The organism is Streptomyces phaeochromogenes (assembly GCF_001418655.1).
In the GTDB taxonomy this organism is placed as follows: Bacteria; Actinomycetota; Actinomycetes; order Streptomycetales; family Streptomycetaceae; genus Streptomyces; species Streptomyces phaeochromogenes.
Genome location: NZ_LIQZ01000153.1, coordinates 1 through 42,606, shown reverse-complemented (window position 1 = coordinate 42,606; position 42,606 = coordinate 1). Strand labels below are relative to the sequence as shown.

Genomic DNA, 42,606 nt, shown 5'->3' with positions numbered 1-42,606 from the left:
CACCCCCACCGGAGCCGCGGTCGTCGTGGGCACGGTGCCGAGGGCTGTGTTCGTGATGAGGGCGGCCAGTGCGCGGGAGGTGGGGTGGTCGAAGACCAGGGTGGCGGGTAGTTGCAGGCCGGTCGCGGTGGAGAGCAGGTTGCGTAGTTCGACGGCAGCCAGGGAGTCGAACCCGAGGTCCTGGAACGACCGGTCCGGGTCTATGGATCCGGCGCTGTCGTGGCCGAGGACGGCGGCTATGCGACTACAGACCAGGTCGAGGACGAACCGGTCGCGCTCAGGTTCGGTGAACTCGGTGAGCCGTCGCGCGAACGGCAGTCCGGCCGTGGCCGAGCCCTGCGCCCCGGTCGTGGTGGCGGCGGTCCGCAGCGGTGCGCGGACCAGGCCCCGCAGCAGTGGGGGAACGCCGTCGGCGCGGGCGCGAACCGCTGCCCGGTCGATCCGCAGCGTCAGTGCGACGGCCGTGTCGGCGGTGGCCAGCGCACGGTCGAACAGGGCGAGGCTCTCGCTGGGGGACAGCGGTGCCAGGCCCTGGCGCGCGATCCGCTGGAGGCCGACAGCGCCGAGCCCGGCTCCCATGCCCCCGTCGCCCGCCCACAGGCCCCACACATGGGACTGCGCCGGAAGGCCCAGACTCTGCCGGAGTTGGGCCAGAGCGTCCAGGAATGTGTTTGCCGCCGCGTAGTTGGCCTGGCCCGGGGCGTCCAGCAGACCGGCCGAAGAGGAGAACAGTACGAACGTCGACAGGCCCATCTCCCGGGTCAGTTCGTGCAGATGCCACGCCGCGTCCGCCTTCGGCCGCAGCACGGTCTCCAGCCGGTCCGGGGTCAGATCTGCCAGCAGAGCGTCATCCAGGACCCCGGCCGCGTGCACCACACCGGTCAGCCGATGAACCGGATCGATACCGGCCAACAGCCCCGCCAGCGCGCCACGGTCGGCCACATCGCACGCCTCGACCCGCACCACCGCCGCACCCAGTTCCGACAGCTCCGCCACCAACTCGCCCGCACCCGCAGCCGCCATACCCCGACGACTGGCCAGCAGCAGACGCCGTACACCGTGACCGACCACCAGATGCCGGGCCACCAACGCCCCCAGACCACCCGTACCACCCGTCACCAACACCGTGCCGTCCGGATTCCAGGGGGAGGAGGGTGACGAGGGCGTGGCGTCGGTCTCGGGGGCCGGGAGGCGCGCGGCGCGCGGAATCCAGGTGCTGTTGTCGCGGACCGCGATCTCCGGTTCGCCGCAGGCCAGAGCCGCGGCGGCCAGACGTTCCGGCGGGGTGTGCGCGCCGGGGGCGTCGTCCACGAGCAGGAAACGCCCCGGGTGTTCGGCCTGGGCGGAGCGGACCAGGCCCCATACGGCAGCCGCCGCCGGGTCTACGTCCGTGGCACCGCGAGGGAGGGCGACGGCCCCCGCGGTCGACAGGATCAGGCGGGAGGCGGTCGGCCGCTCCTCTGCGAGCCAGGTCTGGAGCAGCGCGAGGGTGGTCGAGGTGGCCATGCGCAGCCGGTGCGGCATCTCGCCGTCCTCGGCGGGGGTGCAGTCGGCGATGATCGTCCTGGGTGCTGTGGCTGTGCCGTCCGTGTCGGTGAGGGCGGTCAGTTCGGCCGCGTCGCACACCACGGCCCAGCGGCCGGGCGGGGCGGACGGTGTTTCGGCCGCTGCCAACCGCTGCCAGTCGACGGCGTAGACAGGGTTGCCGCCGGGGCCGCCAGGGCCGTCGGCCTGGACTTGGTCGGCGGTGATCGGCCGGGACACCAGGGAGGCGACCGAGGCGACGGGCGCGCCTGTCAGATCGGTGATCTCCAACGACACGGCGCCGGAGCCCGGTTGCCCGCCCGTCACGCTGATCCGCGCCCGCACGGTGGCAGCGCCGCGTGCGTGGAGGCGTACACCCGACCAGGCGAAGGGGATGGTGGCCTGTTCGTCGGCGGGCAGGGTGTCGCCGCCGAGGAAGCCGGCACCGTGCAGGACGGCGTCGAGCAGAGCGGGGTGCAGGCCGAAGGACGTGGCTTCGGCCGCCGCCTCCGGGTCCAGGGCGACCTCGGCCAGCACACTGTCCTGGTGCCGCCATGCCGCCCGCACGCCCTGGAACGCCGGGCCGTACACGTAACCCTGAGCGGCCAGGTCTGTGTAGAGGGAGGAGACGTCGAGAGGGACGGCGTCGGCCGGCGGCCAGGCGGCATCACCGTCCTCATCCCCGTCCCTAGCCCTGAACCGGTCCCCAACTTCGTCCTCGGGTCCGCTGTCGGCCCCCCTGTCGGGGGAAAGCAAGCCAGTGGCGTGCAACGTCCAGGAGACGTCCTCGGGGGCGTCCGCCGGGCGGGAGTACATCTCCACGGTTCGGCGGCCCGTTTCGTCGGGGCCGTTCACCACGACCTGGAGGCTGATGCCGCCGCGTTCGGGCACGGCCAGTGGCGCCTGGAGGGCCAGCTCGTCGACGCGCGGGCAGTGGGTCCGTTCCCCGGCGTACGCGGCCAGTTCGACGAAGGCGGTGCCGGACAGCAGGACGGTGCCGAGGATGACGTGGTCCGCCAGCCACGGATGGGCGGTGGACGACAGCCGGCCGGTGAGCACCAGCCCGTCGGAGCCGGGCAGCGGCAGTGCCGCGCCCAGCAGCGGGTGGTCGGCGGGCGCCTGGCCGAACCCGGCCGCGTCGCCGGGGGGAGTGGGAACCTGGAGCCAGTAGTGGCGCCGCTGGAAGGCGTAGGTCGGCAACTCGGCCCGTTCCGCCGGGCGGTCGGCGAAAGCGGGCAGCCAGTCGACGGTCCTGCCGTGCGTGTGCAGCCGCGCCAGCGTCCGCAGCAGCTCGGCGGGTTCGGGCCGGTCGCGGCGCAGTGTGGGCGTGCTCAGCGCCGGGCCGGTCGAATGCTGCTGGGTCGGATACTGCTCGGCCAGCGCGGCCAGTGTGCCGCCCGGCCCCACCTCCACGTACGTGTCCGCCCCGGCGTCCCGCAACGCCGCCAACCCGTCGCCGAACCGGACGGCCTCGCGGACATGACGTACCCAGTACTCCGGCGAGCACAGCTGATCGGCGTCGGCCGGGGCGCCCGTCAGGTTGGAGATCACGGGTATCAACGGGGGTGCGTAGCCGAGCAGTTCGGCGGCCTGCCGGAACTCGGCCAGCATCGGCTCCATCAACGGGGAGTGGAAGGCGTGCGAGACGCGGAGCGGGGTCGCCCTGCCGAGCTGTGCGGTGATCGCGGTTACCGCGTCGCGCGTGCCGGAGACGACCACCGACTCGGGGCCGTTGACAGCGGCCACGGCGACGTCCGTCCGGTCGCCGATCAGCGTACGTACGCGCTCCTCGGGCGCCCGTACCGCGGCCATGGTGCCGCCCTCGGGCAGCGCCTGCATCAGCCGGGCCCGCGCGCCCACGAGGAAGGCGGCGTCCTCCAGGGTCAGTACGCCCGCCACATGGGCGGCGGCCAGCTCGCCGACCGAGTGGCCGGCCACGAAGTCCGGTGTCACGCCCCATGACCGGAGCAGCCGGCTGAGCGCGACCTCGAAGGCGAACAGCGCGGGCTGGGCGTAGCCGGTCCGTTCCAGCAGCCCGGCGTCGGCGGTTCCGGCGGGCCACATCACCTCGTACAGCGGGCGGTCGAGCTGAAGGTCGAGATGTCCCGCGGCCTCGTCCAGCGCCTCGGCGAAGACGGGGAACGCCGCGTACAACTCCCTGCCCATGCCGGGCCATTGGCTGCCCTGGCCGGAGAACAGGAACGCCGTCCGGCCGCCCCCGGGAGCGCCGGTGAACAGCCCGGGGGAGTCGCCCTCGCCGACGGACAGGTGAGATGGATCAGAAGGGTTGGACAGCGCAGACAGGTCCGACAGGTCCGACAGCGCGGACAGGGCGCGCAGTGCGTGATCGCGGTCGTCGACCAGCAGCACCGCGCGGTGCTCCATGGCGGCCCTGGTGGCCAGTTCGTACCCGGCAGCCGTCAGATCCGTGTCGTGCCCGGACAGATGGGCGTGCAGACGCGCGGCCTGCGCGCGCAACGCCCCCCGGCTCCTGGCCGACACGACCAGCGGCACCGCCGGAACAACCGCCGGAACAACCGCCGGAACAACCGCCGGAACGACTGTTGGAACAACTTCCGGAACGACTGTCGGAACCGCCGCTGGAACCGCCGCCGGAACCGCAGACGGCGACCGCTGCTCCTGCGGCCCCCGTCGCGGTGCGGGTTCCTCGGCCTGCTCGATGATGACGTGGGCGTTGGTGCCGCTGATGCCGAACGAGGAGACGCCCGCCCGGCGCGGGCGGTCGTCGGCCTGCCAGGCCCGTTCATCGGTGAGCAGTTCCACCGATCCGGCGGACCAGTCCACATGCGGGGTCGGCGCGTCGACGTGCAGCGTCCGGGGCAGCGTGCCGTGCCGCATGGCCATCAGCATCTTGATGACCCCGGCGATCCCGGCCGCGGCCTGGGTGTGACCGATGTTCGACTTGACGGACCCGAGCCACAGCGGCCGGCCGTCCGGGCGGCCCTGGCCGTAGGTGGCGAGCAGCGCCTGGGCCTCGATCGGGTCGCCGAGGGTGGTGCCGGTGCCGTGTGCCTCCACCGCGTCCACGTCGGCCGCGGTGAGTCCCGCAGTGGCCAGGGCCTGGCGGATCACCCGCTGTTGGGCGGGCCCGTTGGGGGCGGTCAGGCCGTTGGAGGCACCGTCCTGGTTGATCGCGGAACCCCGGATGACGGCCAGCACCTGGTGGCCGTTGCGCCGCGCGTCGGAGAGCCGCTCCAGCAGCACCACGCCGCCGCCCTCGCCCCACCCCGTGCCGTCGGCCGCCGCCGCGAACGGCTTGCAGCGGCCGTCGGCGGCCAGGCCGCGCTGGCGGCTGAAGGCGGTGAACACCCCGGGGCTGCCGATGATCGCCACCCCGCCTGCCAGGGCGAGTTCGCACTCGCCGGCCCGCAGCGACTGGCAGGCCAGGTGCATCGCCACCAGCGAACCGGAGCATGCCGTGTCCACGGTGAGCGTCGGGCCCTCCAGGCCCAGCGCGTAGGCGGCCCGGCCGGAGACGACGCTGGGCGCGGTGCCGGTCAGCAGATAGCCGTCGAGCCCGTCGGGTGCCTCGTGCAGGCGGACCCCGTACTCCTGCGGTTCGGCGCCGACGAACACGCCCGACCTGCTGCCGCGCAGCGAGTGCGGGTCCAGCCCGGCCCGCTCCAGGGCCTCCCAGCACAGCTCCAGGACCAGCCGCTGCTGGGGGTCCATGGCGGTCGCCTCGCGCGGGCTGATGCCGAAGAAGTCGGCGTCGAACTCCCCGGCCCCCTCCAGGAAGGCGGCGTGCCGCACATAGCTGGTGCCCGGCTTGCCCGGATCGGGATCGTAGAGCCCCTCGGTGTCCCAGCCGCGGTCCGTGGGCAGCGGCGAAAGAACATGGCGGCCTTCGGCGATCAGCCGCCACAGCCCGGCCGGGGTGTCCGCGCCGCCCGGGAAGCGGCAGCTCATCGCGACGATCGCGATCGGATCGTCGGACGGCACCGGATCGCGTACCGGTTCGGCGCCCTCGGCGTCCCCGGCCCGCGCGGGACCGCCGAGCGCCAGGTCCTCCAGGCGGCGGGCCAGCACACCGGGCGTCGGGTGATCGAAGACCAGGGTCACCGGAAGGTCCAGCCCGGTGGCGTCGGCCAGCCGGGCGTGCAGATCCACGGCGGCCAGCGAGTCGAATCCCTGCTCCTGGAACGGCAGACCCGCGTCCACGCGTACGGTCCCCGGCGCCTCCTGGCGGACGGCCTCCAGCACCGCGGCGGTCTGCGCGCACACCAGGTCGAGGAGCAGCGCCCGGCGCGCCCCGGCGGGCAGACCCGCGAGCCGCCGGAGCAGTGCCGCCCCGCCGCCGACGACGTCTTGGGACTCTGGGGTCTCGCTCATTCGCGTACTCCACCATTCCAGGAATTCCACGGATTCCGCAGATTCCGCGGACTCGTGGCACCGACGGATCTCCCGGAGGGAATGGGAAATCCCTCCGGGTGAAAGCGATGTGCCGGATTCAGCTGTACGACCGCACGGTCTCGCCGAGGCGTTCGATGACCGCGGCCGGTTGTTCCGTGAGATAGAAATGCCCGCCGGAGAACCACCGGACGGTGAAATTCCCGGCCGCGTGCCGGTGCCAGGCGCGCGCCTGTTCGGCGGTCACCTGGGAGTCGTTGTCGCCCGCGAAGACCTCGACCGGGCAGGACAGAGCCGCCCCGGGATCGCCCGTGTACGTCTCCACGGCCTGGTAGTCGGCGCGTACCGCGGGCAGTACGGCGCGCAGCATCTCCGGGTCGTCGAGCAGCCGTGCGTCGGTGCCGCTGAGCCGCTTGATCTCGGCGACGATCCCGTCGTCGTCGCGCCGGTGCACGTTCTCGCTGCCGCCGAGCGAAGGAGCGCGCCGCCCGGAGGCGATCAGCACGGTCGGCGGGCGCGACTCGCGTTCCATCCGCAGGGCGATCTCGTACGCGATCAGGGCGCCCATGCTGTGCCCGAAGAGCGCCAGCGGGGAGTCGAGCCAGGGCTCCAGCGCGTCGAAGGTCCGGTCGGCCAGCGTCCGCAGGTCGGTGAACGGCCGCTCGGCGCGCCGGTCCTGGCGACCCGGGTACTGCACGGTGAGGACCTCGATGCCGGGACGCAGTGCCGTCGACACCGGGCGGTAGAAGCTCGCGGAGCCGCCCGCGTGCGGAAAGCACACCACCCGGGCCCCGGCACCGGGTGCCGGGTGGAACCGCCGGATCCAGGTGGTGCTGCCTTCAAGTGCCGTGTCCGGCATGGGTTCGCCTCCTGACGGGCCTGTGGTCGTCGTCATGGTCACCGCACCGGCCGGGCACCCCCACCCCTACTGCCCCCTAGGCGCAGGCCGGGGCACCCGTGCGGGGACGGCGGCCGGTTCCGTCCGGCCGGGCGGCCCGGCTGCCCTGGCCCGCAGCGCGCCCCGGTCGATCTTGCGGTTGGCGTTGAGGGGGAACGCGGCCAGGTGCGTGTAGCGGCGCGGAATCAGCCGCTCGGGCAGGGCGCCGCGCAGTGCCCGTGCCAGCCGGCTCGCAGGCGTCGGACGGCCGGTGTAGAAGGCGACCAGCTCCAGGTCGCCGCCGGCCGCGGGCACGGCCACGGTGACGGCCTCCTCGACACCGGCACACGCGCACAGCGCCTGGTCGATCTCGGCCGGCTCCACGCGCCAGCCCTGCACCTGGACCTGGGCGTCCAGCCGGTCCACATAGGCCAGGACACCCTCGGCGACCTCGCGGACACGGTCGCCGGTGCGATACCAGGTGCGCCCGTCGTGCGTCACGAACCGCCCCTGGTGGTCGGCCGGGTCCAGATAGCCGGCGGTCATCTGCGGGCCGGTGATGATGAGTTCGCCCTCGCCGGACACCGGCTCGCAGTCCGCGTCGACCAGCAGATGGTCATGTCCCTTGTGTACGGCGCCGATCGGGACGATGCCGTGCACGGCCAGGTCCTCGGAGGTCTCCGGTGACCACTCGTAGCCGCATATCGTGATCGTCAGCTCGGTGGGGCCGTACAGGTTCTCCACGGTCGAAGTGGGCGCGGCGCGCTGCCAGTCGGCGGCGTCGGCGCACTTCAGCGCCTCCCCGGCGAAGATGCTCCAGCGCAGGCCCGGCAGCGCCCCGGCGCCCAGACCGGCCGTGCGGCGGACCAGCGAGATGGCGCTCGGGGTGGAGAACCACACGGTCAGTCCCGCCTCGGCCGCGAACGCCGGTACGTCGCGGAAGGCGGCGGCCGGCAGCTGCTGAACGGTGGCGCCGGCGCCCCACGCGCAGAACAGGTCGAACATGGCGCAGTCGAAGTTCAGGTCGAAGGTCTGGGAGAAGACGTCCTCCGGGCCGAAGTCGTAGCGCGCGTCGAGGACTTGGAAGTAGTGGTCCGTGCTGCCGTGCGAGATCCGTACCCCCTTGGGGCGCCCGGTGGAGCCGGAGGTGAACAGCACATAGGCCGTGTCCCCGGCGTCGGCCGGCAGCGGCTCGCCCAGTGCGTGCGCCGCGTCGACCGGCACCGAGCCGGCCGATACCTCGTCGGGGGCCAGCACCGGGATGCCCGGGGCGGGACCGGGTGCCCCGGTGAGCAGGGCGCGGCCCGCGGCGTCCGCGATCACCGCGGACACCCCGGCCGCCTCCAGCATGTGCCGGGTCCGGGCGGCGGGGAAGTCGGTGCTCAGCGGCACGACGGCGGCGCCCGCGTACAGCGCCGCCAGCACCCCGGCATAGGCGTGCGGGCCCTTGGTGGCCAGCACGCCGATCGCGGCAGGCCGGTGTCCCGCCGCCCGCAACAGTGCGCCCGCCCACGTCAGAGCCCGCTCGTGGAGCGCCTCGTAGCTGAGGGACCAGCCGGGGCCGCGAACCGCCGCCCGGCGCGGGGCGACGGCCAGACCGCGCAGGAAACGGGCGTGCAGGGCAGCGCCGTAGGCACCGAGCGAGGCCTGGGAAGTCGCCCCGGTCATCGTCCGTCCCCTCCCGCCCTGACCGCGGCCGGCCGCCGCGGCTGGAGCGCCAGCCGCGGATTGACCCGTACGACCTCGAAGTGGGCGGTGGTGCGCCTGACCCGCCCGAACAGGTTGTCCGGACCGGCGACATGGACCGTGCCCACACCCCGGCCGAGCAGTGCGTCCACCACGGTGGGCCAGCGGAGCGGCCGGACGATGCCGTCCAGCAGCAGCGTCCTGACCTCGTCGCCGGTGTGCAGCAGCGTGCCGTCGTGGTCCGAGACCACCGGCAGGCGGGGATCGGCGAACGGCAGCCTGCCGAGCACCTCGTCCTCGGCCTTGCGGCGCAGCGCGCCGAACGCGTCGGAGTGCAGGGGCGGGCGCATCGTGTACAGCGACATGCCCCCGAGGGCACGGATCCGGCCCTTGAACCACTCCAGGGCCGCTTCGCGCAGCGACACCATGTGGAAGTCGTCGTCGATGTAACAGGCCATGTCGTGCCACTCGTTGCGCTCGTCCAACTCGCCCAGCACCTCGTCCAGCCCCGCGCGCGGGGTGCGGACGAACGAGAGCGTCACCACGTCGCGGTGCTCGGAGGCGAAGTACTCCTCCTGGCAGCGGGCGAGCCGGGCGGTCATCAGCACGGCCTCGGAGAACGGCAGACAGCCGACGTACGCGGCGGCGGTCTTGCCGCCGAAGCTCGGCCCCGCGCACAACTGCGGCGCCATGCCGAGCTCCGCCTCGGCCCACTCGGCCAGCGCCAGGCAGTTGGCCAGGAACGCCACCTGCGCCGCCTCGGTGTAGTCGTGCTCGGAGTCGCGGTACCGGTCGATCAGGGAGTAGCCCAGGACCTCCCCGGCGATCGCCGCCCGGCGGCGGGCGAACGGATTGACCACCATGAACCTGCCCACGTCCGCGAAGGACGACGCCCCCATACCGGGGAACACCACCGCTGAGCCCGACCGGGCACCCGTACGGGAATCACCCTGCATATCCACTCACCCTCCGTTGCGCTGCGCCCGAATATGAGGGAAGGAACGGCGCGGGAGAACCCCTAACGCCAACGGGCATACGTCGGGGGAGGGTTAAGGGCCGCGGGATCCTCCTAGGGGTTGGCCGCCCGGGGCACCCCTCATACCGTCGCAACTCGGCATTCCGTGTCCGACGGGAGAATTCGCATGCGCGTGCTTTTCACAGTCCTGGCCCTCGATTCGCACTTCTACAATTCCGTTCCGATCGCCTGGGCGCTGCGCGCCGCGGGGCACGAAGTGCGGGTCGCCAGTCAGCCCGACCTCACCGAGACGATCACGCGTGCCGGGCTCACCGCCGTCCCGGTGGGCGAGGAACTGGCCCTGCTCCAGCGGTCCCAGCAGTCCGCGGAGAGCAGCGAGCCCGGCTACGGGACCGGCTACGACCTCACCGAGACCGACCCCCAGAAGCTGACCTGGGAGTACGTCCGGGACACGTTCGGGGCGTACACCTACGTCGCCGAGGGCGTCGGCAGCCAGACCATGCTGGAGGACCTGGCCCGCTTCGCCCGAGAGTGGCAGCCCGACCTGGTGGTCTGGGACGCCATGACATACGTGGGCCCGGTGGTGGCCCGCGCCTGCGGGGCGGCCCACGCGCGGCTGCTGTTCGGCACCGACCACTGGGCCCGGATGCGCGAGGTGTTCCTGGAGCGTGGCGCGGAGCAGACACCGGAGGACAGGATGGACGCGATGGCGGGCTGGATGGCCGCGCGGCTGAGCTCGCTCGGCCTGGACCCGGAGGGCGCCGGGGCATTCGGCGAGGACCTGGTCGTCGGCCAGCGCACCATCGACCCCCTCCCGTCGTGGGTGCGCGTCCCGGCCGGCCTCGACCGGCTGCCCGTACGCCCGGTCATGTACAACGGGCCCGCCGTGGTGCCCGACTGGGTGCACGAGCGGCCCAAGCTGCCCCGGGTCGTCCTCACCCTGGGCCTGTCGCTGCCGGGCGCGTACAAGGAGGGCTTCCCGATCGGCGACCTGCTCGCCGCCGCGGCCGACCTGGAGGTCGAGCTGATCGCGACGGCCGGCGCCGAGGCCGCCGAAGCACTGGCCGGGTCGGGGCTGCCGGACAACGTCCGGATCGTCGACTTCGTGCCGCTCAACGAGGTGCTGCCGACCTGCTCGGCGATCATCCACCACGGTGGCATGGGCACCCTGCAGAACGCCCTGCGGCACGGAGTTCCGCAGATCGTCGTCCCCGGCTGGCTGTGGGACGAGAAGGGCAACGCGGTGGCGCTGGAGCAGCAGGGCGCGGGACTGGTCATCGACCCGTCGGAGTTCACCGCCGACACGCTGCGGGAGAAGCTGGCCCGGCTGCTGGCCGAACCCGGGTTCCGGCAGAACGCCGACCGGCTGCGCACGGAGCTGCTGGCCCTGCCCACCCCGCACGACATCGTGCCCGAACTGGAGCGGCTGGCGGCCGAGCGCGGCGGCCGGCGCCCCGTGGCGGAGTGACCACCATGCCGGTCACACCTGACACCGGGGGGCGTCCCGTGGCGCCCCCGCGGCCGGGCGCGGCCGGACCCATGAAACGCATGAAGGGCATCCTGCTGGCCGGCGGTCACGGGACCCGGCTGCATCCGGTGACCGTGGCGGTGTCCAAGCAACTGCTGCCGGTCAACGACAAGCCGATGATCTACTACCCGCTGTCGGCGCTGATGCTGGCCGGGATCCGCGAGATCACGGTCATCTCCACCCCGGCCGACCTGCCGCAGATCCGGCGGCTGCTGGGCGACGGCTCCGATCTGGGGCTGTGGCTCGACTACGTGGAACAGCCGGTGCCCGGCGGCCTGGCCGAGGCGTTCGTGCTGGCCGCCGACGCCATCGGCGACGACCCGGTCGCGCTGGTGCTGGGCGACAACATCTTCCACGGGCACAACTTCTACGAGACCCTCCAGCGGAACTCCCCGGACGACATCGACGGGTGTGTGCTCTTCGGCTACCCCGTGGACGACCCGCACCGGTACGGCGTGGGCGAGACCGACGCGGACGGCCGGCTGATCACGATCGAGGAGAAGCCGGCCAGGCCGCGGTCCAACCGGGCCGTCGTCGGCCTCTACTTCTACGACAACGAGGTTGTCGACATCGCCAAGAACCTGCGGCCCTCGGCCCGAGGCGAACTGGAGATCACCGACGTCAACCAGCACTACCTGCGGCGCGGCAAGGCCCGGTTGGTCGACCTCGGCCGGGGCTTCGCCTGGCTCGACGCCGGCACCCCGGGCTCACTGCTGGCGGCAGGACAGTACGTACATGTGCTGGAGCAGCGGCAGGGCGTCCGGATCGCCTGCGTCGAGGAGGTGGCGCTGCGGATGGGCTTCATCGACGCGGCGGCCTGCCACGAACTCGGCAGCCGGCAGCCCTCCTCCGAGTACGGCGCGTATGTGCGCGCAGTCGCCGAAGAACTGTCCTGACCCCGCACGGACGGTGCGCGAGCGGTAAGCGGCCGGTGCGTGGGCGGTAAGACCAACTAGGGAGACTCAGTCCCATGGAATCCTCACCCGCCGTCGGGAGCTTCCAGAAGGCGGCCACACTGGCCATCGCCTGCCTGGCGGTCCTCCTGCTGACCGTCGACCTCACCGTGCTGCATCTGGCCGTGCCCGCCCTGGTCACCGATCTGGGGCCCTCGGGCACACAGATCCTGTGGATCGCCGACATCTACGGCTTCGTCGTGGCCGGTCTGCTGATCACCATGGGCTCGATCGGCGACCGTATCGGCCGCAAGCGGCTGCTGCTGCTCGGCACCGGCGCGTTCGCGGTCGCCTCGGTGCTGTCGGCGTACGCGCCCAGCGCCGAACTGCTGATCGTGGCGCGCACATTGCTCGGTGTGGCCGGCGCGGCCATCATGCCCTCCACGCTGTCGATCATCCGCAACGTCTTCACCGATCCCAAGCAGCGCACCGCGGCGATCGGCGTGTGGAGCGGGGTGTCGGCGTCCGGGTTCGTGGTCGGCCCCATCGTCGGCGGTCTGCTGCTCGACTCCTTCTGGTGGGGTTCGGTCTTCCTGATCAACCTGCCGATCCTGCTGGCGATCGGCGTGGCCGGTTTCCTGATCCTGCCCGAGTCGCGCGACCCCTCACCGGGCCGGCTGGACCCGCTGAGCGTGGTGCTGTCGGTGGGTGGTCTCATCGCCGTGGTGTACGCGATCAAGGAGGCGGCGAAGGACGGGGTGGCCCAGGTCGGCGTGGGCGTGACGGCGCTCGTCGGCGTGGTCGCCCTGACGGTCTTCGTGAAGCGGCAGACCAGGCTCAGCCATCCGCTGATCGATGTGCGGCTCTTCCGCCGGATCGCCTTCTCCGGGGCGATCAGCACCAACATGTTCGCCATGTTCGCGATGGTCGCCCAGTCGCTGATCTTCGCGCAGTACTTCCAGTCGGTGCTGGGCTGGTCGCCGCTGAAAGCCGGTCTGGCCGGTCTGCCGGGCGCCGCCGGGGCGACACTCGGCGGGGTGCTCGCGGCGCCCCTGATCACCGCCATCGGACGGGCCCGCGTGGTCTTCCTGGGGATGGGTCTGGCCGCGGTCGGCATCAGCTGCTACACGATGGCCGGTCTGACGCTGAACTACCCGGTGTTCGTACTGGCCATGGTGCCGGCCGGGCTGGGCTTCGGCATGGCGTTCACGGTCACCGGCGACACCGTCCTCGCGACCGTGCCCAAGGAACGGGCCGGATCCGGCGCCGCCATCTCGGAGACGTCCATGGAGGTCGGCGGCGCGCTGGGCATCGCCGTGCTCGGCAGCGTGCTGAACGCCGCCTACGCCCGCGGGCTGGACCTGCCGCCCGGAGTGCCGGCGGACGCCGTGCCGGCCGTCGAGGAGTCGATCAGTACCGCGGTCCTGACCTCCGCCTCGCTGCCACCGGAGGTGGCGGACCAAGTCCTGGAAGCGGCACGGCAGTCGTTCATCGACGCCTTCCACGCCACCGCGCTGGTCGCCGCCGGGGTGATCGCCTGCGTCGCGGTGTTCGCCCTGGTGGCGCTACGCAACGTGCCCAAGGTGATCGCGGAGCCGTCCGACGACGACCCGACCGGCTCGGACGATGCGGACGACCCGGACGGCACGGCCGAGCCGGACGGCTCGGGTGGCCAGACCGCCAAGGACGGCGCGGGTGTCGCGGGTGTCGCGAACAGCTCCGGCAAAGCGGCCACCTAGGCCGAGCCGGAACGTCGCGGACGGCTCGGACGGTTCACCGGCGATGACCGTGCCAGGAACGTGAACCAGTGCCTGGGCCCGAACACGGGCCACCGACTGGGACAGGAGCACGAGCCACCGACCGGGCCGGGAACACAGGCCACCGACCGGGCCAGGAGCACGAGCCACTCAATGGCCTGGGAACACGGGCCACGACCGCGCCGGAGCATGAACCGCTGACCGGGCCAACTGGCAAGCGGGTGACGCCAGTTACTGCCCCTGCCCGGGAGGGAGGGGGCGGCACCCCTTTGCCCGGGTTCTCCGTCAGCCCACGCCCTCCGGGGGACCCGCGGTCACCCGGGGGTGTGGTCGAGGAAGGTCAGGGCCGCCTGCCGGTCCATCGTCCGGCCCCGCCCGTAGGCGGTCCGGTAGGCGTCCGGGCCCAGCCGGTCGGCCGCCTGCCGGGCGATACGCGCCACGTCCGGGTCGTGCGCCCGGGAGATTCCCCGCAGGCCGGCGCCGAGTCCGAGCTGCACCGCCGCCCGCGTCACGTCCCCGGTCAGCAGCGTGGCGCCGGCCAGCGCCTCCACGGCCTCAGCGGCACCGGCCAGGTTGTGGCCGATCGTCACGTCCAGCGCCCGCCGGTGCCATTCGGCGGCCCGTGCCGGATCCCGCTCGGCCTCGGCGATCCGGCCCAGCGCCACGAACACCCGGGCCCGCAGCTCCTCGGCCGCGAACCAGCCGGTGGCACACGCCCCCAGCGCCGCCTCGTACCGCAGCCGGGCCTCCCGCGGATCGCCGCCCAGCCGGGCGATCTCACCCAGGCCCCACTCGACGGCCGCGGGACGCTGCGGCGCCCCGTTCTCCCGCGCGGTCCCGGCCGCCCGCTCGTACGCCTCCCGCGCCCGGCCGAACTCGCCCACCGCCACCAGCCCGTCGCCCTTGCGGCACAGCAGATCCGCGATGTCCTCCACCGCGCCCAACCGCCCCGCCAGCTCCAACGCCTCGTCGTACAGCGTCTGCGAGCGCTCCGGGCGGCCCCGCCAGCCCGCCAGCATGGCCAGCTCCGCCAGGCACAGCACCGTTCCCCAGCGATCCCCCTGGGACCGGAACTCGCCCAGTGACCGCTCGAACTGCCGCTCGGCCTCCGCCACTTCGCCGCCGAAGAGCGCCATGTGCCCCTGGCCCAGCCGGACCAGCGCCCCCGACCAGGGATCGGAGCGCTCCAGGAGCCCGGACACCTCCAGCGGTCGCGGCAGCCCCGTGCCCATCACCCACAGCACGGTCAGAAAGGGGTAGCGGGGTGGCCAGAACGGCTCGGCCATCACCGTCTCGGCACGCGCCAGATGTGCCTGGAGTGCCCTGCCCGCCTCGCCTTTGGCCGCCGCGTTCAGCACGCACAGCACGTACTCCTCCTCCAGCCCGGCGGGCGGTCCCGTACCGATCTCCCGCAGCAGCTCGACGGAGGCTGAGGCGCCGTCCGTGCGCAGCCCGCGCAGCCACCAGTACGACGACAGCGCGGCGATCATGCCCAGCGCCAGCTCCTGATCGCCACGCACCGCCCAGCGCAGCGCGGCCTGGAGATCGGCGTGCTCCTCGGCCAGCCGCGACAGCCACGTCAGCTGTCCCGCGCCGCGCAGGTGCGGCTCGGCGGCCCGCGCCAGTTCGGCGAAGTACTCCGCGTGCCGGCGCAGCAGTCGCTCCTCCTCGCCCGCTTCGGCCAGCCGCTCCGCGCAGAACGCCCGTACGGTGCTGAGCATCCGGTATCGCCCGCCGTTGCCCTCGATCAGCGACTTGTCGGCCAGCCCGGCGAGCAGCTCCACCGCCTCGGCGTCCGGCAGCCCGCACACGCTGCCCGCCGCCTCCAGGGTGAAGGGGCCCGCGAACACCGTCAGCCGCATGGCCAGCCGCTGTTCGTCCTCCTCCAACAGGTCCCAGCTCCAGCCCACCACCGCGCGCAGCGTCTGATGGCGCGGCGAGGCCGTGCGGCTGCCCCGGCTCAGCAGCCGGAACCGGTCGTCGAGACGGGCGGCGACGGCGTCCACCGGCAGCGCGCGAACCCGGGCCGCCGCCAGCTCGATCGCCAGTGGCAGACCGTCCAGGGCGCGGCAGATCCGTACCACGGCGGACACGTTCTCCTCGTCCACCCGGAAACCGGGGCGCACCGCGGCCGTCCGGTCGGCGAACAGACGGACCGCCGGATACTCCGTGGCCCGTTGCGCGGTGACCCCCTCCGGCGGCGGGGCGAGCGGCGGCAGCGGACACAGCATCTCGCCGGTGATGCCCAGCGCCTCCCGGCTCGTGGCGAGCACCCGCACCCGGGGGCAGGAACTCAGCAGCCGGTGCACCAGCGCCGCGGCCTCCTCGATCACGTGCTCGCAGTTGTCCAGCACCAGCAGCACCGACGTGCCGGACAGCGCGGTGGTGAGCCGCTCGACGGCGTCCGGCGGCTGCCCCTGACGCCCGCCGGGGGCAAGCACGCCCTCCCGCATGCCCAGCGCGTTCAGCACCAGTTGCGGCACCCCGAGGCTGTCCCGAGTGCCGCCCAGGTCGACGAACGCGGTGGCGCCCGCCTCCCGGCCCGCGGCCTCGATCGCCAGCCTGGTCTTGCCCGCGCCCCCGGGACCGACCACGGTGACCAGCCGGGCGCCCCCGCCGCGCTCCAGGGGCCCCAGCAGCCGGCCCACCCGCTCCAGTTCGTCGCGGCGCCCGACGAAACTGGTCAGCTGCGCGGGCAGCGGGGTGCGGGTGCCGCCGACGGAGACCGAGACCGAGAGCGAGGCCGGGACCGGTGGGGCCGCCGGGGTCAGCGAGGCGTCGCCCCGCAGCACCGCCAGCTGCACCGCGCACAGTTCGTCGGAGGGGTCGTTGCCCAGCTCGTCGGCCAGCGTGCGGCGCAGCTCCTGGAAGACCGCCAGCGCCTCGGCGCGTCGGCCGCAGCCGTGGAGCGCACGCATCAACTGCCCGTGCGGGCGCTCGCGCAGCGGGTGGTCAGCGACCAACTGCCGTAACCCGGTGACCAGTTCACGATGCCTGCCCAGGGCGAGATCCGCCTCGGCCCGGTCCTCCAGAGCCTCCAGCCGCAGTTCGTCCAAGCGCACCGCCTGCGCGCGGGCGAACGGAGCCCCGTCCAGTCCGGCGAGCGCCGGCCCGGACCACAGGGCCAGTGCCTCGCGCAGCAGTTCGGCGGCCCGGCCGTGGTCGCCCGCGGCCAGCTCCCGTCTGCCGTGCGCGCTCAACCGCTCGAAGCGATGCGCGTCGATGTCCTGCGGGTCGGCCGCCAGCCGGTACCCGGCGGCATGGGACTCGACCAGCTCGCGGCGGTCGGCCTTGCGCAACTCGCGGCGCAGCCGGGAGACCTGCGAGTGCAGCGCGTTGAGCGCGTCTCCCGGAGGACGGCTGCCGTACAGGCCGTCGATCAGGGTGTCGACCGTGACCGGCCGGTCGGCGTGCAGCGCCAGCAGGACGAGCAGCGAGCGGGCCCGGGGACCGCGGATCTCGACCGGGCTCAGGTCGTCGCGCAGCACCCTCAACTCGCCCAGGACCCACAGCCACATACTCCGATTATCACCGACACACCGTCAGGAACCCTCTGCCCGGGCGATCTCCGGGGAGCCGTTGGGGAGACCGTCCTGAACCGGTACGGCGGCCGAACCGCCCGTGAGGGCCACTCGCTCCTCGTCGGCGCCGTCGAAGGCCCTGCGCACAAAGTGCAGATCGGCGTGGAGTTCGGCCGAAGTGACCCGGCGGGCCGCGCCGGTCCGGCCGTGCCGTGCCAGCGGCAGTGCTCCCGGGTCGGCCCAGCGCAGCCTGCCTTCGCCGTCGAGGTGACTGCGGGTGCGCCCACGGTTGTCGGGGTGCACGCAGTAGGGGACGTCCAGATAGCCGCGCTCGAACGCCCGGACCAGCGCACCACCGAGGTCCCGCCCCAGGCCGAGCACCGCGTGGACCAGTGCCGCCGCCTCCTGGTAGGTCTCACTGTCCTCCGCGTCGGACCGGCCGTCGCGGACGGTACGGGCCGCCGTGGCGGCGGCGAACTCCAGTGCCGCCACGTTCTCCTCGATCGGCGGGATCTGCCGCGACTCCGCGACCGTCTTGACGATCAGCCTCTCCGCCCCGGAACGCACCGCCAGTTCGGCCGCCGCCCCCAGCAGTCGGTAGGCGCCCTGGACGGTGACCGGGTACAGCCCCATGTAGGCGTAGACCACCACGTGCCAGCTCCCGGCCGGGAGCAGCTCGCCGCACAGGCGCCGCAGCGCGGCCACCGCCTCCCGGTCCTGCCCGGCGTGGGTCTGCTGGGCATAGCTGAGCGAGACGCTGCGTACCCCGTGCTGCTGGAAGAACAGCGCTTCGAGTACGGAGACCGCCACCAGCAGGCCGGGCGGGCACAGTTGGCCCATCAGGCAGCCGCCGAACGTCTCCAGATGCGGCTCGGCGCCCTCCTCCCGCAGTTCCGCGAACCGCCGCACGCACTGGGTCCAGTTGCGCACCGACTCCGCCAGCGGGGTGCGCCCGTAGGGCAGGCAGTACGAGACCGGACCGCCCTCGGTGGCGTTGAGGCGCAGCGCGACCAGTGCCTCGAAGATGTCCTGCGGCACCGCCGAGCCGTGCCGGACCTGGACCGGGAAGTCTGGGCCGTACAGCCCAGCCAGCATCGCCTCGGTGACCGCGCGATCGTGGGCGACGATCGGGTAGCCGTTCAGCGGGCGGCCCCTGGCCAGGGCGTCGGCGAGTGCCGCGTCGTCCCGCAGCCGGGTGTAGCTGTCCAGGGTCACGGTGCCCACGGTCGCCGCGGCGGCCGACTTGGTGGCGGACAGTCCGGCCCGCATCTTCCGCGGGTCGTCGAAGCCCATCCGGGGCTGAACGACCAGCGTCCCGGCCGCGGCCCGCCGCCTGACGAACTCCCCGAAATCGACGCCGCGGAGCGCGGGGACGCGGTGCCGGCTGTTCACGGCCGGCCCGGTGCCCCGGCCACCGTCCGCGGCACCGCCTGTCCGGCGGACGGCCCTACGGACGTCCCTGTGGACTGGCCGACGGGCTCCCCGGAGCGGAGGTAGCGGCACAGGTCGGTGGCGTGCGCGTCGGCGAACACGGCGTCGAAACCGGCCTCCAGCAGGACCGCGGACTGCCGGTCGCGTTCGGTGGCGTCCTCGACCACGCCGAGCTTGCCGCCGATGACGATGGGCGTGGCGGCCAGTTCCGGCCGGGCCCGCAGTCGGGGCGCCAGACGCAGGCCGTCGGCGTAGCCATGGCCGTTGATGCTGCTGATGACCACCATGGTGGGCTGGCGCAGGACGCACTCCTCGACCAGCAGCGCGTCGGGAACGCACGGGCCCAGGTTGATCACGTGGTAGCCCATCTCCTCCAGCAGCAGCTGGAGCAGCACCAGGTTCCAGGTGTGCGCGTCGGAGGCGACGCTGCTGACGATCACCGTGCCGCGCGGGGCGGGCAGCCTCGCCGGTTCGTTCACCACGTCGACTCCGTCGAGTCCGTCGGCAGCGGGGAGCGCCGGTACTCCAGCCGCGACACCGAGACGATCTCGCGGCCACGCACCACCACCTCGGTGGGAGCGGGTCTGCCCAGAAACGCCAGCAGGCTCGCGCTGACGCCGTAGGCACCGGCGTTGGGCACGGTGACCACGTCGCCCGGCCGCAGCGGCGGTACGTCCACATCCCGGCCCAGCACATCGCCCGGGGTGCACAGCGGCCCCACCAGGCTGGCGGTCGTGACGGGCGGGGCGCCGTCGCCGTCGAGCGCCACGGCGGCAGGCAGCAGGCGTCCCAGGCCGGACATGCCGCCGAAGGTGTTGATACCGCCGTCCAGGACGACGAAGGTGCGGTCCCGGCCCTTCTTGACGTTGGTGACGCCCAGCAGCAGGGTGCCCGCACACGCCACCAGGTACCGCCCCGACTCGAAGGCGATGGCCGGTGTGCCGCCGCGCCAGTGCGGCAGATGGGTGTCCAGGACCGACTGGAGTTCGGACCGCAGCTTCGGGTAACTGCTCCGGGTGCCCGGCACCCCGTAGGGCGCGGCGAACCCGCCGCCCAGGTCCAGTACGGCCAGGGGCAGGTCCGACTCCCGCTCGATCGTGGCGGCCTGGACGAGCGTGTGCTCGAACTCGCCGATCAGGCCGGCCTCGTCCTCGGCGTTGCTCAGCGGGAAGAAGTGCAGCCCGGCCAGCCGTACGCCCTCGGTGCGGCGCAGTTGGGGCACCGCCTCGGGCAACTGCTCGACGTCGAAGCCGAATTGCGAGGGCCGGCCGGTCATCCGGATGCCGGTGGTGGCGCCTGACAGAGCGCCGTTGACCCGCAGCAGGCAGTCGGCGACCAGACCGTGCCGCGCGGCGGCGGCGCCCACCCGCTGTACATCGGTGACCGAGTCGGTGGAGAACATCCGCACTCCGGCGGCCAGGGCGTGTTCCAGCTCGGCGGTGGTCTTGCCCGGTCCGGTGTAGAGGCAGTCGGCCGGGTCGAAGCCCGCCTCCAGGGCCGCGGCCAGCTCCCCGCCGGAGGAGATCTCCGCCCGGCAGGCTTCCCCGCCGCCGACCGAGGAACCGCCTCCGCCTTCGCGCAGCGCACGGGCGATGTCCGGGTGCGGGTTGGCCTTGAGCGCGTAGTACACGCCGCTGCCCTCCGGCAGGGCTTCGAACAGCTCCGCCCTGGCGGCCTCCACCTCGTCGAGGTCGTAGACGTACAGCGGGGTTCCGAAGCGTTCGGCGAGCTCCGCGTAGCGGTTCACGGACCGGTCTCCTCAAGCAGTGCCGTCAGTTCACGGCGGGCGTTCTTGCCGTGGGCCGTCAGCGGAAGCTCGGCGACCACCCGGCACACCGCCGGCACCTTCGCGGGCTCCAGACGGGCAGCCAACTCCCGCAGGACCACGTGCGGTTCGACCCCGGGCTCGCCCTCCACCACGATCGCCAGATCGGTGCCGCCGGAGGGCGGAAGGGCGGCTGCCGCCCGCACGCCCGGTACGTCCAGGGCCGCGGCCTCGATCTCCACCGTGCTCATCCGGATGCCCTTGCGCTTGAACATGTCGTCGCGCCGGCCCTCGAAGTACAGATAGCCGTCACCGTCCAGCCGCCCGTAGTCGCCGGTGTGCAGCCGCGGCCGGCCGGTGACCGGGTCGCCGCGGAACGCGCGGGCCGTCTGCTCCGGCACCCGCCAGTAGCCGGGCATCACATGCGGGCCCGTGGCCACGATCTCGCCGGTCTCCCCGGTCGGCAGAGGCTGCCCCTCGGCGTCCAGGATCAGCACCCGCGTGCCGGGCAGCGGCAGCCCGACCGAGCCCGGCCGTTCCTCGTCCTCCTCGGGAGGCATGATCGATACGCGCTTGCACTCGGTCTGGCCGAACTGGCGGACCACCCGGACACCAGGGAACAGTTCGCGCAGAGCCCGGATCGTCGTGGTCGGCAGGGCTGCCCCGGTGTTGGTGAACATCCGCACCGGCGGCAGCCCACCCGGACCGCGCCGGGCGAGCGAGACGATCATCTGCGCCAGCGAGGGGACGATCGGCACCACCGTGGCGCGCGTCTCCCGCATCCGCCGCAGCAGGGACAGGTCGGACTCCTCGTCGGCCAGCACCAGTTCGCTGCGGCCGATGCACGTCAGCAGCACCTTGTAGAGCCCGTAGTCCCACGAGATCGGGAACCGGCAGAACACCACGTCGTCCGGCCGGTACGCGAGGACCTCGTCGATGGCCCGCGAGGCGAAGGTCATCTGGGCGTGCGGGCAGACCACGGCCTTGGGCGCGGCGGTGCTGCCCGAGGTGTAGACGAGGACGGCGATGTCCTGCGGCCTGACCTCGGCGGCCGGTGCCGACGGGACGCCGTTTGCCAGCGCCTCCACCTCCGGCCACAACTCGGCCTGGTCGTGCACCGGGACCGTCGTGAGTTCTCGCAGCCGTCCGGTGTTCGGCCCGGCTCCGATCATCATGGCGGGCTCGGCGTTGGCCAGCACGGACTCCAGGTGGAAGGCCTTCATCCCCGGGTTGAGCGGGACGAGGACGGCACCGCGGGAGACGGCGCCGTAGAACATCGCGACCAGTTCCCGGCGGCTGGGCGCCTGGACCACGAGCCGGTCGCCGTGGCCCACACTCCGGGCGTCGAGCCAGGCTCCGAACGCCTGGCTCAGCTCGCTCAGCCGCCGGTAGGTCCACATCCCGTCGGCGTCGCGTACCGCGGGGGCGTCCGCCGCCGTCAACACGGCCTGTTCCAGCAGCTCGTGGACCAGCCCGCCGTCGGCCGCCGCCTTCCGCGTGGCGACGTCCGAAACCGCGAGTTCCTTCATGTGCTCCCTCCCGTTCGCGCCGACATCCCCGTTTTGCGGGGGAGTTCTGTCGAGAGCCTTTCCGAAGCCGCACAGTAAGGAGGCGGTGGCCCGCCGAAAGACCCCTAGCCACCCCTACGCCGCCGAATTTCCCTCTGGGGGCGTTAAGGGTTGCCCGGACCTGCGCGTTCCCGATGTGATGTACGCGTTGGATTTTGAGGATTTCGCGATTCTACGGAGTCACCATGTGGGATGAGCGGTTCGAGGAAATCGTGCGCAGGTATCTGCCGTTTCTCGGTCCCGAGGAGCTCCTGGACGAGGACGCGACACTGCGCGATCTCGGCCTGGACTCATTGGGTACGGTGGAATTGCTCAGCGCGCTGGAGAACGCCTACGGTCTCAGGCTGGCCGACGACGCGCTGACCCTGGAGACGTTCGCGACGCCGGCGACGCTCTGGGCGGTGCTGCGCGATCTGAGCGCGCCCGCGGTCTGATCCACGCATCAGGCGAGGAGCCCGTTCAGGAATTCGGACAATACCGTCCGGAACCGCTCGGGCTCCTCGATGTGCGGTACGTGACTGGACTCCTCGAAGATCTCCCAGCGAACGTCGGGAATGAGGTCCGCGAACGGCTGCATCGTGACCGGTGTCGCCTCGTCGTGCCGGCCCGAGGTCAGAAGTGTGGGAACGGCGATGTCCGGACAGCATTCCACGACCGACCAGTCCCGCAGAGTCCCGATGACGTGGAACTCCGTCGGCCCGTTCATCGTGAAGTAGACGGTCGGATCGTTGTAGATCTCGTAGAACGACGCCATGAATTCCCGCGGCCAGGGCTTCAATCGGCACACATGCCGGTCGTAGAAGCAGCGCATCGCCTTGAGGTAGGCGTGGCTTTCGGTGGTGTCCGCGGCCTCGTGGTGCAGCAGGGTGTCATTGACCCCGGGCGGCAACCGGTCGCGCAGCACCTTCATTTCCCGCAGCCACAGCGGATAGGACGCAGGGGAACTCGCGATGACCAGCCCGCGCAGCCCAGGCGGGCGGCCCGCCGCGTGCCGGGCGGCCAGCATTCCGCCCCAGGAGTGGCCGAGCAGCGCGTAGTCGTCCGCGACGCCCAGACCCGACAGCAGGTTGTCCAGCTCGTCGAGGAACAGTGACACCGTCCAGAAGTCCGCGCCGCGGTCCGGCAGATGGGAGGAGCCGCCGTTGCCCAGCTGGTCGTAGTGGACGACCGGCCAGCCCTCCTCGGCGAGAGCGGTCAGCCCCAGCAGGTAGTCGTGTGTGCTCCCCGGCCCCCCGTGCGCGACGACGAGCGGCGGTCGGCCGGAGCCCAGGTCGCCGGTCACCCGGTACCAGGTCTGCCACTCCCCGAACCGCACCCTGCCTCGGGTGCCGGTGGTCGCGGCCATGGGGGATCACCTCAGTTCCTCGGAAGCGGACCGACCCGCGGGGTGCGGGTGGGCGACGCACACCGACCCGCGGGAGGCGGGTGGGTGACGCACGCAGGCTACGTACGCCACCCACCCGCTTCCACCCCTAATCGGCCGGTCTGCCCCCTAGGGAACCGTGGACGCGGCGGTCGGTCAGCCGGAGCGGCCGGCCACCGAACCCACCGTGCTGTCCCCGGCCAGGTACCGCTGCAGATCCGTCCGCCCGGAGAGCTGCAACTTGCGGTAGACCCGGGTGAGATGCTGCTCGACCGTGCTGATGGTGATGAAAAGCTTCCGGGAGACCTCCCGGTTGGTGTCCCCGGCCGCGGCCAGTTCCGCCACCCGCAGTTCCGCCTCGCTGAGCTGCGCCGAGGCGATCACCGACCAGGTGGGCAGCTCGGTCGGATCGGGACGGGCGGCGGTGCTGGAGTGGGGCAGCAGCGTGCGCGCCAGGCGCTCCGCCCCGCAACGGATCGCGCTGTGCCACGCCTGCTCGCCGGTCGCGCGGGCCCGCTGGGAGTCCCCGAGGTCCTGGTAGGCCAGGCTCAGGTCGGTCAGCACCAGAAACCGCTGGTGCCAGTTGCTCCCCTCGGACAGCAGTTCGGCCGCCTCGGTCAGCGCGGTCAGCCTGCGATGGCCGTCCACGGCGCCCGCGTACACCCGCAGGGCCGCGCCGCGGCTCTGCGGGAGGCTGCCGTGCGGCTGTCGCAGATGCTGCTCGACCAGACGCCTGGCCTCCGGCCGGTCGCCCTGCGCGAGCGCGGCCTCGGCCGCACCCAGCCGCCACGGGACGAACGAGGCCACGTCCATGTTCCAGCGCGTCACCAGCTCCCCGCAGGACAGGAAGTCCTGCTGGGCGGCCCAGTGCTGACCGGCGGCCAGCCGGTAGCGGCCCCGGGCGTGCAGATGAGCCACACCGTAGAGCGTGTGGGACATCTCCTGGGGCACGATCCACGACAGGTACTCGTCGGCCTGGGCGAGGTTGCCACGTGCCGTGTGGGCGGACACCAGCACGGCCAGCGGCAGTCCCAGGGCCACTCCCCAGGCCCGTGGCGCCATGTGCTTCAGGGCCGTCTCCGCGTGCCATTCGGCCGCGGAGAGATCCCCTCTGCGGCGCATGATCTCCGCCCGGATCGCGTGGTGGACGCCGCGCGAACTGCTCGGCCCCGGCTCCGCCGTGTCCGCCATGACCCGGCGGTCCCACTCCTCCGCCAGTTCCAGCTCGTCGGCGTAGACCAGCACCTGGAGCACGGTCGCGACCGCCTCGCTGCGGGTGACCCGCTCACTGAGCACGGACTCGGTGAGTGTGCCGACATCGCTGCGGCCCTGCGCGCCGAAGGCCGCGTGCAACGCTCCCTGCAGGCGCAGCGAGCCCGGGTCGACCGCTTCGGATAGACGGTCGAACAGCGAGTCGTCGGCCTCGGCCATCCGCGCACGCAGCTCCGGATAGCTGATCGTCGCCCAGCTCAGGAAGCAGTGGAGCTCCGCCCGGTCGACCGGGTCGGTGGCCCGGCCGGCCGCGTCGGCCAGCATGGTCGCCGCCTCCTCGGCACGGCCGTGCCACAGGAAGATCCCCGTCAGGGAGACGAGGTCCCGGTCCGGGATCATGCCCTTGCGCTGCAACTCGTAGCACTGGGGCAGGTACTTGATGACCCGGGCCGGGTTCAGCCGCCACTGGGCCCTGATCAGTTCGGTGATGACCAGGCCCTTGTCCTCCTCGTCGAGCGGTCCGCGCATGGCCAGCTCCAGGCACACGGCGGCGAAGGCCCAGTCGTTCTGGCCGATCGCCTCCTGTGCCGACTCCCGCAGTACCGAGGTGGTCCACGCCCCGGTGGTGGTCCCGGCAGCCACGAGGTGGCGGGCCACCCGCGACGGGCTGAATCCCTCGGCCTCCAACAACACGGCCACCCGGTAATGGGTGGCCTGCAGCTGGCCGAACTCGGGGTCTCCCAGGACCATTTCGGCGGCTCCCGGGTGGCGGAACCGCATCTCGTGCAGGATCCCGGCATCCCGCAGCGTCCTGATCCGGTAGGCGACGAGGTCGGTGCTGGAGCCGAGGAGCAGCGCCAGCATCTCCACCGATGCCACCGGGCCGAGTAACGCTATGCCCCGCGCCACCTCCACGGCCTCCGGGCCGCTGCGGTGCAGGGAGGTCAGGACTGCCAGTGCCGAGATCTGCCCGGCCCGCACCCTGCCCTCGTCCGGCCGTTTGCGCTCCTCGGCCGTTGCGGGCTCGGTGCCGCGCGACTCCTCGATGAGCGCGCGCAGCACCAGGGGATTGCCGCCGCTGAAGCGGTGGTAGTCCTCGGCGGTGCGCTCCGCGGTCCCGGGGTCCAGGCTCCGGGCCACGACTTCGAGCACTCCGGCCGAGGACAGCGGCGAGAGCGAGAACCGGGTGCAGTGCGGCTCACGCAGCAACTCGGCGTGAAAGAGCGGGATGTCCAGACGCGAGCAGTCCGGAAGCACCAGCACGACCATGATCCGGGCGGTCCGGGCGAGCCGGACCAGATGGAGGACACCGGCCAGCGATTCGGGATCGCCGTGATGCAGGTCGTCCACCACGACCAGCAGCGGCGTCCTGCGGGAGAAGCGGACGATGTCCTCCGCGATCTGGCGGTCACTGCGTTCCGCCGGCGATCCGTTCACGTCGGGCGGACCCGGATCCGCCGCCTCTCCGTAGGTCGATTCCAGCCCCTGGGCGAGCTGCTCGAAGATTCCCGCCTGATCGGGACCTTCGGCCGTGAGTGCCTGGGCGTTGAGTACCACTACTCCCAATTCTTTTTCCGCTGTCTGAACCAGGGAATGCGCCAGTTCGGTTTTTCCTACGGCTACCGGTCCGGTGATTACTGCGATGCTGCCTCTGTTGTCCTGCGCAGCCTGGAGAAGATCCTGTAGATGTGAAAGCGCTCGTGCACGCTCGATCAGAAACATGCGTCCCCCTGCCCCCGTTCAGTGTTGATCCCGGGAGTGCCTCGATTCTGGTCGGTCTGCTGAGTCAATTCCTCACGACGTGAAGACGTCGCTGTGGTGCGAGTGAACTCTGTGACTGATTACAAAAGGACACAGACGGCTACGGCGTCGGCAACGACTCAAGCGGAGTCAGGCACAACCACATCGCACGGTTGCCTCACCAGTCGGCCGCACGCCCCGTCCGTGCGTCCTCAGTACCCAGACCCTACGCCCCTAATTCCCTCTACTCCAAGCCCTAGTTGGGTGGGTAAGAAACCGGTGGGGCGACACCGCCCGGAGTTGCGCGCGCGCCGGAGCGCGCCCCCAGGGGGCAGGGGCGTCCGGGGATCTCCGCACGTTACTCGTGGGTTAATTCCCGGGCCCGACCGGCGATCTAGCGGCGGACCGGCCGGAACACGTTCGGGCGCCGCGCGATCTTCATGAGCAATTGCCATTCCCGAAGGAGCGGAACAGGTCATTCCCTGCCCGTGCGGAGCATGTCATTCCTGAATGGGTGGATCACGCAATTCCTGATGCCCGGAAGGGGCTGTACATGTCAATTCGGTGCGGTGCGGACGAGATTCAGGTGCGCCGGACGCTCGTCCGGGACGAGGAGGCGGCCGAGATGAGCAGGGAGCAGGTGTGCCAAAGGGGGGCGCCGGGGTGGTCCGGTTCCGGCCGGGCGGCTACCTCGGATCCGCCAACAGCGGCTTCCACCAGCCCGGATTGTCCACGTACCAACGGATTGTGGCCTCCAGCCCCTCGTCGAAACCCGTAGTGGGACGGAAGCCCAGGGACCGCAGTTTGTCGCCGTTCAGCGAGTAACGCCGGTCGTGGCCCTTGCGGTCGGCAACCCACTCGATCATCTCCGGGCCCAGGTCCAGGGCCCGCAACAGCCGCTCGGTGAGCGAGAGATTGGTCAGTTCCATGTCCCCCGAGATGTGATGGACCTCGCCAGGCTCGCCGCGCTCCGCCACCAGTTGGATACCCCGGCAGTGGTCGTCCACATGAATCCAGTCCCGGGTGTTCAATCCGTCTCCGTACAACGGCACTTTGCGCCGCTCCAGAAGACTGGTGACAAAGAGCGGAATTACCTTCTCGGGAAACTGGTACGGTCCGTAATTGTTGCCGCAACGGGTGACCCGTACATCAAGACCGTGAGTGCGCGCACAGGCCAGCGCCAGCAGATCGCCGCCCGCCTTGGCCGCCGCGTAGGGGGAGTTGGGCGAGACGGGGGCATCCTCCCGCCACGAGCCCTCCGTGATACTGCCGTAGACCTCGTCCGTGGACACCTGGACGAACTGCGCGACGCCCGCGTCCAGGCAGGCCAGTGCCAGCCGGTGCGTGCCCATCACATTGGTCCGCGCGAACGTGCCCGACGCGGTGATGGAACGGTCCACATGCGTCTCCGCGGCGAAGTTGATCACCACGTCGTGGCCCGGCACCACCTCGGCGAGCAGCTCGGTGTCGCAGATGTCGCCGTGCACGAAGCGGAACCCGCCCTCGGCCGGCGCCAGATTGTCCATGTTCCCCGAGTAGGTGAGCTTGTCGAGCACCGTGACCGCGGCCCCCGTCCACGCCGGATAGCCCCCGGCCACCAGCGTCCTCACATAGTGCGAGCCGATGAACCCGGCCCCTCCGGTGACCAGCACCCGGCTCACCATGCCCATGCCTCCGGAGCGGGCCCGCCGTTGCCGACCGGCGGGAACAACTCCTCAAGACCACCCAGCAGTTCCTCGTCCAGGGTGAGCGACAGTGCCCGGCACGCCCCGTCCAACTGCCCGGCGGTGCGCGGTCCGACCACCACCGAGGTCACCCCGGGACGGCCGAGCAGCCAGGCGAGCGCCACCTCGGACGGATCCAGACCCTGCCGCTCGCACAGCTTCTCGTAACGGGTGATCTCCTCCCGCCACGTCTCCAGCGCCACCATGGCACGGCCCTGCGCCGTCTTGACCGCGCTGCCCTCCTCCAGTTTGCGCAGCGCGCCGCTCAGCAGCCCACCGTGCAGCGGCGACCAGACCAGCACCCCGATCCCGTACGCCTGCGCGGCAGGAATCACCTCCAACTCCACATGGCGAGTCACCAGGTTGTAGACACACTGCTCGGACACCACGCCCAGAAAGTGCCGCCGGCGGGCCGCCTCCTGCGCCGCGGCCAGATGCCAGCCGGCGAAGTTGGACGAGCCGACGTAACGGATCTTGCCCTGCTGCACCAGCACCTCCATGGCCTGCCAGACCTCCTCCCAGGAGGCCGCCCGGTCCACATGGTGCATCTGGTACAGGTCGATCCAGTCGGTACGCAGCCGCCGCAACGAGTCCTCGCAGGCGGCAATGATGTGACGGGCCGAAAGACCCTGGTCGTTGACCCGGTCGGTCATCGGGTTGAACACCTTGGTGCCGAGCACCACCCGCTCGCGCCGCTCGCCGCCCAGGGCGAACCACTCGCCGATCAGCTCCTCGGTGAACCCCTTGTGCAGCTGCCAGCCGTACTGGTCGGCCGTGTCGAAGACGTTGATGCCCCGGTCCAGGGCGTCGTCCATCAGGGCGAACGCCTCGTCCTTGGTGGTACGCACTCCCAGGTTGAGCGTGCCCAGGCTGAGCCGGGAGACCCGCAGCGCGGTCCGGCCCAACTGGGTGTACGGCATGGCGGTCATCTCACCGCACCTCCTCGGTCGCCCCGATCAGGCTGTACAGACAGGCGATCAGGCTGCGGGCCTCGATGTTGACGTAATGGCTGTGCCGCAGGAACTCGGCGAGCTGATGCAGGGCGACCCAGCGGAAGGAGTCGTCCTCGACGCGGTGGTCTGCATCCAGCTCCACGATCAGATAGCGGTTGCGCGCGTGATGGAAACGGCCGCCCTCCTCCGACTGGACACTGTCGAACCGGATCCGGTCCCTGCCCGCGCCGAGCACCGTCTCCAGGAACCGCAACTGCGCCGGGCGCGGCCCCGGCAGATAGTTCGACGGCGTGCACTGCACCGTGGGCGCCAGCTCGATCCCGTCCACAAGACCACCCTGGACCCGCGCGTTGACGAGCACGTGCAGCACCCCGTCCAACTGGGTGACCAGGAAGGCGATCACCCCGGGCCCGCACGGCTCGATCATCGGCTGCGACCAGTGCCGCACCTCCCGGCTCCCGACCCGCACATCGACCCCGACGACCCGGAAGAACCGGCCGTCCTCGTGCGCGATGTCGAACTCCGAACGCTGCCAGTCGGCCACCTTGCGCAGCGGCACCCGACGGGTCCGCACCTCGGTCTCGGCGCGCATCTCGGTCAGCCAGCTGCGGATCCGCGCCGTGGAATGCAGACTGCCCTGCTCGTCACTGCACGACCGCGTGACCGCCGAACGCAGATCGTCGGCCAGCGGGAAGGCCGACGCGAGGCTGGCGCCGACGAAGGGCAGACAGGCGAGCACCGTCCTGGAGTCCATGTTGATGACGTCGTCGGTGGCCAGCAGACGGTGGATCTGGCCCAGCGTCAGCCAGCAGAAGTTCTCCCCGACCTCGACGTCCTCCTCCAGCTCCACCACCACGTTGCGGTTCCGCTTGCGGTAGAACCAGGAACCCTGCTCGGACTGGAGCACGTCGGCCAGTACCCGGTGCCGCTCGGCCTGCTGGAAATGCTCCACGTACGGGACCGCGTTGCCCCGGTGCACCCGCGTGTAGTTGCTCCGGGTGGCCTGCACGGACGGCGACAGCTGCACACCGTTGTGGTTGCCCGGCTCGTTCTTCGCCTGCATCAGGAAGTGCAGGACACCGCCGAACTCCCGGGTGAGGAAACCGAGAATCCCGATCTCCGGCTGGTGGATCATCGGCTGGCTCCACGTGTGCGGCAGTCCGTCGGACACCATCTGCGTCTCCACGCCCTCCACCGTGAAGAACCGCCCCGTGTCGTGCACCAGGTTCCCGGTGTCCGGCTCGGTCCGCCAGCCGGACAGCTCGGCCAGCGGGACTTTGCTCACCTGCGCCGTGTCCCGGTGCCGCCGCTCGGCGAACCACTGGTGGAACTCTTCCGTGCTGGTGACCACTCCCTCGTCCGACAGCGTCGACTCGGCGATCCGCGCGGCGATTCTGCCCGCGGTCTGCTGGTCGGGCGGTTTCAGCGACGGCGGTGCGGAAAATGGATCGGCCATGGGAGACCCCTTTGTGGCACTCTGGGAAATTGTGGCTGACCGCGGCCAGCGTAGTAATTGCCGATCGGCGTTGAAAGAGGAATGGTGCAGGTCAGTTGTCCCAGCCGCTATTCGGGGTCCGGAATAGGGGGCGAGGGTGGCTCGCTAGGGGAGTGACCCCTTGCGAACTCGGCACGGTAGGGGTGGGTTCGTTCGACCTAGGGGTTATCCGTCCGGCGTTCCCCTATTTACGCTCGACCCGTGTCCGAACTATCGCGATTCCCGGAGCCGCTGCATGTCGGCCGCCCCAATATAGGCGACCGCAAGCGCCTCCAGGAGAGAATCGATGCCGCCCTGGACCGGCGCTGGCTCAGCAACGGCCCGCTGGTCCTGGAGCTTGAGGAGACGGTGGCGGCCCTGGCCGGCACCGCTCACTGCGTTGCCACGTGCAACGGCACCATCGCCCTCCAACTGGCCGCGCGGGCCTGCGGCATCGAGCCGGGGACGGAGGTCATCGTCCCCGCCTTCACCTGGGTCGCCACCCCGCACGCGCTCAGCTGGATCGGCGTCACCCCGGTCTTCTGCGACGTCGACGAGGAGACCGCCAACCTGTCCCCGGCACTGGTCAAGGAACTGATCGGACCGGCGACCGGCGGCATCCTCGGCGTGCACGTCTTCGGCCGGCCCTGCGCCGTCGACGAACTCACCGACATCGCAGCGGGGGCCGGCCTGCCCCTGATGTTCGATGCCGCGCACGGCCTCGGCAGCACCTACCACGGCAGGCCGCTCGGCGGATTCGGCTCCGTCGAGGTCTTCAGCTTCCACGCCACCAAGTTCATCAACAGCTTCGAGGGCGGCGCGCTGGTCACCGACGACCCCGCGATCGCCGCCCGCGCACGGGCCATGCGCAACTTCGGCATCGGAGAGGACGGCCTCGTCCAGTCCCACGGCACCAACGCCAAGATGGGCGAGGCCAGCGCGGCCATGGGGCTCACCTCGCTGGAGAACATCGACGCCCTCATCGCGTACAACACCCTCAACCACCGCAGGTACGAGCAGGGCCTCGACGGACTGCCGGGCGTCAGCGTCCGCCGGCAGGCACCGGGGGAGCGCGCCAATCACCAGTACGTCGTCATCGAGATCGACGAGACGGCCGCGGGCATCCACCGGGACCGCGTCCACGAGATTCTGGAGCGCCACAACGTCCGCTCCCGCCGCTACTTCCACCCCGGCTGCCACCGTCACGAGCCCTACCGCAGCCACCCCGGGATCCACGCGCCGCTGCCGCTGCCGCACACCGAGGGGCTCTCCGAGCGGGTCCTGTCACTCCCGACCGGATCGGTCATCGGCGCCGAAGAAATCTCAGGGGTCTGCGACATCATCCGATGGGCCGTCGAATCGACGAGAACCACGACGTGAAATGGCCGCCATGCGAACGCGATTGTCCGGCAGGTGAATCGGCATGAATATCGGTGGCAGTGGCGGTGGCAGCAACGGCGGCAGTGGCAGCGATAGCGGCGTTGGTGTTGGCGGCGGTTTAGGTCGCGGTCGCGGTTTCGGTGGCGAGCCCGGCACGGAATGCGGGAACTCCTGTACGTCGGCGAAGGGCTGCGCCGGATTCCCGTACGTATCGAGCAGGCGGGTGTAGGGATGTCGAACGAAGAGAAACTTCTCGATTACCTGAAGCGGACCACCGCGGATCTCCGCGAGGCCCGCCGGCGTCTGCGCGAAACAGAGGAAAGGGAACACGAGCCGATCGCCATCGTCGGCATGAGCTGCCGTCTCCCCGGCGGGATCACCACCCCGGACGACCTGTGGCGGCTGGTCGCCGCGGGCGAGGACGGCATCGGACCCTTCCCCGGCGACCGCGGCTGGGACATCGAGGGACTCTACGACCCCGATCCCGACAGCACCGGACACAGCTACGTCCGTGAGGCCGGATTCCTCGACGGCGTCACCGACTTCGATGCCGAGTTCTTCGGCATCTCACCGCGCGAGGCCCAGGCCATGGACCCCCAGCAACGCCTCCTCCTGGAAACCTGCTGGGAAGCGCTGGAACACACCGGCCTCGACCCGGCGACACTGCGCGGCAGCAACACAGGAGTGTTCGGCGGCGTCATGTACTGCGACTACGGCTCGGCCGCGGCCGAAATCCCCGAAGACCTTGAGGCGTACCTCGCCGCCGGCAGCGTCGCGAGCATCGTCTCCGGGCGGGTCTCCTACCTCTTCGGCCTGGAAGGACCGGCGGTCTCGGTGGACACCGCCTGCTCCTCCTCGCTGGTGAGCCTGCACCTGGCCGCCCAGGCGCTGCGCCGGGGCGAGTGCACCCTCGCCTTGGCCGGCGGGGTCACGGTGATGTCCACGCCGAGGATGTTCGTCGAGTACAGCCGCCAGCGTGCCCTGTCCCCGGACGGCCGCTGCAAGGCGTTCTCCGCCTCGGCCGACGGCACGAGCTGGGCGGAGGGGGTGGGGGTCCTCGTCCTGGAGCGGCTGTCCGAGGCGCGGCGCAACGGCCACCGGGTGTTGGCCGTCATCCGGGGTTCGGCGGTCAACCAGGACGGCGCCAGCAGTGGTTTCACCGCCCCGAACGGGCCCTCGCAGCAGCGGGTGATCCGCCAGGCACTCGCCGACGCGGGCCTGTCCCCGGCGGACATCGACGTGGTGGAGGCGCACGGTACGGGGACGTCCCTGGGGGATCCGATCGAGGCCCAGGCGCTCATCGCCACGTATGGGCAAGAGCGGCCCACGGAGCAGCCTTTGTGGCTGGGGTCGTTGAAGTCGAACATCGGGCATACGCAGGCGGCGGCCGGGGTGGCCGGTGTGATCAAGATGGTCATGGCGATGCGCAGTGGTGTGCTGCCCCGGACATTGCACGTGGATGAGCCGTCGCCGCATGTGGACTGGTCGGCGGGGGCGGTTCAGCTGCTCACCGAGCCACGGCCGTGGGCGAGTGAGGGCCGCCTGCGACGGGCGGGGGTCTCGTCGTTCGGTATCAGTGGGACCAATGCGCACTTGATTCTGGAGGAGGCTCCGGATCTCCCGGAGGGCTCTTCGGCCGAGCCTGCCGTGCGTCTGCCTGTTGTGCCGTGGGTGTTGTCGGCTCGTACGGGGGAGGCGTTGCGGGCGCAGGCTGCGCGGTTGGCTGCTCATGTTGCCGAGCGGGGTCTGGATCTCGTCGACGTCGGCTATTCGCTGGCTACTACTCGTGCCGCGCTGGCGCACCGGGTGGTGGTGGTTGGTGCGGATACGGCTGAGTTGGTGGGTGGGCTGGAGGCGGTGGCCCGGGGGGAGCGGCTGGGTGGCGTGCCGGTCGGTGGCCGACTGGCGTTCATCTGTTCCGGTCAGGGCAGTCAACGGCTGCGGATGGGGCGGGAGTTGTACGACTCCTTCCCGGTGTTCGCCCGCGCCTTGGACGCGGTGATCGGCGAACTGGGTCTGCCGCTCCGGGAGGTCATGTGGCCTGCGAAAGGGGCTGATGACCAGGGCCGGTTGGATGGTACGGAGTTTGCGCAGCCGGCGTTGTTCGCGCTGGAGGTGGCTCTGGGCCGACTGCTGGAGTCGTGGGGTGTGCGGCCCGATTACGTCGCCGGGCATTCGGTGGGGGAGTTGGCGGCTGCGCATCTGGCCGGGGTGTTTTCGTTGGCGGATGCATGCGCGTTGGTGGCGGCGCGCGGCCAGTTGATGGGTGCGCTGCCTGCCGGGGGTGCGATGGTCGCGGTGCGGGCCACCGAGGACGAAGTCGCCGCCGTCCTGGCGGACCAGGAGCTCGGTCTGGAGCGGGTGGCGATCGCGGCGGTGAACGGCCCTGATGCGGTGGTCGTCTCCGGCGAGGAGGAGGCGGTCGGACTGGTCGCGGCGCGCTTCGAGCGGTCGCGGCGGTTGCGGGTGTCGCATGCCTTCCACTCGCCGCTGATGGACCCGATGCTCGCTGCCTTCGCCGAGGTGGCCCGGTCGGTCACGTTCCACCCGCCGGTGATCCCGCTGGTCTCCAACCTGACCGGTGCTCTCGCGGACCCGAAGGACCTGTGCACACCTGACTACTGGGTACGCCATGTACGTGAGGCGGTCCGGTTCGGGGACGGCGTGCAGGCGTTGCGCGACGCGGGAGTCGGCACGTTCCTGGAGATCGGCCCGGACGCCACCCTGACCGCCCTCGCGACCCTGTCCGCGGACGCCGATCAGGACGGGGACGCGATTCCCGCCCTGCGCCGCGACCGGCCCGAGGCCGCCCATCTCCTGCGGGCCCTGGGCGACTTGCACACCCGAGGCGTGCCCGTCACCTGGCCCGCCCTTTTCCAAGACCATTTCACCCAAGCCGTCGACCTGCCCACCTACCCCTTCCAGCGCCGGCGCTACTGGCTCGACGGGTCGACGCCGTCCGGTGACCCCGTCGGCGTGGGCCAGGGCCCCGCAGAACACCCGCTGCTGGGCGCCATGGTGACGCTCCCCGGATCGGACGGGCTGCTGCTGACCGGCAGGCTGTCTCTCGCCACCCATCCCTGGCTGGCCGACCACGAGGTGCTCGGCACCGTGCTGCTCCCCGGCACGGCATTCGTCGAACTGGCCATCCACGCCGGAGACCAGGTCGGTACCCCGGCCATCGAGGAACTGACCATCCAGGCCCCCCTCGTCCTGACCGAGCACGGCGGGGTCGCACTCCAGATCGTGGTGGACGGCCCCGACGCCTCGGGCCGCAGGAGGATAGCGATCCACTCGCGGTCCGAGCGCACGCCCGCCGAGGAGGAGTGGACGCCGCACGCCATTGGCGTCCTCGCCCCGACCGTCCCCGCCGCCGACACCGCCATTACCGACCTACGGGCCTGGCCCCCCGAGGGTGCCGTCCCGACCGACGTGTCGGACTTCTACCCGCGCCTCGCCGCACGGGGCTTCGGCTACGGCCCGCTCTTCCAAGGCGTGCGAGCGGCCTGGCGGCGTGGCGCCGAACTCTTCGCCGAGGTCGCCCTGCCCGACTACGCCGTGGACGACGCCGCCTCCTACGGCCTCCACCCCGCCCTGCTCGACGCCGCTCTGCACGTAAGCATCCTGAGCGAGGAACAGCAGGACGGCCCGGCGATCCCGTTCGCCTGGAACGGGGTCACCGTGCATGCCTCGGGCGCCGCCGAGCTGCGCGTCCGCGTCTCTCCGGGCGGGAGCTCCGTGTCGGTCGCCGACGGCCAGGGGCGGCCGGTGGCGGAGATCGCCGGGATCGTTGCCCGGCAAGTAACCTCCGCCCAACTGGGAGGCGGCACCGGGGAGCGGGCGGCGCTGCACCGCGTCCACTGGGCACCTGCCCCCGGTCCCGCGACGCCCGTCGACTCATGGGCCGTCATCGGTGACGACCGCCTGGCCGGTCGGCCCGAGGCCGCCGTTCACCCGGATCTCGTCTCGCTGGTCGCGGCGATCGAGGCAGGCGCCACCGTACCGAGCGATGTGCTGCTCGACGCCCGTCGCCTTTCCCCGGACGCGGGTGACGCAGAGGTCCCGTCCGGCGTCCTCATGGTTGCCGACCAGTTGCTTCCGGTGCTTCAGGCGTGGCTAGCCGACGACCGTCTGACCGCCTCCCGGCTGGTGGTGGTCACCGGTTGCGGCGTGGGCGTAGACCCGGACGAGGACATCGCCGACCTGGCTCAGGCACCCGTATGGGGGCTGGTACGAGCGGGCGCGCAGGAGAACCCCGGCCGCTTCGCCCTGCTGGACATCGACGCGCGGGACGACGGAGGCCGCCCCGAGCCCCGCCTGCTGTCGGAGGCCCTGGGCAGCGGCCAGGAAGAGATGGCGTTGCGCGGCGGGGCCCTGCTGGTGCCCAGGCTCACCAGGATCGAGCTCGCCGAGCTGACCGAGGCCGCCGAACGCGCCGAGCCGACTGAACCCGCCGATCTCGACGAACCCGGCGAAGCGGGTCGACCGGCGTCCCCGTGGAACGCCACCGGCACCGCGCTGATCACGGGCGGCACCGGCGGCCTCGGCAGCCTGTTGGCCAGGCACCTGGTGACCCGTCACGGCGTACGGCACCTGCTGCTCACCAGCCGTCGGGGCCCCGACGCCCCCGGCGCGGCGGAACTGGCCGAGGAACTGACCGGGTACGGAGCCGATGTCACCGTCGTCGCCTGCGATGTCGCCGATCCGGACGCGCTGGCCGGTCTGCTTGCCCGGATCCCCGGTGAACACCCGCTGACCGGAGTGGTGCACGCCGCCGGAGTCGCCGAAGGAGGCTTGATCTCCGGCCTCACCCCCGAGTCGATGCGACGGGTGCTGGCCCCCAAGGTGGATGCTGCCTGGCATCTGCACAGGCTCACACGCCACTTGGACCTGTCCGCCTTCGTACTGTTCTCCTCCTCCGGCGGTCTGGTCCTCGCGGCAGGTCAGGGCGACTACGCCGCCGCCAACACCTTCCTCGACGCCCTCGCTCAGCACCGCCGCGCCAACGGCCTGGCCGCCACCTCCCTCGCCTACGCCGCCTGGGACCTGCAGGTCGGAATGACCGCCCAGCTGACCGAGACCGATCTCAACCGCCTCAGCTCCCTGGGACTCCCAGCTCTCAGCGCCGACCAGGGCATTGATCTGTTCGACAAGGCCCTCACCACCGGCCATGCGCTGCTCGCCCCGCTGGTCCTCGACACGGCCGTACTGCGCTCCCGTGCGCGTGCCGGTGCCCGGAGCGGCGACGGCACCGGCGCAGGCACGGGCATAGGTATGGGCACCGAACTTCCGCCCTTGTTGCGCCCCATCGCCCGGACCAGGCCGAGTGCGCGGACCGCCACCGCGACTGGCTCCGGCAGCGGACTGGCCGAGCAACTGGCCGGCCTCTCCGAGTCCGAGGCGCTGCGGACGGTCCTGGAGCTGGTCCGCACCCATACGGCAGCGGTGGTCGGGCACGCGTCCCCCGAGGCGATCGAGCCCGACCGGGCCTTCCAGGAGATGGGCTTCGACTCGTTGACCGCCCTGGAACTCCGCAACCGACTCAACGGCGCCACCGGTGCCAACCTCCCGGCCACCGTGGTCTTCGACCGGCCGAGCGTACGGGCGCTCGCCGTTCACCTGGTGTCCGAAGTGCTGCCCGACGTGCTGTCCGACGTGCCGGGCGCCGAGGGCCGGACCAGGCCGACCGTCCCCGCGCTGCCCGCGGCAACCGACGAACCCGTCGCCATCGTGGGCATGGCCTGCCGATATCCGGGCCGGGTCACGGGAGTTGAGGACCTGTGGCGGCTGGTGGCGGACGGCGTGGACGCCATCACCGAGTTCCCGGCCGACCGGGGCTGGGACCTGGGGCGGCTCTACGACCCGGAGTCCTCACGTCCCGGGACGAGTTACGTGCGTGAGGGCGGGTTCCTGGACAGTGCGGCCGGCTTCGATCCGGAGTTCTTCGGCATCTCCCCACGGGAAGCACGCGAACTCGACCCGCAGCAGCGACTGCTGCTGGAAGTCTCCTGGGAAGCACTGGAACGCGCCCGGATCGTGCCCGCCACACTGAAGGGCACCCCCACCGGAGTGTTCGCCGGGGTGATGTACCACGACTACCCCACCGCAACCAGCGCGGGCAGCATCATCTCCGGCCGCATCGCCTACACCCTCGGCCTGGAGGGTCCGGCCATCTCGGTGGACACCGCGTGTTCGTCCTCGCTGGTGAGCCTGCACCTCGCCGCTCAATCGCTGCGCAACGGCGAATGCGGCCTCGCCCTGGCCGGCGGAGTGACGGTGATGTCCACGCCCCTGAATTTCGTGGAATTCAGCCGCCAGCGGGGCCTGTCCCCGGACGGCCGCTGCAAGGCGTTCTCGGCTTCGGCAGACGGTACGGGCTGGTCGGAGGGGGTGGGTGTGCTGGTCCTGGAGCGGTTGTCCGAGGCGCGGCGCAACGGTCACCGGGTTCTCGCCGTCATTCGTGGTTCGGCGGTCAACCAGGACGGCGCGTCCAACGGCCTGACCGCTCCGAATGGTCCTTCTCAGCAGCGGGTGATTCGGCAGGCGTTGGCGAGTGCGGGCCTTTCTGTGGCGGATGTGGATGCTGTGGAGGCGCATGGCACGGGTACGGCTTTGGGTGATCCGATCGAGGCGCAGGCGTTGTTGGCCACGTATGGGCAGGAGCGGTCGGGGGAGCGGCCGTTGTGGCTGGGTTCGTTGAAGTCGAACATCGGTCACACGCAGGCGGCTTCCGGTGTCGCGAGTGTGATCAAGATGGTCATGGCGATGCGCAATGGTGTGCTGCCCCGGACGTTGCACGTTGACGAACCGTCACCGCACGTGGACTGGTCGGCGGGGGCGGTTCAACTGCTCACCCAGCCACGGCTGTGGGAGCGTGAGGGCCGCGTGCGCCGGGCGGGGGTCTCGTCGTTCGGTATCAGCGGCACCAACGCCCACCTGATCTTGGAGGAGGCTCCGGATCTCCCGGAGGACTCTTCGGCCGAGCCTGCTGTGCGTCTGCCTGTTGTGCCGTGGGTGTTGTCGGCTCGTACGGGGGAGGCGTTGCGGGCACAGGCCGCGCGGTTGGCTGCTCATGTCGCCGGGCAGGACCTGGATCCGGTGGACGTCGGGTACTCGCTGGCCACCACGCGTGCCGCACTGGATCACCGGGTTGTGGTGGTTGGTGCGGATATGGCTGAGTTGGTGGGTGGGCTGGAGGCGGTGGCCCGGGGGGAGCGGCTGGGTGGGGTGCCGGTCGGTGGCCGGCTGGCGTTCATCTGTTCCGGTCAGGGCAGTCAACGCCTCGGTATGGGGCGGGAGTTGTACGACACCTTCCCGGTGTTCGCCCGCGCCTTGGACGAGGTGATCGGCGAACTGGGTCTGCCGCTGCGGGAGGTCATGTGGCCTGCGGAAGGGGCTGATGGCCAGGGCCGTTTGGATGGTACGGAGTTTGCGCAGCCGGCGTTGTTCGCGTTGGAGGTGGCTCTGGGGCGGTTGTTGGAGTCGTGGGGTGTGCGGCCGGACTTCGTGGCCGGGCACTCGGTCGGTGAGTTGGCGGCTGCGTATCTGGCCGGTGTGTTCTCGTTGGCGGATGCGTGTGCGTTGGTGGTGGCGCGTGGTCGGTTGATGGGTGCGCTGCCCGCGGGCGGTGTGATGGTCGCCGTTCGGGCCACCGAGGACGAGGTCGCCGCCGTCCTGGCGGACTTGGAGCTCGGTCTGGAGCGGGTGGCGATCGCGGCGGTCAACGGTCCCGATGCTGTTGTGATCTCCGGCGAGGAGAGCGCCGTGATGCGGGCAGCGGCCCGTTTCGAGCGGTCGCGGCGGTTGCAGGTTTCGCACGCCTTCCATTCCCCGTTGATGGAGCCGATGCTGGCTGCCTTCCGCGAGGTTGCTGCAAAGGTCACCTTCCACCCGCCGGTGATCCCGCTGGTGTCCAACCTCACCGGCACCCTCGCCGACCCGAAGGACCTGTGCACATCCGACTACTGGGTACGCCATGTACGTGAGGCGGTCCGGTTCGGGGACGGCGTGCAGGCGTTGCGCGACGCGGGAGTCGGCACGTTCCTGGAGATCGGCCCGGACGCCACCCTGACCGCCCTCGCGACCCTGTCCGCGGACGCCGACCAGGACGGGGACACGGTCCCCGCCCTGCGCCGGGACCGACCCGAGGCCGCCCATCTCCTCCGGGCCCTGGGTGACTTGCACACCCGAGGCGTGCCCGTCACCTGGCCCGCCCTCTTCGAAGACCAGCTCACCCACTCCGTCGACCTGCCCACGTACCCCTTCCAGCACAAGCACTACTGGACGAGTTCTGCCCAGGTGGGGGGTGAGGTGGGTGCTGCGGGTCTGGTGAGCGCCGAACACCCGCTGTTGGGTGCGGTGGTGGAGCTGCCCGGGTCGGGGGGTGTGGTGCTGTCGGGCCGTCTGTCGGTCCAGGGGCAGCCGTGGCTGGCCGATCACGCGGTCATGAGCACCGTCCTGTTCCCCGGCACCGGCTTCGTCGAACTGGCCATCCGGGCAGGCGACGAGGTGGGCTGCGCGGTGGTGGAGGAGCTCACACTGCACGCGCCGCTGGTCCTGCCCGAGCGGGGCGGGGTGGCGGTGCAGGTGATGGCTGGCGCTCCCGACGCGGAGGGGCGTCGGGAGGTACGCGTACACGCGCGGCCCGAGGACGCGGCCTTCGACGAGGAATGGACCCTGCACGCCGAAGGCTTCCTCGCCCCGGACACCGCTCCGGATACCTCCCCGGCCAACGGGCCGACAGGCATGGAGACTTGGCCGCCCGTCCACGCCACGCCACTGCCACTCGACGACTTCTACGACAGGCTCGTCGGATACGGACTTGAGTACGGGCCGATGTTCCAGGCGATGCGGGCGGCCTGGCAGCTGGACGACACGGTGTTCTGCGAGGTCGAACTACCCGAGACGGCCGCCGCTGACGCCGCCGCATTCGGCATCCACCCCGCGCTGCTCGACGCCGCCCTGCACGCCAAGTTCTTCGTCGACGACGGCAGCGGCGATACCGGCGGCGGTGGGCCCGCAATTCCCTTCGCTTGGAGTGGGGTTCGCCTTTACGCCACGGGCGCCTCGCAGCTACGGGTGAGGATCTCGGCGGCCGGCTCCGCACTGCGGATGACGCTGGCCGACGGCGTCGGTGCGCACGTTGCGACAGTGGACTCTCTCGCCTACCGCGAGATCTCCGCCGGGCAGCTGAGTGCGACGCCGGCCGACGGCCACCGCTCGCTCTTCGAGATGGAGTGGATTCCCGTCACACCCGCCCCCGTTCCCGGCGAGGTGAATGAGAGGCGTGTCGCCACCGTGCGGTCCGCGTCGGAGGTGACGGCCGTGGACGCGGCGGACGTCATCGTCCTCGACCTCCGGGAGACCGGAGGACCGGTTGGCCCGAGGGCACAACATGCACTGGACGCACTGCAGGCTTGGCTGGCCGAGGAACGGTTCTCGACCTCCACCTTGGTGGTCGTCACACGGGAGGCCGTGGCCCGTTCCCTTGACGAGGCCATCGACCCGGCCGGGGCGGCCGTTTGGGGCCTGACTCGATCCGCGCAGATGGAGAACCCCGGCCGGATCGTGCTCGCCGACCTGGACAGCCACCCGGACTCCGAGGCGCTGCTGGCCACCCTGGACCAGACGGCAGGCATGGAATCGGAGTTGCTGATCCGCGAGGGCGTCTGCCACGGTTCCCGCCTGGCGCGCGTCCAGGCCCGGGCCGCCGAGGGTTCCATGGCGTGGGATCCGGACGGCACGGTGTTGGTGACGGGTGGTACGGGTGGTCTGGGGGCGTTGGTGGCCCGGCATCTGGTGGTCGGTCACGGGGTGCGGCGTCTGCTGCTGGTGAGTCGTCGGGGTATGGCGGCTGCGGGTGCGGGCGAGTTGGTGGCGGAGCTGTCGGAACTGGGTGCGGCGGCGGTGCGGGTCGAGGCGTGCGATGTGGCCGACCGTGGCGCGCTGGCGGGGCTGTTGGCCGGTATCGATCCGGTTCATCGGCTGACCGGTGTGGTGCACGCGGCCGGGGTCCTGGATGACGCTCTGCTGGCCGATCTGACCCCGGACCGGCTGGAGACCGTGCTGCGGCCGAAGGCGGACGCGGCGTGGCATCTGCACGAACTGACCCGGGAGATGGGCCTGTCGACGTTCGTACTGTTCTCGTCGATCGCGGGTGTCTTCGGTGGCGCGGGCCAGGCCAACTACGCGGCGGCGAACGCGTTCCTGGATGCTCTGGCGCAGCACCGGCAGGGCTTGGGGCTGTCCGGGCAGTCGTTGGCCTGGGGGCCGTGGGAGCAGGCGGAGGGGATGGCGGGCCGGCTGACCGGCCAGGACCGTGCCCGGTTGGCCCGCTCCGGCATCCAGCCCCTCACCGACGAGGAGGGCTTGGCCCTGTTCGACGCGGCCTTGTCGGTGCCGGAGTCGGTGCCGGCTGTGATCCCGGTGCGGTTGGACCTGGCTGGTCTGCACGCGGGGGACGGGGAGGTTCCGACCGTCTTTGCGGGGCTGGTCGGGCGGCAGGGCCGTCGCGCGAGCGTGCAGGCCGGGCAGGGCTCCTCGCTGGCGCGCCGGCTGCAGGGTCTGGACGATGATGATCAGCAACTGTCCGTGGTCGCCGATCTGGTGGGTGTTCAGGTGGCCGTGGTGCTGGGCTTCGGCCCGGAAACGGTGATCGAACCAGGCCGGGCGTTCAGCGAGATGGGCTTCGACTCCCTGACCGCGGTCGAGTTCCGCAATGCCCTGGCCACCGCTACCGGCCTGCGCCTGCCTTCCACCTTGGTCTTCGACTACCCCACCGTCACCACGCTCGCCCGCCATCTTCTCGCGCACCTCCTCAACTCCCCAGCAGGCAGCGGCAACACCGCGGCTCCGGTGGGGGTG

General features: G+C 71.4%; 20 protein-coding genes. 6 read left to right on the top strand and 14 right to left on the bottom strand.

Annotated features, from left to right (window positions below):
* The 4 genes from AOK17_RS53585 to AOK17_RS21040 all read right to left on the bottom strand — a co-directional run.
* Window positions 1–5,877, bottom strand: a 5,877-nt coding sequence (locus tag AOK17_RS53585; protein WP_157881367.1) for a type I polyketide synthase, incomplete at its 3' end; no start/stop codon positions are given.
* 118 nt (window positions 5,878–5,995) lie between these two features.
* Complete coding sequence (locus AOK17_RS21050; protein ID WP_055614067.1) at window positions 5,996–6,754, bottom strand: thioesterase II family protein; 759 nt, start codon at window positions 6,752–6,754, stop codon at window positions 5,996–5,998.
* A 66-nt stretch (window positions 6,755–6,820) separates the two neighbouring features.
* Entirely contained in the window at window positions 6,821–8,440 is a 1,620-nt protein-coding gene (locus tag AOK17_RS21045) for an AMP-binding protein (protein WP_055614066.1), read from the bottom strand.
* A complete protein-coding gene (locus tag AOK17_RS21040) occupies window positions 8,437–9,414 on the bottom strand; it encodes an ACP S-malonyltransferase (RefSeq protein WP_206190796.1) in 978 nt (325 codons plus the stop codon). Before AOK17_RS21040 ends, AOK17_RS21045 begins: the two co-directional genes overlap by 4 nt.
* Window positions 9,415–9,600: 186 nt before the next feature.
* Between AOK17_RS21040 and AOK17_RS21035 the strand changes: the two genes are divergently transcribed.
* From AOK17_RS21035 to AOK17_RS21025, 3 genes are all read left to right on the top strand, one after another.
* A complete protein-coding gene (locus AOK17_RS21035) occupies window positions 9,601–10,902 on the top strand; it encodes an activator-dependent family glycosyltransferase (protein ID WP_055614065.1) in 1,302 nt (433 codons plus the stop codon).
* A gap of 80 nt (window positions 10,903–10,982) precedes the next feature.
* The gene (gene rfbA / locus AOK17_RS21030; protein WP_055614064.1) at window positions 10,983–11,858 is read left to right on the top strand and encodes a glucose-1-phosphate thymidylyltransferase RfbA; all 876 of its coding nucleotides are present in this window, start codon (window positions 10,983–10,985) and stop codon (window positions 11,856–11,858) included.
* A gap of 74 nt (window positions 11,859–11,932) precedes the next feature.
* Window positions 11,933–13,594 carry an MFS transporter gene (locus AOK17_RS21025; protein WP_055614063.1) on the top strand — a complete coding sequence of 554 codons (1,662 nt, stop codon included), beginning with the start codon at window positions 11,933–11,935 and terminating at the stop codon, window positions 13,592–13,594.
* A gap of 332 nt (window positions 13,595–13,926) precedes the next feature.
* Here the strand turns inward: AOK17_RS21025 and AOK17_RS21020 are convergent, their stop codons facing one another.
* Genes AOK17_RS21020 through AOK17_RS21000 form a run of 5 tightly spaced genes read right to left on the bottom strand, consistent with a single transcriptional unit; the run spans window position 13,927 to window position 21,858 of the window.
* Window positions 13,927–17,130 carry an ATP-binding protein gene (locus AOK17_RS21020; protein WP_055614062.1) on the bottom strand — a complete coding sequence of 1,068 codons (3,204 nt, stop codon included), beginning with the start codon at window positions 17,128–17,130 and terminating at the stop codon, window positions 13,927–13,929.
* Window positions 17,131–17,154: 24 nt separating this feature from the next.
* Window positions 17,155–18,525 (bottom strand): methylaspartate mutase, encoded by a 1,371-nt coding sequence (locus tag AOK17_RS21015; protein ID WP_079053179.1) that lies wholly within the window; start codon window positions 18,523–18,525, stop codon window positions 17,155–17,157.
* Entirely contained in the window at window positions 18,522–19,046 is a 525-nt protein-coding gene (locus AOK17_RS21010) for a cobalamin B12-binding domain-containing protein (RefSeq protein WP_055614061.1), read from the bottom strand. The genes AOK17_RS21015 and AOK17_RS21010 overlap by 4 nt, the downstream gene beginning before the upstream one ends.
* A complete protein-coding gene (locus tag AOK17_RS21005) occupies window positions 19,040–20,311 on the bottom strand; it encodes a type III PLP-dependent enzyme domain-containing protein (protein WP_055614060.1) in 1,272 nt (423 codons plus the stop codon). The genes AOK17_RS21010 and AOK17_RS21005 overlap by 7 nt, the downstream gene beginning before the upstream one ends.
* Entirely contained in the window at window positions 20,308–21,858 is a 1,551-nt protein-coding gene (locus AOK17_RS21000; RefSeq protein WP_055614059.1) for an AMP-binding protein, read from the bottom strand. Before AOK17_RS21000 ends, AOK17_RS21005 begins: the two co-directional genes overlap by 4 nt.
* Before the next feature lie 224 nt (window positions 21,859–22,082).
* Between AOK17_RS21000 and AOK17_RS20995 the strand changes: the two genes are divergently transcribed.
* Window positions 22,083–22,331 carry an acyl carrier protein gene (locus AOK17_RS20995; protein ID WP_055614058.1) on the top strand — a complete coding sequence of 83 codons (249 nt, stop codon included), beginning with the start codon at window positions 22,083–22,085 and terminating at the stop codon, window positions 22,329–22,331.
* An 8-nt stretch (window positions 22,332–22,339) separates the two neighbouring features.
* Here AOK17_RS20995 and AOK17_RS20990 read toward each other — a convergent pair whose 3' ends face one another.
* From AOK17_RS20990 to AOK17_RS20970, 5 genes are all read right to left on the bottom strand, one after another.
* Window positions 22,340–23,242, bottom strand: a complete 903-nt coding sequence (locus tag AOK17_RS20990; RefSeq protein WP_055614057.1) for a proline iminopeptidase-family hydrolase — start codon at window positions 23,240–23,242, stop codon at window positions 22,340–22,342.
* Window positions 23,243–23,416: 174 nt separating this feature from the next.
* Window positions 23,417–26,194, bottom strand: a complete 2,778-nt coding sequence (locus AOK17_RS20985; protein WP_079053178.1) for a helix-turn-helix transcriptional regulator — start codon at window positions 26,192–26,194, stop codon at window positions 23,417–23,419.
* 704 nt (window positions 26,195–26,898) lie between these two features.
* Window positions 26,899–27,876, bottom strand: a complete 978-nt coding sequence (gene rfbB, locus AOK17_RS20980) for a dTDP-glucose 4,6-dehydratase (protein WP_055614055.1) — start codon at window positions 27,874–27,876, stop codon at window positions 26,899–26,901.
* Window positions 27,870–28,856 carry an aldo/keto reductase gene (locus tag AOK17_RS20975; protein ID WP_055614068.1) on the bottom strand — a complete coding sequence of 329 codons (987 nt, stop codon included), beginning with the start codon at window positions 28,854–28,856 and terminating at the stop codon, window positions 27,870–27,872. The genes rfbB and AOK17_RS20975 overlap by 7 nt, the downstream gene beginning before the upstream one ends.
* Window positions 28,857–28,866: 10 nt before the next feature.
* On the bottom strand, window positions 28,867–30,345 hold the full coding sequence (locus AOK17_RS20970; RefSeq protein WP_055614054.1) for an NDP-hexose 2,3-dehydratase family protein: 1,479 nt from the start codon (window positions 30,343–30,345) through the stop codon (window positions 28,867–28,869).
* A gap of 240 nt (window positions 30,346–30,585) precedes the next feature.
* Here AOK17_RS20970 and AOK17_RS20965 point away from each other — a divergent pair, with 240 nt between their 5' ends.
* Together AOK17_RS20965 and AOK17_RS20960 are read left to right on the top strand one after the other, a co-directional pair.
* A complete protein-coding gene (locus tag AOK17_RS20965) occupies window positions 30,586–31,743 on the top strand; it encodes a DegT/DnrJ/EryC1/StrS family aminotransferase (RefSeq protein ID WP_107102460.1) in 1,158 nt (385 codons plus the stop codon).
* Window positions 31,744–31,902: 159 nt separating this feature from the next.
* Window positions 31,903–42,606, top strand: a 10,704-nt coding sequence (locus AOK17_RS20960; protein WP_055614052.1) for a type I polyketide synthase, incomplete at its 3' end; no start/stop codon positions are given.

Excerpts from the sequence above, each read along its gene's own strand:
- AOK17_RS21050 (WP_055614067.1), bottom strand. The coding sequence starts at position 6,754 with ATGCCGGACACGGCACTTGAAGGCAGCACCACCTGGATCCGGCGGTTC.
- AOK17_RS21045 (WP_055614066.1), bottom strand. The coding sequence starts at position 8,440 with ATGACCGGGGCGACTTCCCAGGCCTCGCTCGGTGCCTACGGCGCTGCC.
- AOK17_RS21040 (WP_206190796.1), bottom strand. The coding sequence starts at position 9,414 with ATGCAGGGTGATTCCCGTACGGGTGCCCGGTCGGGCTCAGCGGTGGTG.
- AOK17_RS21035 (WP_055614065.1), top strand. The coding sequence starts at position 9,601 with ATGCGCGTGCTTTTCACAGTCCTGGCCCTCGATTCGCACTTCTACAAT.
- rfbA (WP_055614064.1), top strand. The coding sequence starts at position 10,983 with ATGAAGGGCATCCTGCTGGCCGGCGGTCACGGGACCCGGCTGCATCCG.
- AOK17_RS21025 (WP_055614063.1), top strand. The coding sequence starts at position 11,933 with ATGGAATCCTCACCCGCCGTCGGGAGCTTCCAGAAGGCGGCCACACTG.
- AOK17_RS21020 (WP_055614062.1), bottom strand. The coding sequence starts at position 17,130 with ATGTGGCTGTGGGTCCTGGGCGAGTTGAGGGTGCTGCGCGACGACCTG.
- AOK17_RS21000 (WP_055614059.1), bottom strand. The coding sequence starts at position 21,858 with ATGAAGGAACTCGCGGTTTCGGACGTCGCCACGCGGAAGGCGGCGGCC.
- AOK17_RS20995 (WP_055614058.1), top strand. The coding sequence starts at position 22,083 with ATGTGGGATGAGCGGTTCGAGGAAATCGTGCGCAGGTATCTGCCGTTT.
- AOK17_RS20990 (WP_055614057.1), bottom strand. The coding sequence starts at position 23,242 with ATGGCCGCGACCACCGGCACCCGAGGCAGGGTGCGGTTCGGGGAGTGG.
- AOK17_RS20985 (WP_079053178.1), bottom strand. The coding sequence starts at position 26,194 with ATGTTTCTGATCGAGCGTGCACGAGCGCTTTCACATCTACAGGATCTT.
- rfbB (WP_055614055.1), bottom strand. The coding sequence starts at position 27,876 with ATGGTGAGCCGGGTGCTGGTCACCGGAGGGGCCGGGTTCATCGGCTCG.
- AOK17_RS20975 (WP_055614068.1), bottom strand. The coding sequence starts at position 28,856 with ATGCCGTACACCCAGTTGGGCCGGACCGCGCTGCGGGTCTCCCGGCTC.
- AOK17_RS20970 (WP_055614054.1), bottom strand. The coding sequence starts at position 30,345 with ATGGCCGATCCATTTTCCGCACCGCCGTCGCTGAAACCGCCCGACCAG.